Origin of the sequence: Ensifer sp. (genome assembly GCF_035999135.1) — a bacterium.
Classification (GTDB): domain Bacteria; phylum Pseudomonadota; class Alphaproteobacteria; order Rhizobiales; family Rhizobiaceae; genus Ensifer.
Window position 1 is genome coordinate 115343 of record NZ_DASYGZ010000241.1, and the last position, 48479, is coordinate 163821.

43 protein-coding genes are annotated in these 48479 nt (G+C 62.7%); 33 read left to right on the plus strand and 10 right to left on the minus strand.

Translation table 11 applies throughout. From position 1 onward, the window contains the following. Positions 1-100: 100 nt before the first annotated feature. From VGO12_RS31750 to VGO12_RS31765, 4 genes are all read right to left on the minus strand, one after another. Positions 101-1171, minus strand: coding sequence for a porin (locus VGO12_RS31750; RefSeq protein WP_327516712.1), 1071 nt, complete (start codon positions 1169-1171; stop codon positions 101-103). A 506-nt stretch (positions 1172-1677) separates the two neighbouring features. Then, on the minus strand, positions 1678-2088 hold the full coding sequence (locus tag VGO12_RS31755) for a DUF983 domain-containing protein (RefSeq protein ID WP_327516713.1): 411 nt from the start codon (positions 2086-2088) through the stop codon (positions 1678-1680). A 177-nt stretch (positions 2089-2265) separates the two neighbouring features. Next, positions 2266-3663 (minus strand): PLP-dependent aminotransferase family protein, encoded by a 1398-nt coding sequence (locus tag VGO12_RS31760; protein WP_327516714.1) that lies wholly within the window; start codon positions 3661-3663, stop codon positions 2266-2268. 95 nt (positions 3664-3758) lie between these two features. Then, positions 3759-4376: a LysE family translocator gene (locus VGO12_RS31765; protein ID WP_327516715.1), complete on the minus strand. Its 618-nt coding sequence runs from the start codon at positions 4374-4376 to the stop codon at positions 3759-3761. Between VGO12_RS31765 and VGO12_RS31770 the strand changes: the two genes are divergently transcribed. Together VGO12_RS31770 and VGO12_RS31775 are read left to right on the plus strand one after the other, a co-directional pair. Continuing rightward, a complete protein-coding gene (locus VGO12_RS31770; RefSeq protein ID WP_327516716.1) occupies positions 4330-5370 on the plus strand; it encodes a LysR substrate-binding domain-containing protein in 1041 nt (346 codons plus the stop codon). The two genes, VGO12_RS31765 and VGO12_RS31770, sit on opposite strands and share 47 nt — an antisense overlap. Before the next feature lie 150 nt (positions 5371-5520). Then, complete coding sequence (locus VGO12_RS31775) at positions 5521-6306, plus strand: pentapeptide repeat-containing protein (RefSeq protein WP_327516717.1); 786 nt, start codon at positions 5521-5523, stop codon at positions 6304-6306. A 56-nt stretch (positions 6307-6362) separates the two neighbouring features. On the opposite strand, the gene VGO12_RS31780 is transcribed toward VGO12_RS31775, so the two are convergent. After that, positions 6363-6938, minus strand: coding sequence for a nucleoside 2-deoxyribosyltransferase (locus VGO12_RS31780; protein WP_327516718.1), 576 nt, complete (start codon positions 6936-6938; stop codon positions 6363-6365). A gap of 213 nt (positions 6939-7151) precedes the next feature. Here VGO12_RS31780 and VGO12_RS31785 point away from each other — a divergent pair, with 213 nt between their 5' ends. After that, positions 7152-7601 carry a thioesterase family protein gene (locus tag VGO12_RS31785; protein WP_327516719.1) on the plus strand — a complete coding sequence of 150 codons (450 nt, stop codon included), beginning with the start codon at positions 7152-7154 and terminating at the stop codon, positions 7599-7601. Here the strand turns inward: VGO12_RS31785 and VGO12_RS31790 are convergent. Further along, positions 7589-8548: a LysR family transcriptional regulator gene (locus VGO12_RS31790; protein ID WP_327516720.1), complete on the minus strand. Its 960-nt coding sequence runs from the start codon at positions 8546-8548 to the stop codon at positions 7589-7591. The genes VGO12_RS31785 and VGO12_RS31790 overlap by 13 nt on opposite strands. Positions 8549-8688: 140 nt before the next feature. Between VGO12_RS31790 and VGO12_RS31795 the strand changes: the two genes are divergently transcribed. The 17 genes from VGO12_RS31795 (at position 8689) to VGO12_RS31875 (ending at position 26785) form a co-directional block, all read left to right on the plus strand. Continuing rightward, positions 8689-9471: an ABC transporter substrate-binding protein gene (locus tag VGO12_RS31795; protein ID WP_327516721.1), complete on the plus strand. Its 783-nt coding sequence runs from the start codon at positions 8689-8691 to the stop codon at positions 9469-9471. Between the two features lie 77 nt (positions 9472-9548). After that, positions 9549-10196 carry an amino acid ABC transporter permease gene (locus VGO12_RS31800; protein WP_327516722.1) on the plus strand — a complete coding sequence of 216 codons (648 nt, stop codon included), beginning with the start codon at positions 9549-9551 and terminating at the stop codon, positions 10194-10196. A gap of 11 nt (positions 10197-10207) precedes the next feature. Next, positions 10208-10867 (plus strand): amino acid ABC transporter permease, encoded by a 660-nt coding sequence (locus VGO12_RS31805; RefSeq protein ID WP_327516723.1) that lies wholly within the window; start codon positions 10208-10210, stop codon positions 10865-10867. Then, the gene (locus VGO12_RS31810) at positions 10864-11628 is read left to right on the plus strand and encodes an amino acid ABC transporter ATP-binding protein (RefSeq protein WP_327516724.1); all 765 of its coding nucleotides are present in this window, start codon (positions 10864-10866) and stop codon (positions 11626-11628) included. Before VGO12_RS31805 ends, VGO12_RS31810 begins: the two co-directional genes overlap by 4 nt. Positions 11629-11638: 10 nt before the next feature. Beyond that, positions 11639-13273, plus strand: a complete 1635-nt coding sequence (locus VGO12_RS31815) for a N,N-dimethylformamidase beta subunit family domain-containing protein (RefSeq protein WP_327516725.1) — start codon at positions 11639-11641, stop codon at positions 13271-13273. Between the two features lie 12 nt (positions 13274-13285). Next, entirely contained in the window at positions 13286-14653 is a 1368-nt protein-coding gene (locus VGO12_RS31820; RefSeq protein WP_327516726.1) for an aspartate aminotransferase family protein, read from the plus strand. Between the two features lie 10 nt (positions 14654-14663). Next, the gene (locus VGO12_RS31825) at positions 14664-15608 is read left to right on the plus strand and encodes a 3-keto-5-aminohexanoate cleavage protein (protein ID WP_327516727.1); all 945 of its coding nucleotides are present in this window, start codon (positions 14664-14666) and stop codon (positions 15606-15608) included. A gap of 52 nt (positions 15609-15660) precedes the next feature. Continuing rightward, positions 15661-16170, plus strand: a complete 510-nt coding sequence (locus tag VGO12_RS31830; RefSeq protein WP_327516728.1) for a GNAT family N-acetyltransferase — start codon at positions 15661-15663, stop codon at positions 16168-16170. A 13-nt stretch (positions 16171-16183) separates the two neighbouring features. Further along, the gene (locus tag VGO12_RS31835) at positions 16184-17215 is read left to right on the plus strand and encodes a histone deacetylase family protein (protein ID WP_327516729.1); all 1032 of its coding nucleotides are present in this window, start codon (positions 16184-16186) and stop codon (positions 17213-17215) included. 502 nt (positions 17216-17717) lie between these two features. Next, positions 17718-19280, plus strand: a complete 1563-nt coding sequence (locus VGO12_RS31840; RefSeq protein ID WP_327516730.1) for an ABC transporter substrate-binding protein — start codon at positions 17718-17720, stop codon at positions 19278-19280. A gap of 58 nt (positions 19281-19338) precedes the next feature. Then, positions 19339-20310 carry an ABC transporter permease gene (locus VGO12_RS31845; RefSeq protein WP_327516731.1) on the plus strand — a complete coding sequence of 324 codons (972 nt, stop codon included), beginning with the start codon at positions 19339-19341 and terminating at the stop codon, positions 20308-20310. Positions 20311-20320: 10 nt separating this feature from the next. Next, a complete protein-coding gene (locus tag VGO12_RS31850) occupies positions 20321-21271 on the plus strand; it encodes an ABC transporter permease (RefSeq protein ID WP_327516732.1) in 951 nt (316 codons plus the stop codon). Positions 21272-21274: 3 nt separating this feature from the next. Further along, on the plus strand, positions 21275-22468 hold the full coding sequence (locus VGO12_RS31855; RefSeq protein WP_327516759.1) for an amidohydrolase family protein: 1194 nt from the start codon (positions 21275-21277) through the stop codon (positions 22466-22468). Continuing rightward, positions 22465-23949: an amidohydrolase family protein gene (locus VGO12_RS31860; RefSeq protein ID WP_327516733.1), complete on the plus strand. Its 1485-nt coding sequence runs from the start codon at positions 22465-22467 to the stop codon at positions 23947-23949. Before VGO12_RS31855 ends, VGO12_RS31860 begins: the two co-directional genes overlap by 4 nt. Continuing rightward, complete coding sequence (locus VGO12_RS31865; RefSeq protein WP_327516734.1) at positions 23946-24932, plus strand: ABC transporter ATP-binding protein; 987 nt, start codon at positions 23946-23948, stop codon at positions 24930-24932. The genes VGO12_RS31860 and VGO12_RS31865 overlap by 4 nt, the downstream gene beginning before the upstream one ends. Then, complete coding sequence (locus VGO12_RS31870) at positions 24929-25909, plus strand: ABC transporter ATP-binding protein (protein ID WP_327516735.1); 981 nt, start codon at positions 24929-24931, stop codon at positions 25907-25909. The genes VGO12_RS31865 and VGO12_RS31870 overlap by 4 nt, the downstream gene beginning before the upstream one ends. Positions 25910-26134: 225 nt before the next feature. Further along, positions 26135-26785 (plus strand): YceH family protein, encoded by a 651-nt coding sequence (locus VGO12_RS31875; RefSeq protein ID WP_327516736.1) that lies wholly within the window; start codon positions 26135-26137, stop codon positions 26783-26785. 64 nt (positions 26786-26849) lie between these two features. Here the strand turns inward: VGO12_RS31875 and VGO12_RS31880 are convergent, their stop codons facing one another. Next, positions 26850-27581: an aspartate/glutamate racemase family protein gene (locus tag VGO12_RS31880; protein WP_327516737.1), complete on the minus strand. Its 732-nt coding sequence runs from the start codon at positions 27579-27581 to the stop codon at positions 26850-26852. A gap of 340 nt (positions 27582-27921) precedes the next feature. Between VGO12_RS31880 and VGO12_RS31885 the strand changes: the two genes are divergently transcribed. Together VGO12_RS31885 and VGO12_RS31890 are read left to right on the plus strand one after the other, a co-directional pair. Further along, positions 27922-28608, plus strand: coding sequence for a GntR family transcriptional regulator (locus VGO12_RS31885; RefSeq protein ID WP_327516739.1), 687 nt, complete (start codon positions 27922-27924; stop codon positions 28606-28608). Between the two features lie 71 nt (positions 28609-28679). Continuing rightward, positions 28680-29507 carry a bifunctional allantoicase/(S)-ureidoglycine aminohydrolase gene (locus VGO12_RS31890; RefSeq protein WP_327516740.1) on the plus strand — a complete coding sequence of 276 codons (828 nt, stop codon included), beginning with the start codon at positions 28680-28682 and terminating at the stop codon, positions 29505-29507. 126 nt (positions 29508-29633) lie between these two features. On the opposite strand, the gene VGO12_RS31895 is transcribed toward VGO12_RS31890, so the two are convergent. Next, positions 29634-31442, minus strand: coding sequence for an ABC transporter ATP-binding protein/permease (locus VGO12_RS31895; RefSeq protein WP_414650808.1), 1809 nt, complete (start codon positions 31440-31442; stop codon positions 29634-29636). A 254-nt stretch (positions 31443-31696) separates the two neighbouring features. Between VGO12_RS31895 and VGO12_RS31900 the strand changes: the two genes are divergently transcribed. Next, complete coding sequence (locus VGO12_RS31900) at positions 31697-32545, plus strand: class I SAM-dependent methyltransferase (protein WP_327516742.1); 849 nt, start codon at positions 31697-31699, stop codon at positions 32543-32545. Between the two features lie 44 nt (positions 32546-32589). On the opposite strand, the gene VGO12_RS31905 is transcribed toward VGO12_RS31900, so the two are convergent. After that, complete coding sequence (locus VGO12_RS31905; protein ID WP_327516743.1) at positions 32590-33876, minus strand: S41 family peptidase; 1287 nt, start codon at positions 33874-33876, stop codon at positions 32590-32592. Between the two features lie 198 nt (positions 33877-34074). Here VGO12_RS31905 and cmoA point away from each other — a divergent pair, with 198 nt between their 5' ends. The 4 genes from cmoA to VGO12_RS31925 all read left to right on the plus strand — a co-directional run bounded on the left by cmoA (position 34075) and on the right by VGO12_RS31925 (position 37711). Beyond that, positions 34075-34842: a carboxy-S-adenosyl-L-methionine synthase CmoA gene (gene cmoA, locus VGO12_RS31910; RefSeq protein ID WP_327516744.1), complete on the plus strand. Its 768-nt coding sequence runs from the start codon at positions 34075-34077 to the stop codon at positions 34840-34842. Between the two features lie 11 nt (positions 34843-34853). Further along, positions 34854-35588 (plus strand): isoprenylcysteine carboxylmethyltransferase family protein, encoded by a 735-nt coding sequence (locus VGO12_RS31915; protein ID WP_327516745.1) that lies wholly within the window; start codon positions 34854-34856, stop codon positions 35586-35588. Between the two features lie 148 nt (positions 35589-35736). Further along, positions 35737-36390, plus strand: a complete 654-nt coding sequence (locus tag VGO12_RS31920; RefSeq protein ID WP_327516746.1) for a response regulator transcription factor — start codon at positions 35737-35739, stop codon at positions 36388-36390. A 4-nt stretch (positions 36391-36394) separates the two neighbouring features. Beyond that, positions 36395-37711, plus strand: coding sequence for a sensor histidine kinase (locus VGO12_RS31925; protein WP_414650809.1), 1317 nt, complete (start codon positions 36395-36397; stop codon positions 37709-37711). A gap of 53 nt (positions 37712-37764) precedes the next feature. Here the strand turns inward: VGO12_RS31925 and VGO12_RS31930 are convergent, their stop codons facing one another. Then, positions 37765-39090 carry an MFS transporter gene (locus VGO12_RS31930; protein WP_327516748.1) on the minus strand — a complete coding sequence of 442 codons (1326 nt, stop codon included), beginning with the start codon at positions 39088-39090 and terminating at the stop codon, positions 37765-37767. 300 nt (positions 39091-39390) lie between these two features. Here VGO12_RS31930 and cyoA point away from each other — a divergent pair, with 300 nt between their 5' ends. From cyoA to VGO12_RS31960, 6 genes are all read left to right on the plus strand, one after another. Further along, the gene (gene cyoA, locus VGO12_RS31935) at positions 39391-40503 is read left to right on the plus strand and encodes a ubiquinol oxidase subunit II (protein ID WP_327516749.1); all 1113 of its coding nucleotides are present in this window, start codon (positions 39391-39393) and stop codon (positions 40501-40503) included. Between the two features lie 80 nt (positions 40504-40583). Continuing rightward, complete coding sequence (cyoB, locus tag VGO12_RS31940) at positions 40584-42587, plus strand: cytochrome o ubiquinol oxidase subunit I (protein ID WP_327516750.1); 2004 nt, start codon at positions 40584-40586, stop codon at positions 42585-42587. 4 nt (positions 42588-42591) lie between these two features. After that, positions 42592-43212 carry a cytochrome o ubiquinol oxidase subunit III gene (cyoC, locus tag VGO12_RS31945; protein WP_327516751.1) on the plus strand — a complete coding sequence of 207 codons (621 nt, stop codon included), beginning with the start codon at positions 42592-42594 and terminating at the stop codon, positions 43210-43212. Then, entirely contained in the window at positions 43209-43613 is a 405-nt protein-coding gene (cyoD, locus tag VGO12_RS31950) for a cytochrome o ubiquinol oxidase subunit IV (protein WP_327516752.1), read from the plus strand. Before cyoC ends, cyoD begins: the two co-directional genes overlap by 4 nt. A gap of 25 nt (positions 43614-43638) precedes the next feature. Then, positions 43639-44397: an SURF1 family protein gene (locus tag VGO12_RS31955; RefSeq protein ID WP_414650810.1), complete on the plus strand. Its 759-nt coding sequence runs from the start codon at positions 43639-43641 to the stop codon at positions 44395-44397. Positions 44398-44714: 317 nt separating this feature from the next. Then, positions 44715-48479 (plus strand): beta strand repeat-containing protein (locus tag VGO12_RS31960; RefSeq protein ID WP_327516753.1); only part of this gene is annotated, 3765 nt, incomplete at its 3' end.

Sequence of the window (48479 nt, forward strand, 5' to 3'; positions counted from 1 at the left end):
AGTTCGAGCGCAAATAGAGACGCGCTTTACTTGGCTGGAATAAGAAAAGCCCGCAACGTCTTGCGACGTTGCGGGCTTCCTTCATCCGAATTTCTTCAGATTAGAAGTTGCGCTGCAGGCGGACGAAGCCGAGAACCTGATCGTCCGAACCGCCGCCAACGACGTCGGTGTCTTCGTACTGAACCGACACGCGGGTCGCGAGACCTTCGGTGATCGCGTAGTCGAGCGTTACGCCCGCGCGCCACTTGGACAGGTCGTTGTTGAAGTCGTTGCCGGTGCGCAGGCTATCCCAGTACTGAACGCCGGGGGTGATCTTCAGCTTGTCGGTTGCCTTGAAGGCGTACGAAGCTGCAACGGTCCATTCCGATGCCTTCCAGTAGGTGTTCGGATCGGAAGCCCAGATACCAGCGACCTGGAATACGCCCGGACCGAGGTCAGCCGAGAGCAGGGCGCGGATTGCGCCTTCTTCAACTTCGGTGTCGTAGCCGCCGAGCAGGTCGAAGGATACGCCGCCGAGGGTCGCCGAAACGATACCCTGAACGCCGACGCCGTTCGACTTCGTCGACCAGCCTTCGAGTTCGTCAACCGCGATACCGGCCTGGAACGAACCGCCGTCATAGAGGTAGGCGATCGAGTTGAATTCAGTGACGTTGCCGATCGAGTCGGTTTCGCCGTTCAGGCCCTTATCCCACCAGCTGTAGAAGAAGCCGGCCTTGAGGCCGCCGAGCTGGATGTAGGCTTCGTCGACGTCGATGAAGCTGTCGCCATCGTCGGTGTCGTTGTCGGCGTTGAATTCAGCAGCGAAGAAGCCGGTGAGCGTGCCGTACTCGGTGTCGCTCTTGGCGTCGAACGAGATGTAAGCGCGCGAGAAGGCATCCCAGTCAGACGTCGACTGATCAAGCACCTTGTTGCCGTCGAAGTCGTACTTTGCCTGGTTGTAACGGCTGGTCGAAGCGTCACGGCCGAACGAGGTCTGGAAACGGATGAAGCCGCCGATCTTGAGGCAGGTTTCGGTGCCCGGGATGTAGAAGTAGCCAGTGCCGAAAGCGTCGCAAACGCGAACGTATTCCATGGGCTCCGGCTCGGCTGCGACGATGGCGTCAGCTGCCTGGGCGCCGGAAACTGCTGCGAGTGCAGCAGCGGAGCCGAGAAGAAGGCTTTTGATATTCATGCGGTCGATCTCTCTTTTGTTTTCAAGGTCAACAAGGCCCGACCCTGGACGTCCCCCCAGAGATTTATCGGCTACCTCGCTCGCGCTGCTACGAAATGAACCAGCCACGATGAATCGCGGCGGACAGCGGCGACACAGCTAGCACAAAAAACACGACAGTTATGCAACAATGTCATTTGAGAACATTCCCAGCGGCAATTGCTATAAATTGTTGCCGAACTGCAACAATCATATATTACTAAAATAAGATCGACTTAATAATCAAAGTAACGTTCGCAATTAATATTATAAAGTATGCCATTGTATGACGAAAAACGCTCATAAAAACTTCACAGTTTTCACATTGACGTTGCCTTGATGTTGTTTTACGTACAGCCGGCCTTTGAGAAGAGAGGCTTCCGGTGAAAGCGCCGTCAACTATCAACAGTTGGCGGCGCAATTATTTTCCAGGGGTTTTTGGGGGCCTGTCGCGCGTCGAGACCGGGCGCCTATGCAGCTTTGAAGCGTTACTGCGTTGCCGTAACCGGCGGATCGGGAGCGCGCCTGACGACCTTTCCTTCTTCGGCTTTGTAGAAGTACTGGCTAGAGACCAGCCACCCCTTTAGCGGACGAAGCGGCGGTATGCAGGTCAGCAGCATGAAGGGGCCAGTGACCAGCAGGTGGACCCAAAGGGGTGCGCTGTACTGCACCTCCAGCCAGACGCCGAGGAAGACGCTCGGCACGCAGGCAAAACAGATCACGAAGAAGGCCGGCCCATCCGCCGGATCGGCGAAAGAGTAATCCAGTCCGCAGACCTCGCATTCCTTGCGCATCTTCAGGAAGCCATTGAAAAGATGACCCTGACCGCAGCGCGGGCAGCGACCACGCAGCCCGGTCTGCATCGGCGGGATCGGAGGCCAATCGTTTTCCGAAGTCATCGTATGTTCCTTTCAGGCGTTCGGGCCGGCGCGAGACGTTGAGCGCCGATGTTGCCTGTCTAGCGGTCAGCCGTTCCGTGGCGCCGCCCAGGCTCACGGAAATAAAGCGCCGGAAAACATACATTGTCAATTAATTGTATGCATACAATGCTGCGACAATTCCGCCCGGTGCTTGCTTCAAATGACGAGGCTGGCGGAGGCTGGAGCGTTCGTGATCAGATCGGCGATGATCGAAAGACTGTTTTTTAGTTCCGTGCGGGAGGTGGCGGCGCCGAGCCCGAGCCGCACCGCCTCTGGAGGCATGTCCAGCGCAAAGGCGTCGCTGACGACGACGCTCACCCCGGCCGCCTGGAGTCGTGCGTTCAATTCTCCGCGCGTCCAGGGCTGCGGCAGTCGCAGCCAGGCGTGAAATGCGCTGGGGTCCGTCCTGAGCGTAGCGGTTGGAAGAAGTTCGGCGGCGATCTGCTGCCGCGCAGCCGTCTCTGCGCGGATCGCTGCAAGCGCTGCATCTGCCGTCCCATCCTCGATCCAGCGCGTGGCGATCATGGCTGCGAGCGGCGAGGCCATGCCGACGGTTGCGCGAATGGCGCCCTCGAGGCGGATCGAACTGCGACTGTCCGGCACCACGAGATAGGCGATCCGCAAGGCCGGCGAAAGGCATTTGGCCAGCCCGCCCACGTAGTACACGAGTTCGGGCGCCAGCGACGCCAGGGGTGGCGGAGGCGAAACGGGAAGGGCACCATAAGCGTCGTCTTCGATGATCGGAACACCGTAGTGACGGGCGATCGCCACGATGGCGCGTCGGCGCTCGAGCGACAGCGTCGCCGTCGTCGGGTTGTGAAGGGTGGGATTGCAGTAGAGCGCCTTTGGCGCCCTTTTGGCGCATTCCGCCTGGAATGCTTCGGGAATGAGGCCGCTGTCGTCGATGGCGACGCCGCGAAGTTCGATGCCCAGATGCGCTGCAAGCGCGCGCAGTCCGGGATAGGTGATCGCCTCGCAGCAAACCGTGTCGCCGGCCTTCGCCAGGGTGCTGATGGTCGCAAGCAGCGCCCCTTGCGCGCCGGCGCTTACCAGTATGCGTTCCGACGGAATATCGCCCAGCCGCTGCTTGAGCCACGCTGCGCCAGCGGCGCGATTGTGCGCGGCCCCGCCGGGTGCCTGATACCGCATCAGCAGTCCAAGGCCCTGATCGGCCTGCAGTCCAGCGATGTCGTCCCAAAGCCGTGCGGCGAGCCCCAGGTCGTCGAACAGCGGTGGCAGGTTCATGCTCATGTCGACGACGCTGCTGGCGGTCGGACGCGCGATCGTCGCCCTTCGGGGCTTCACATAGGTGCCCTGACCGACCCGCCCTTCGACGAGGCCGCGATGCCTGGCTTCGTTGTAGGCACGACTGACCGTGGTGAAGTCGATCCCGAGCGCCTCGGCCAGCGCGCGCTGCGGCGGCAGGCGCGCGCCATCGGGGAGGCGGCCCTCGCCGATGTCCCGCGCAATGGCGTCGGCGATCGCAAGATAAAGCGGCCCATCCGACTTGCGGATTACGGGCCGCCATGAAATCTCCACTCGTTCGCCTGTCATTGCCATATCCCGGTTTCAATTGTATGTATATTGCATGGTTTTCGGCGATTGGGCAAGGGGCGCTGAGCCGCGCTGCTCCGCGACGAAGCGTCGCCTCAGCGTGTAACGCTCGCCGTTGCCAGCATGGCGCCGAGGCCGACAAGCAGCGCGCCGAACACGCGGTCGATCCAATGTCTGACGCCGAGAAGGCGTGCCTGGATCGCGTTCGACGAGAAGAACGTCGCCACCGTGGCGAACCAGAGCACATGTCCAGCGACGATAAAGGCACCATATGCGACATGCACCGGCAGCGGCGTTGCCGGTCCGACGACCTGTATGAACAGGCTGACGACGAAGACCGTCGTTTTCGGATTGAGCGCGTTGGTGAGAAAGCCTGTGCGCAGCGCGCCGAGATCGGAAAGCGCGGGCTCGACCGGTGGTGCGTCTTTCCCTGACGGCTTCGCGCGCAGCATCCGCACACCGAGCCAGATGAGATAGGCAGCGCCGGCAAGCTTCAGAACGCTGAAGAGCAGAAGCGATTGCCGGATAACCAGGCCGATCCCGAACAAGGTGTAGGCGATATGAACGCAGACGCCTGCACCGATCCCGAGCGCCGTCAGCAGGCCCGCGCGCCGCGACTGCAGGAGGCTGTTGCGCGTGACCATCGCAAAATCGGGACCCGGGCTGATGATGGCGAACATGGATATGGTGAGTACGGCTAACAGTTCGGTCATTGCAATTCCTGTTCCTTCGACTGATAAACTCGATCGTAGAGTGTATTTCAGGGCGCTAAAAACGATGATTTCTGACGATTTTAGTGAGCCACACTCACACATCCCATCGGCTCGAATTCCGCCGTTGGCCGCCCTTCGCTGTTTCGAAACGGCGGCACGGCTGGAGAGCTTCAGCCGCGCCGCAGATGTGCTGAACCTGACGCACGGCGCCGTCAGCCGGGCGGTGCGGCTCATCGAGGACGATCTGGGTGTACAACTGTTCGACCGTCGCAACCGGCGCGTTTTCCTGACTGAAACGGGGCGGCGACTCGCCCAGGCGGTTCGGCAGGGGTTCGGTCTCGTCGAGGCCGCCGTGCGCGATATCCGCGCGGAAGCACGGTCGCCCTCGTTGGTGATTTCCTGCGAGCCGACACTTCTCATGCGCTGGCTCATTCCACGGCTGCCGGAGTTTCAGGCGTCTCATCCGGATCTGGCCGTGCATCTGGTTGCGGGCGGTGGGCCGGTGACATTGGGGCAAGGGATTGATCTCGCCATCAGGCGCGACGATTTCCATCCGCCGGAGGGAATCGAGGCCGTGCCGTTGTTTCACGAGCGGATCGGGCCCGTCTGCCGAGCCGACAAGGTCGCATCGTTCTTCGATCAGGCTGTTGCCGCTAGGGCGGCATCACTGCGTGCGGATGCTGTTCTCTTGCACACACGCACGCGTCCGGATGCCTGGACCGCATGGGCGAAGAACACCGGTCTCCCCGTGCCACCGGGGCGGTCGCAGAGTTTCGAGCATTTCTACATCAGCCTGCAGGCGGCAGTCGCAGGCATCGGGGTTGCGATCGGCCCATGGCAACTCGTCCGGGACGATCTCGACAATGGCCTGCTGGCGGCACCTCTTGGCTTCGTCGACGACGGTACGCGCTACAATCTGCTGTCGCCATCGCCCATTGGCCAGCAAGGGCCGAAGGCGTCGCTGCGCGATTGGCTGCTCACGGCGGCGCGGTAAATCGTTCTGTCTTTCATTTCTGTTATTTGCATAAAGGGCAGCAACGTCATACGTTTACCCCCAGTGCTTCGTCCGAAGAAAAGTACGCGGACCGAGCGCGCAGGCCAAGAAATTGCAATTGATTCGACCTCCGGGTCCTGGAGCGGCGCCATGAACATCCATCAGATCGACCTCCACCAAGGCCACGGCGCAAGTCGCCTATCGCTGCTGCCGAATGCCGCAGCGTCAAAGCCCGGGGGAGCGAGGCGCCTGCTTGCGCCCATCGCCTCATTCTGCCTGCTTTTCCTCGTCGCGCCCGCTGTCAGCCACGCGGCAGGCAACTGCAAGGATTCCGCCGTCGCTGGCGCCGACTGGACGGATTGCAACAAGAAAGCGCTCATGCTCGGCGGCAGCGATCTTCAGGGAGCCAACCTCGTCAACACCGACTTTACCCTCACGGATCTGCGCGGTGCGAACCTGACGAACGCCAATCTTGAGAAAGCCACGCTGGTACGCTCATCCGTCGCCGGGGCGACGGCGAACGGCGCGAATTTTGCGAAGATCGAAGCCTACCGTTGCAACTTTGCCGGAATTGCCGCTGAGAAGGCGTCCTTCGTCAATTCCGAACTGCAGCGCGCCAATTTCAGCGGGGCGAAGCTGACGGGGACGAGTTTCGAGAAGGCCGAACTCGGACGGGCCGATTTTGACAAGGCGGAACTCACGGGTACGAAGTTCTCGCACGCGAACCTCTCGCGCGCCGATCTCACCAACACCACCTTCACCGGCTCGATCGACTTCCAGGGGGCCTTCATGTTTTTGACGCGGATCGAAGGCGTCAATCTGTCCGAGGCCACCGGCCTTGAACAGGAACAGGTCGACATGATGTGCGGAGACAGTTCGACCAAGTTGCCGGCGGGGCTGAAGGCACCGACCGGCTGGCCTTGCCCAACGGATTGAGATGATCGCGACGACGGGGCCGATGCGGCTTTCGCGCGGCCACGCGGCCGCGTTCTTTAGCCCAGGTGCTGCCTGGCTGCGATCGCGAGGCACTCCTTGAAGGCTTCCAGGTCGGTCAACCGCGCCGCTTCCGGCACTTCCCGTTGAACGAGTGTGCCATCCCGTCGCAAAACGCCGCCGTCGAGCATGAGATTGTCGGCCATGTCGAAGTCCTCGATGCTGATCCCATCGGGTCCTGCCATACGGCCATCGGCACGAAGTGCGGCCTCTCCCATGTAATGGTCGTTCAAGATGCGCTCGTAATAGCTGCGCGAGGTGTTGGTGTAGGCGTAGGCATGTTTTCCACGCCCGCACATGAAGCCGAGTTCAAACACTGTGCCGACGTCGGCGCTGATGCCGCGAAAGGGTGTCAGATTGGCGATGATCATGTCGCACGCCATCATCATCCCTTCGTCGACGGCGTAGATCGCCAGGCCGCGCTCGTGCTTGGTTGCGGCGGGCGGGATCTCGAGGTCGCCGGGCACGAGCGGCGTGAAGCCGGCTGCACGCGCAAGTGCCGCCTTCTCTCGTTGAATCTCGACCGCATTGGGCAGAAAGACTTCCGGACCAGCGAGATAGACTTTCACGTGCATTCCTCCTGTAATTGACCGCGCCAATCTAGGGGGGCCAAACGCCCGCGACTAGCCATCGATCAGAGAACGGGGCCTATCTTGCCGGTTTTCTTCGGCTTTTTTCCGTCATCGCGACCGCGATATCTGCAACGAGGGGCGCCCCCTGACCGGCGTGGACAGATCGCGCGGGTATCGGTTATGTCTTCCAGCCGGTAACGATCATCGAGGCGATCCATGTCCGTCCAAGCTTTGACCACCTATGTCGGCGTCGCGCACCCGTGGATGTGCGACACGATGGGGCACATGAATGTGCGCCATTATGCAGCGATGTTCGACGATGCGAGTTTCCAGCTTCTCGGGCACATCGTTGGTCCGGAAGGCCAGTCCGAGAGCGCTCGTGGTTGGGCCGATGTGCGTTCGGAGGTCGAGTACAAGCACGAGACCAGCGCCGGCGCACTGATCACCATCCGCTCACGTGTGATCAAGCTCGGGCGCTCGTCGGTGACTTTCGAACAGGTCATGTCCGGAACACTCGACGGGGTTGTGCACGCGGTCAACCGGACGACGACGGTGCGCTTCGACCTTCAGGCCCGGGCCGCCATCGCACTGGAACCGGAGGCGCGGACGCGGGCCGAGGCGCTGCTCTCGGACGGTGCGCCAAGGTCGGGCGATCAGTCGGCGTAGACGCGCTCTTCGGCAGGCGTTTCGGCGATCAGCGCCTGCAAGCCGGCGATCAGGGCCTTCTCGGCGCGGTTCAGCGCCTTTTCCGAATTCGTCAGCATGAAGATGTCGATGGCCGGCGGATCGTCGTAAGGCGGCAGGCGAAAGAGGAGCCCGTCCGCCACGTCGCGACGGGCGACATGCAATGGCAGCGAGCCGACGCCGAGACCGGCGAGCGTCATGCGCCGCACCTCCTCGAGGCTCGACGACACGCCGACGACGTTGGCATTCAGCTTGGCTTCGCTGCGAAGCAGCGCCACCGGCCGAAGCGCGTCGGCGATATGGTCTGTATGGAAGGATACCGAGGTCTCGCCCTTGAGGTCGGCAAGTTTCAACCCTTTGCGCCCAAACAGCCGGTGGTGCGGACCGCAAAAGAAGCCGAAGAACTCACGAAAAACCATCAGATAATCGAGCGCCGGATCCCTCACGCTGACAAGGCAAAGCCCGAAGGACGCGCGCTTTTCACGGACCTGTCGGGTGACCTCGCCGCTCGGCCCGACGTTGATCGTCAGCGTTGCGCGCGGGTAGTCGCGGTGAAACTCCATCAGAGCCCGATCGAAGATCGGCGATACGACATGGCTCGCGACTGCAATGGTCACATGACCGGTGACGTCATCGCTGACGCCACGCACGAGCTGTGGCAGTTGCGAGATCGTGCCGAAGACCTCGACGCTCTGCTCGTAAAGCAGTTGTCCCACTTCGGTGAGGTCAAACCGCGTCGCATCGCGCTCGACCAGACGGCGACCGACGCGGTCTTCAAGGCGCCGGAGCGCATTGCTGACGGTCGGTTGCTTGAGGTTCAGCCGCTCGGCCGCGCGCGTGATGCTTTTCACTTCCGCGATCACCACGAAGGTGCGCAGAAGGTTCCAGTCAAGCTCCCAAACGAGCCGTTCCAAGCGTGATTGAGACATTCGCGAAATCTATGCCTTCTATTCCCATTATCTATTTGCGCAATGCTGAAGCGGAAGCAATCATGAAATTCGGAAGGCGTCCTTTGCCAGACCCAAGCGCACGAGAAGGCGCCCCTATCCAGAGGAACAAGGAACATTTCATGAAGATTCTATTCTCGGGCCTCATGGCCGCGACGCTGACCATTGCTGCGACCTTTGCCCCCGTATCCGCCCGGGCCGACGACCTTGAAAATGTCAAAGAGGCCGGCGAGCTGAAGATTGCCATGTCCGGCCAATACCCGCCGTTCAACTTCGTCAATGAAGAGAACCAGGTCGTCGGCTTCGACGCTTCGATCGGCCAGGCCATCGCCGAGCGCGTCGGCGTCAAGGGCACGCTGGTGACAACCGCATGGGACGGCATCATCGCCGGCCTGCTTGCCAACAAATACGACACGATCGTCGGCTCGATGACGATCACGCCCGAGCGCGAGAAGGTCGTCGATTTCGTCGGTCCCTATTACCATGCCGGCCGTGCCGTCTTCGTCAGCGAGGAGTCGGCCGTCCAGAAGCTCGATGAACTCAAGGGCAAGACGCTCGGCGTTACGCTCGGCGAAACCCACGAAAAATGGGCGCGCGAACAGGGCGGCTGGGACGTGCGCACCTACAAGGGCCTGCCCGAACTGCTGATGGAACTGAAGAGCGGCCGGGTCGATGCAATCGTCGTCGACAACATCCCGGTCATGGTTGCTGTCAAGGAAACCGGCGAAAAAGTCCGTCGTCTCGAAACCCCCGATATCGAAGGTGGCAGTGTCGCGATCGGCATCGCCATCCGCAAGAACAACCCGGAACTGAAGGCAGCCATGCAGAAGGCGCTCGAGGACATGCTGGCGGACGGCTCCTACGAGAAAATCGCCATGCAGTGGGTCGGCAGTGACATCCGCTGATCACGACGCTTCCCGTCTCTCCGGCCGCCGCGTGCGCTGCGGCCGGAGGTCATGAATTCGCCTTCCGGAGTTCCCCCATGGACGTTTCGCTGGTGCAGCGCGTCTTCCCGTTTTTCGTGGAAGCGGCGTGGATCACGATCGAGATTTCAGTACTTGCGCTTGCGCTCGGCCTTGTCGTCGCGTTCCTGATAGCAGCGGCAAAAATGTCGCGCTCATTCGTTCTGCGGGCCTTCGGCACCGCCTATGTCAGCCTGTTTCGCGGTACTCCCTGCCTGATCCAGCTGTTCGTGATCTATTTCGGCGGCCCGCAGATCGGCATCAATCTTGAGCCCTTTGCCGCCGGCGTCATCGGTCTCGGGCTGAACATCGGCGCCTACATGGCCGAGTCCATCCGCGGGGCGGTCCTGTCCGTCGACCGTGGCCAGACGGAGGCCGCCCGCTCGATCGGTTTTGGCCGGTTCCAGACGATGCGCAAAGTGGTGCTGCCGCAGGCGGCGCGTCTGATGATCCGGCCGCTCGGCGTCAATGCCGTTGCGCTCGTCAAGGGCTCGGCGCTGGTCTCGACGATCTCGGTGGTCGAACTCACCTACACGGCCCAGCGCTATATCGGCTCGACCTACAAGCCGTTCGAGATCTTCGGCGTCGCCGCCGTGCTCTACATGCTCATCGTCTATGTCGTCGCGCGGATCGTCGATCTCATCGACCGACGCTACGCGATCGCCTGAGGGAGGCTTAAATGCAAGGTCTCGATTTCAGCGTCGTTCCGCCCTACGCCGACATTCTCTGGATGGGCGTCTGGTGGACCGTCGTCCTGACTGTCTCCGCCGCCGCGATCAGCTTCATCTTCGGCATCATCTTTGCCCTTGTCGTGCTCTACGCGCCGAAACCGGTCGCTCTTCCGGTGCGCGGGTTCATGTGGTTGTTCATGGGCACGCCGCTGCTTTTGCAGCTGTTCCTGATCTATTACGGACTTGGCCAGCTCGGCATCAAGATCCCGGCCCTGATTGCAGGGATCATCGGCCTCGGGCTGCACTTCGCCGTCTACAACGCCGACATCCTGCGTGCCGGCATCGTCGCCGTCGATCCCGGACAGACGGAGGGCGCTCGCAGCCTCGGTTTCGGCCGGATGCAGACACTGCGCTACTTCGTCGTGCCGCAGGCGATCCGCAACACGGTGCCTGCCATGGGCAACAACCTGATCGTGCTCCTGAAAGAATCATCGCTGGTTTCGATCATCGGCATCGCCGAACTGGTGCACGCAGCACAGCTCGCCATCAGTGAAACCTTCCGGCCGTTCGAATTCTACATCACGGTCGCCGCCCTCTATTACATCCTCAATCTCGTCCTTGAAGCGGGTCTGCGCCAGGTCGAAAAGAACGTGGAGGTCTCCCGATGACCGCTCAAAAACCCATGGTCGAAGTCAAGGGTGCCCGCAAGAACTACGGTGCGCTGGAAGTCCTGAAGGGCATCGACCTGTCTGTTGCCCGCGGCCAGATCGTCGCGATCATCGGCCCGAGCGGCTCGGGCAAAAGCACGCTTCTGCGGTCGATCAACCATCTGGAGACGCTGAACGGCGGCGAGATCTGGCTCGATGGTGTGAAGGTCAATCAGGACCTTAAGGGGCAGGCCTTCGAGCGACACATCAACGCCGCGCGCCAGCAGATGGGCATGGTGTTCCAGCACTTCAATCTGTTCCCGCATCTGACGGTGCTTGAGAACATCACCATGGGCCCGGTCATCCTGAAGGGCATGGCGAAGGCGGCAGCCCGCGAGCTTGCGGTCGGGCTTTTGTCGAAGGTGGGCCTTGCCGAGAAGGTTGATGCCTATCCGTCCCGTCTTTCCGGCGGACAGAAGCAGCGTGTCGCGATCGCCCGGGCTCTCGCGATGCAGCCGAAGGTCATGCTCTTCGACGAGGCGACCTCGGCGCTTGATCCGGAGTTGGTCGACGAAGTGAACACGGTGATGAAGCAGTTGGCCGCCGAGCATATGACGATGCTGATCGTCACCCACGAAATGCGCTTTGCCGGCGAGGTTGCCGATCGCGTGCTGTTCATGGACGGTGGCGTCGTCGTCGAACAGGGCGCGCCAAGCGAGATCTTCCGCCAGCCGACGCAGGAACGCACGCGCGCGTTCCTCAAGAAATATCTTGCAGCGTGATGGGGCCGCCATGGAGAAAGCCAATCAGTATCCCAATTTCGGACTGACGCCGGAACAGCGCCGCGAAGCGGTGCTTGGCCACTACTACGAATATCCTGGCATGGACGGTGAGCGCGGCGAGATCTGGTGCTACACCGACGCCTACGCCTATCCGCCCGGCGCCATTGTGCGGCTGCAGGTCAGTTCGACCGCGGCGTGGTTCTCTCTTGAAATCGTTCGCGATGGAGCCGCCGAAACGAGCGTGCTGAAGCGCGACGGCCTTGCCGCGCGCTGGCAGGAAACGCCGGACCAGTGTTCGGTCAGCAGCTGCGGTTGGGAAACGAGTTTCGAGTTCAGGATCGCCGAAGACTGGCCTTCCGGCGCCTACCGCGTCACCTTGAGGGCAGAGGGCAGGGACGGTTCTCCGATCCATTGCCACCACCTGTTCATCGTCAGGCCGATCGCCGGTCTCAAGCCGGGCCGGGTGCTGCAGGTCGCTGCCACCGGGTCCTGGACGTCCTACAACACCTGGGGCGGCTCGAACCACTACCAGGGCATTACCGGTCCGAACCGCGATCAGTATGCGACGACCGTCAGCATCGAGCGCCCGTTCTGCCGTGGCTTCGTCGTGTTGCCTCCGGATGCACCGCGCGTGCCGCTTGAAATCCACGCGCCGATGGCGGTGGCGCCGCGTTATCCGCACATGGAATGGGCCTATGCCAACGGCTACTCCAAGAAATACGCCTCGTCCGGCTGGGCGAGCTATGACAGCCACTTCTTCCGTTGGGCGGAACGCCAGGGCTACGCCGTCGATCTTGCCAGCCAGCATGAGCTGCACTTCAATCCGGAAATCCTCGACGGTTACGATTGCGTCGTCTTCGTCGGTCATGACGAATACTGGACCTGGGAAATGCGCGATGCGGTCGATACTTATGTCGAGCGCGGCGGCCGGGCGGCGCGATTTGCCGGCAACTTCATGTGGCAGACGCGCCTCGAAGACGGCGGCAAACGCCAGGTTTGCTACAAATATCGCTCACGGGCCGAGGATCCGGCCTATCGCTCGGCCGATCCGACGCGCACGACCGGTTCCTGGGAGGCGGCCGAGATCGGCCGGCCGGGATCAGCCACCTTCGGGCTGAACGCCACGCGTGGCCTCTATGTCGGCTGGGGCGGTTGCGCGCCGCGCGGCGCCCGCGGCTTCCCGGTCTATCGGCCCGAACATTGGGCCTTCGCCGGAACGGGCATCTACTACGGCGACATCCTCGGTAGCGAAGGCCACGCCTTCGGCTACGAGGTCGACGGTCTCGACTACATCATCCGCGGCGGACTGCCGGAGCCCACCGAAGACAGCGGCGCGCCGGAGGGTCTCGAAATCCTCGCGCTCGGCATGTCGTCGCTGAAGGAAGAAAGTCCGGATATTCCCGCCGACGATCAGTTCCTGTCGGATGCGGATGCCAAGTTCGTTGCCGAAACGCTGATCGGCGACAGCGGCGCTGCGTCCGTCGAGCGCGTCAAGCGCGGCTGTGGCATGATCGTCAATTTCCCGCGCGGAAAAGGCGAGGTGTTCCACGCCGGAAGCTGCGAATGGGTGGCGGCACTCAAGCGCGGCGACGCGATGGTCGAGCGCGTCACCGCCAATGTTCTGAATCACTACCTCAATCGCTGACAGAGATTTGCCATGCTCAAGACGACAGCTTCCAATGAACGGCCCGCCTCGCATCTTTTCTACCAGTCGCGCCTGCGTCGGCCGCTGGTCGACCGGGCGGAGGGTATCTATCTCTACGACCAGGACGGACGTCGGGTGATCGACGGTTCCAGCGGCGCCATGGTGGTCAATATCGGTCACGGCAACCGCAATGTTCTCGATGCGATGAAGCGGCAGATGGACCGGGTCACCTTCGCCTATCGGCTGCACTTCGAAAACGAACCGTCAGAGGACCTTGCGCGCCGAGCCGCCGAAAAGCTTCCCGATGGAATGGACAAGATCTTCTTCGTCTCCGGTGGGTCGGAGGCGGTGGAATCCTGCCTGAAGCTCGCGCGGCAATGGGCGGTCGCCACCGGCCAGAAGGATCGCTGGAAGGTCATTTCGCGCTTTCCCTCCTATCACGGCGGCACGCTTGGCGCGCTCGCGGTCACAGGCTACGCGGCCCTTTCGGAACCCTTCTCGCCGATGATGCGCGAGATGCCGAAGGTGCCGGCACCAACAGCCTATCTCGACCGCGACAACCTGACGATGGAACAGCGCGGCATCAAATATGCCGACATGCTGGAAGAGCGCATCCAGGCGGAGGGCCCGGAAAGTGTGCTCGCCTTCATCATGGAGCCGATCGGTGGCGCATCGACCGGAGCGCTTGTGGCGCCCGACAGCTACTATCCGCGCATCCGAGAAATCTGCGACAAATACGGCATCCTCCTGATCCATGACGAAGTCATGAGCGGTGCTGGCCGCACCGGGAAATTCCTTGGTGGCGATCACTGGAACTGCCGGCCGGACCTCATCGCGCTGTCGAAGGGCTTCGCCTCCGGCTACTGCCCGCTCGGCGCCATGGCTGCGCCGTCGCGGATCGTCCAGCCGGTGCTCGAGGCGGGCGGCTTCCAGCATGGCTTCACCTATGCCGGCAACCCGCTGGCCTGCGCCGCCGGTCTCGCCGTCCTCGACGAGATCGATCGTCTCGGACTGATTGAGAATGCGGCTGCCATGGGAGAGGTCCTGAAGGCGGAACTCGTGTCACTTTCCAGCCGCTTCCCCTTCATTGGCGACGTGCGCGGCAAGGGGCTGCTGCTGGCGGCCGAGTTCGTCTCGGACCCAGAAACGATGAAGCCCTTGCCGAAGGAGCTGAACGCGCATCAGCGCATGGTGGATCTCGCCTATGAGCGCGGCCTGATCATCTACTCGAGGCGCACGCGCGGTGGTGTCGAGGGCGATCATTTCCTGGTCTGCCCGCCGATGATCATCACGCGTGAGCAGATCGGCGAGATCGTCACCATCCTCGGCGACGTGCTCGATGTGCTTGCCGAAGAACTCAACCTACCCGTCAATCGCTGAGGGCTTGACCATGACGAAAGCCAAGACATCGCGCAAAGTGATCATCACCTGCGCGGTGACGGGATCGGTGCATACGCCGACCATGTCGCCCTACCTGCCCGTGACACCAGACCAGATCGCTTCCGAGGCGATTGCAGCGGCGGAGGCCGGGGCTTCCATCCTGCATCTGCATGCGCGCAACCCCGAGGATGGCCGACCGTCCGCGGACCCGGCGCTGTTCATGCAGTTCCTGCCGCGCATCAAGCAGGCCTGCGATGCGGTGATCAATATCTCCACCGGCGGCTCGTCGCTGATGGCGCTGGAGGACCGGCTTGCGGCTTCGCTGCGGGCCGAACCGGAAATGTGCTCGCTCAACATGGGCTCGATGAACTTCGCGCTCTTTCCAGCTCTCGACAGGCCGATGGAGTGGAAGCACGAATGGGAGCCGCAGCTTCTCGAAGCCACGCGCAACTCGATCTTCAAGAACACCTTCGCCGACATGGAGTTCATCCTGACGCGGCTCGGCCAGGGCTGCGGCACGCGCTTCGAATTCGAATGCTATGACGTCGGCCATCTCTACTCGCTGGCGCATTTCCGCGACCGCGGACTGGTATCGGGTCACCTCTTCATCCAGTTCGTCTTCGGTATTCTCGGAGGCATCGGCGCGGATCCTGAAAACCTGACGCATATGAAGCGCATTGCCGACAAGCTATTCGGCGACGACTACTCATTCTCTGTGCTCGCCGCCGGTCGCCACCAGATGCCGATGATCACCATGGCGGCTGCCATGGGCGGTAACGTGCGTGTCGGACTTGAAGACAGCCTCTATAACGGCCGCGGAACCCTTGCGGTCAGCAATGCCGATCAAGTGCAGCGCATCCGCAAAGTACTGGACGCGCTGTCGCTCGAGGTTGCAACGCCGTCCGAGGCGCGCGCCCTTTTGGGATTGAAGGGCGGAGACAACGTCGCGTTCTAGTGGCATTGAGGGTGCCAATGCGCGAGGCATATCGAATGAAGGAAAATATGCGATGACGAAGATCGGCGATGCCTCGGAGGTAACGATCCGCACCGGGCGACCGGAGGATGCCGAGGCTATGCATCGCGCCATCCTCGCGATGGGTCGCGGGCTCGGCATGGAAACCAAGATCACCAGCACTGAGGAGGACTTTCGCCGAAGTGGTTTTGGCCCCGAGGCCGCCTTCGGCACCTTTGTCGCGGAAGTCGATGGAGAACTGGTCGGCCTCTGCCTTTATTTCCCGATCTTTTCGACCTGGCGCGGGCGGCCCGGTGTCTTTGTGCAGGATCTCTATGTCGATCAACGCCTGCGCGGACAGGGTGTCGGCGAACGGCTGCTGCGCGCGGCAGCAAGCTGGTCGAAGGCGCGGGGCGGGGACTATTTGCGCCTTTCGGTCGACGTCGAAAACCTTGGTGCCCAGCGGTTCTATGAACGGCTCGGCATCAGCTGGCAGAAGGGCGATCACGAACACGCGGCATACGGCGACGCCTTCCGGGCGCTCGCCGAGGGACTAACCGATTGAGGACGGAGACAGCATGAAGACCTTCTATGCAGCCGAACAGAAGCGCCATGACCCGAAGGCATTCCTGTCGAGTGGCGCGCCGCAGCCCAATCCGGAACAGCCCGAGCGGGTCGAACGCCTGCTTACTGGTGCCCGCGCCGCCGGCTGCGAAATCCTGCGACCGCGCGATCACGGGCTTGGCCCGATCGCGGCCGTGCATACGCCCGAATATCTCGAATTCCTTGAGAACATCTACACCCGCTGGCAGCGCATTGCCGATGCGTCGGAGGAAGTTATCCCGAACATCCACCCGCTGGCGCGCGGTGGCCGTTATCCAGCGTCTGCCGTCGGACAGGCGGGTTACCACATGGCCGACACGGCATGCCCGATCTCGGGCGAGACCTGGGAGAGCGTACGCTGGAGCGCCTGGAGCGCTGTCGAGGCGGCCGACGCGGTGATGGGGCGTGAGCGGGCCGCCTATGCCCTCTGCCGACCGCCCGGCCATCACGCCTTTGCCGACGTTGCCGGCGGCTTCTGCTTCATCAACAATTCGGCCGTCGCGGCGCAGCGTTTCCTCACCAATGCCGCACGCGTCGTGATCCTTGATATCGATCTGCACCATGGCAACGGCACGCAAGGCATCTTCTATCAACGCTCGGATGTGCTGACGGTCTCGATCCACGCTGACCCGGTGCGCTTCTATCCCTTCTTCTGGGGACACGCGGACGAGCGCGGCGAAGGACCGGGGCTCGGCTACAACCTGAACCTGCCGCTTGAACGCAAATCCGGTGACGCGGAGTTTCTGGCGGCGCTCGACGTTGCCTTTCGCCGCATCCGCGCCTATGCACCGGACGCCCTGGTGGTGGCACTCGGGCTCGACGCCTTTGAAGGCGATCCCTTCGGCGGCCTGTCCGTATCGACTGCGGGCTTCTCGCGGATCGGCGAAGCGATCGCAGGGCTCGGATTGCCAACGGCGATCGTCCAGGAGGGCGGATATCTCTGCGATGCGCTGTCGGACAACCTGACGGCGTTTCTGACCGGGTTTGGTGCAGTGGCCGCGCGCTGACGGATCGCGCTCGGGTCATTTGGCAACCTGCGCGTCGGGCAAGCGCGAGGCGATGCCGGGTTATGCAGGTGGATACCCTCATCACCACCAAAGCGCGCAGCATGACCTCCCGTTTTGCCAGGTCGCCGCTGCGTAAGTTCGATCTAGCGTTCGGCGAAAGCTGACGCAACAATCCCCATCCCTTGGTTGACGACCATAGCCCGCCGCATCGCAGCAAGTCGGCGGGCTGCTGCGTCTGTGTGCTCGCGATAGGCGCTCTGCGTGCAAAGTCTCCTCGATAAAAATCGTCTTATGGTTGCGATCCACGCGGCCCGTTTTCGGCGTCCCGGTCGCGCTTCAGCGCCCCTGATTTTCTGCGTCCTTGATTTTGGACAATTATGCATACAACATTGTCGACAAAATAGTTGACATTGGCGTCGGCAACTTCAAATCTAGGGCCACTGCCCAAGAGCGGTCGCCGACGCCGGGCAGGGCGACTGATGAGAAAACTAAAGGGAACGACATGAAATTGAGAAAGCATCTCCTTGCGGGGCTGGCATTTGCCGCTCTTGCATCCACCGCATCTGCCGAAACGCTGCGTTGGGGCAGCCCGCGGGATATCTTTTCGCTCGACCCCTATTCCTATGGCAGCACCTCGAATCTGGCCTTCCTCAATCACGTCTATGAGGGCCTGACGCGCTATACGCCGGAGTTCAAGGTCGAGCCGGCACTCGCGACCAGCTGGGAGATGGTTTCCGACAAGGTCTGGCGCTTCCATCTGCGCAAGGGCGTGAAGTTCCAGAACGGCGCCGATTTCAACGCTGACGACGTCGTTGCCTCCATGGCCCGCGTCAGCCACCCGACGTCGCCGCTGCGTGGCAACATCCCGGCCTATGTCTCGACGACGAAAGTCGACGACTACACGGTCGATATCGCAGTGAACTCGCCGAACCCGCTGTTCCTCAACGACATGACCAACATCTTCATGTTCGACAAGGACTGGCTGGTCGACAACAAGTCCGAACTGCCGACCGACGTCGGCGCAAAGGTCGAAGGTTACGCCACCTACAACACCAACGGCACGGGTCCGTTCAAGGTCGAGTCGCGCGTTCCCGATAGCAAGACGGTTCTCGTCAAGAACGACGGCTGGTGGGATACGCCCAAGCACAACCTCGACCGGATCGAGTTCATGCCGATCACCTCGGCAGCGACCCGCGTCGCAGCGCTGCTTTCCGGCGAAATCGACCTGACCGACGGTGCGCCGGTGCAGGATCTGGAGCGGCTCAAGAGCTCGCCTGACATCAAGGTCATCGAGCGCACCGACCTGCGCACCGTCCATATGGTCTTCAACCGCCACGAGACCTTCGCCGACGGCCGCGAGAACTTCTTCAACAACATCAAGGTCCGCCAGGCGATCGACCATGCGATCGACCGCCAGCTGATCTTCAAGCGGGTGATGCGCGGCAAGTCGCATGTCGCCGGCACCATGGTTGCACCGGAAATCCCGGGCTACAGTGCCGAACTCGACGTGCCGACCGCTTATGATCCGGAACTCTCCAAGACGTTGCTTGAAGAGGCAGGCGCCGTCGGCAAGGAGTTCACGCTCGTCTGCATGAACGACGAAAGCGTCAACGAGGAAGACGTCTGCAGCGCGCTCGTCTCGATGCTGTCGCGCGTCGGCCTGAAGCCGACCCTCGACATCGGCCCGCGTGCCGTTCAGGCGCCCAAGCGTGCCGGGGGCAAGTCCGACGCCTACATGATCGGCTGGGCCAATGAGCCGACGCTCGACGCCTATTCGATCCTGGTTCAGGTGCTTTCGACCCGCGAAGGGGCAGCCGGCGTTGCCAACTATGGCGGCTGGTCCTATCCGGAATTCGACGCCATGGTGAAGAAGGCGGCACTCGAGATGGATCACGACAAGCGCCTGGCGATCGAAACCGAAGCGCTGAAGTTCGCCAAGGACGAGGTCATCATGATCCCGCTGCACCAGCAGCCGATGGCCTGGGCGATGTCGAAGACCGTCACCGACGTCACCATTCGCGCCGACAACAAGCCGCGCCACTGGCTGACGCGTATCGGCGATTGACTTTCCTAGTCCCGGCAGAGCTCGCTCTGCCGGGCCATCTCATTCTGCGAGAAACCGAATGATTGTCTTTCTCATCAAGCGGCTGGCCAATGCCGTGCTGGTCATGCTTGCCGTCGCCTTGCTTGCCTTCCTGATCTTTCGCTTTGCCGGCGATCCGGTCGAGCTGATGGCCAACGAGCAGATGTCGCAGGCCGACCGGATCGAACTGCGCGAAAAACTCGGGCTCAACGACCCGTTCCTGACCCAGTTCGGTCGCTTCGTCGTCAACGCCGCACAGGGCGACTTCGGCATCAGCTATCGCAACGGCCAGGACGTGATGAAGCTCATTGCCGAGCGCTTCCCGGCCACCATGGAACTGGCGCTGGTTGCAACCGTGCTGTCGTTGCTGATTGGTATCCCGCTTGGCGTGATCACCGCGATCCACCGGGGGCGATGGTACTCGGAAGGGCTTCAGTTCGTCAGCATCATCGGCGTCTCACTGCCGAGCTTCGTCGTCGGCATCCTCCTGATCCTCGTTTTCGCCGTCACCTTCGGCCTCGTGCCCGCCTTCGGCCGCGGCGACGTGGTGCAATTCGGCTGGTGGAGCACCGGCCTGTTGACCGCTTCCGGTCGCGCCTCGCTGCTTCTGCCGTCTCTCGCGCTCGCGCTCTATCAGATCACCCTGGTGATGCGGCTCGTGCGCGCCGAGATGATGGAGGTGCTGCGCTCCGACTTCGTCAAGTTTGCCCGCGCCCGCGGCGTGCCGCGCTGGCGCATCTATTTCCGACACGCGCTCAGAAACTGTCTGATGCCGGTCGTCACCATGACGGCGATGAATTTCGGGTCGCTGATCGCCTTCGCGCTGATCACCGAAACCGTCTTCCAGTGGCCGGGCATGGGCATGCTGTTCATTCAGGCGGTGACCTTCCTCGATATGCCGGTCATGGCGGGGTATCTCTGCATCGTCTCCTTCATCTTCGTCACGCTCAACACGCTCGTCGACATCGCCTATGCGGTCATCGATCCGCGGTTGCGCGATGCCACCCGCTGAGGTCGCTGCCATGACAGATCACGTCCAGCAAACCACACCGCCAAGCCGGCCCTCTCGGCTGAGCCGCTTTCGCCAGAGCGACCTCTGGTGGTCCTTCACCCACAAGCCGTCTGCAATCATCGGCGCCGTCATCCTCACCTGCCTGATCGTGACGGCTTTCGCTGCGCCGCTTATCGCGCCGCAGAACCCGTTCGATCCGGCCCAGCTCGAACTCTGGAATTCCGAGCTGCCGCCGATCTGGGAGGCTGACGGCCAGTGGCCCTATGTGCTCGGAACCGACACGCAAGGGCGCGACATGCTCTCGGCCATCCTCTACGGTTCGCGCATCTCGATCCTGATCGGTGTGGCCTCTGTCGTCCTGTCGCTCGCCGTAGGCTTAAGCCTCGGCCTCGTCGCCGGTTATTTCGGCAAGTTCATCGACAACTTCCTGATGCGCATCGGTGATGTGCTGCTCTCGATCCCGACCATCCTGATCGCCATCCTGGTCAGTGCGGTTGCGCGACAGATGCTGCCACCGGAACTGCGCGACGTCGGCTCCGCCGCGGTTCTGGTACTGGCGATCACGCTCAGCGCCTGGGTTCAATATGCCCGCACCGTGCGCGCGCAGACGATCGTCGAGCGCGGAAAGGAATATGTCCAGGCAGCGCGACTTTTGAAGACGCCGGCGCGGCGCATCATGCTGAAGCACATCCTGCCGAACACGCTGACCCCGATCATGGTCGCCGCCACGCTGAACTTCGGCATGGCGATCCTGACGGAGGCGACGCTCTCCTTCCTCGGCATCGGCATGCCGCCGAGCCAGCCGAGCCTTGGAACCCTGATCCGCCTCGGCAACCAGTTCCTGTTCTCGGGTATCTGGTGGGTCGTGCTCTTCCCAGTCGTCCAGCTTTGCCTTCTCGTGGTTTCGGTCAACCTGCTCGGTGACTGGCTGCGCGATGCGCTCAATCCGAAATTGAGGTGAATGATGTCCAATCTCCTGATCCGTAACGTCAGGCCTGATGCCGGCGAGGCGACCGATATTCTGGTGCGCGACGGCAAGATCGCGGCATTCGGCAAAGGCCTTGTTGCCGATGGCGTGGCCGTCGAAGATGGTAATGGCCATATCGTGACCTCCGGTCTCGTCGAAGCCCATACCCATCTCGACAAGTCGGTCTGGGGCATGCCCTGGCATGTCAACGCGAAGTCTGCGACGCTGCGCGAGCGTATCGACTTCGAACGCGAACAGCGGCTTGAAATCGGCATCGAACCGCACCGCCAGTCCATGCGCCAGGCGATCATGCTTGCCGCCAATGGCGCAAGCCACATCCGCAGCCATGTCGACATCGATACCACCCATGGCCTGCGGCTGATGGAAGGCCTTATCGAGACGCGGCAGGCGCTTGAAGGTGTCATCGACATCGAGATCGTCGCCTTCCCGCAGTCCGGCCTCGTCACCCGGCCGGGCACGGTCGAGTTGCTCGACCAGGCTCTGAGCAAAGGCGCAGAAGTCCTTGGCGGTATTGATCCTTGTGGCATCGACCGCGACCCGAAGGGACACCTCGACGCGATCTTCGGCCTCGCCGACAAGCATGCTAAGCCGATCGACATTCACCTGCACGAACAGGGCGAACTCGGCGCCTTCAGCATGGAGATGATGTTCGAGCGCATCCGCGCGCTCGGTATGCAGGGCAAGGTGGCCATCAGCCACGCCTTCGCGCTCGGCGCTCCGGACTACCTGCGCGTCGGCGGCCTGATCGAGCAGATCGCCGAACTCGACATCCGTATCATCACGACCGGTTCGCCGTCCTCGACCGTGCCGTCGATCCTTCGACTGAAGGACGCCGGCGTGAAGGTTGCCGCCGGCTGCGACGGCATCCGCGACACCTGGGGTCCGTGGGGGCAACCCGACATGATGGACCGCGCTCGCATTCTCGGCATGAAGAATGGCCTGCGCCGCGACGTTGATCTCGAACATGCGCTCTATGTCTGCTCGAGAGGCGGCGCCGAGGTGATGGACATCGCTGGCTATGGTCTGGATGTCGGTTGCAACGCCGATTTCACCCTTCTTTCCGGCGAGACACTGGCCCATGCCGTCGTCGACGTCGCCCCGCGGCCGCTGGTGGTCAAGCGTGGTCGTGTCATTGCCCGCAACGGCGTTTCGGAGGTCGCCATTCCATGAACAGCATCAAGGATTTGAAACTCGGCCGCCGGCCCGATGGCCGCACGCTGCTGACGGCGCAATGGGTACTCGGCCATCGTGATGGCACCCATCGGTTGATCCCGAACGGCGAAGTCGTCATCGAAGGCGGCACGCTGCTCTATGTCGGCCCGCGCTTTGAAGGCGAAGTGGCGAGAAGGATCGATCTCGGCGCGGCCATGATCAGTCCCGGCCTGATCGACCTCGACGCACTCTCCGACCTCGACACGACGGTCCTTTCGATCGATCACCAGCCGGGCTGGGCCAAGGGCCGCGTGTGGCCTCGCTCCTACATCGAACGCGGCCCCTACGAAATGTACACACAGGAGGAACTGGCGTTCCAGAAGCGCTTTGCCTTCGCCCAGCTTCTCCTGAATGGCATCACGACGGCCGCGCCGATCGCCTCGCTCTTCTACCGCGAGTGGGGCGAGACCGTTGCCGAATTCGCCGCTGCATCGGATGCAGCCGGCGACCTCGGTCTGCGCGTCTATCTGAGCCCTGCCTATCGCGCCGGCGGCATGATGGTGACGGCACCAGGTGAGCTCGAAGCGATCTTCGACGAGGCAAGGGGCCTGAAGGGTCTCGACGATGCCATCGGCTTCATTCGCGAGCACGAAGGCAGTCATGGTGGCTTGGTCAAGGGCCTGCTGGCGCCCGACCGGGTGGAGACGTGCACGGAGAAGCTGCTCGTCCGCACTGCCGATGCGGCGCGCGATCTCGATTGCCCGATCCGCCTGCATGCCGCACAGGGTACGATGGAGGTCGATACCGTCCGCCGCCTGCACGGCAAGACCGCGCCGGAATGGCTTGCGAGCTTCGGTTTCCTCAGCGATCGCCTCATTGCGCCACATGCGACGCAGGCAACCGACAACGATCTTCGCCTCTATGCCGAGCACGGTGTCAGCATCGTGCATTGTCCGCTGGTGTCGGCCCGCGGCGGCAGCACGCTCAATTCCTTCCGCTCGGTCAAGGCGCGCGGCATCAACATCGCCATGGGCACCGACACGACGCCCCCGGACATGCTGATGAACCTGCTGGTCGGCCTGATCACAGCCCGCGTGGCTGAAAATGACGCGAGCGCTGTCAGCTGCGCCGACCTTTTCGATGCCGCGACCCTCGGCGGCGCCAGGGCGCTCGGCCGGTCGGATATCGGCAGGCTTGAGGCGGGTGCGCGCGCAGACATCGCCGTCTTCGACCTTATGGACCACCACATGGCGCCGGCGATCGACCCGATCACGACGCTCGTCGTCGGCGGATCGGGACGCGTCACCAAGGCGGTCTTCGTCGATGGTCGCCTCTCCATGCGCGATGGCGAGGTTGCGGACTTCGACATGAACGCCGCCCGCGTGAAGGCTCAGGCACAGTTCGATGGGCTGGTGGCGAAGTATCCGGAGCGCAGCTTCGGCCACCCGCCGGTGAGCGAAATCTTCCCGCCAAGCTATCCCTTGGAGGTCAAGCGATGAAAGACCACTCCTCGTCGGCCGTGCTCGACGTGCGCGGCCTGTGTGTCGAGTTTCCCGGCCGGCACGGAACGGTTCAGGCGCTTTCCGACGTTTCGCTCAGCATCCGGCCGGGCGAAATCCTCGGGGTCGTCGGCGAATCCGGCGCCGGCAAGTCGATGACCGGCCTTGCCGTCCAGGGCCTGCTGGAGCCGCCCGGCCGGATCTCCGGTGGCGAGGTCTGGCTCGGCGACCGTCGCATCGATCAGCTCGACGACAAGGCGATGCAGCAGGTGCGCGGCCGGCAGATCGGCGCGATCTTCCAGGATCCGCTGACCTCGCTCAATCCGCTCTTCACCATCGGCGCCCAGCTTGTCGAAACCATCCGCCTTCACCTGAAGCTCTCCAAGGCCGATGCCAAGGCGCGCGCCATTCAGCTTCTGAAGGAGGTCGGCATTCCGGCGCCCGAGGCGCGGTATGACCACTACCCGCATCAGTTTTCGGGTGGCATGCGCCAGCGCGTCGTCATTGCCCTGGCGCTCGCCGCCGAACCGAAGCTGATCATTGCCGACGAACCGACGACGGCGCTCGACGTCTCGATCCAGGCGCAGATCACCTCGTTGCTGCGCCGGCTGTGCGACGATCATGGCACGGCGGTCATGCTCGTCACCCACGACATGGGCGTCATCGCCGAGACGGCCGACCGCGTTGCCGTGATGTATGCCGGACGGTTGGTCGAGATCGGCCCGGTCGCCGAAGTGCTGAAGACGGCGCGTCATCCCTATACACGCGGCCTGATGGGCTCGATCCCGGCACTTGGCCGGCGGGTCGAGCGGCTGAACCAGATCGACGGTTCGATGCCAAGGCTCAACGCTATCCCGGCCGGTTGCGCCTTCAACCCGCGCTGCCCGGATGCCGGACCGCGTTGCCGCAAGGATCGGCCCGATCCGACCGTGGTCGGTTCAGGCGTCAGCGCATGCTGGCTCAATGCTGGAGGAGTTCTATGAGTGACGCCCTGACGGTCAACGACCTGACCTGCAATTTCGATGTGTCGGCTCCCTGGCTCAACCGCGTGATCGAACGCAAGCAGAAGCAGTTCGTGCGGGCGGTTGACGATATCAGCTTTTCCGTACCGATGGGCGGCTGCCTGAGCCTCGTCGGCGAATCCGGTTGCGGCAAATCGACGGTGGCAAGGCTGGTGACCGGCCTTTATCGCGCCAGTCACGGCGAGGTGCGCTTTGCGCCTGGTAAGAGCGGCGAACAGCTTGCGGCCCAGATGATCTTCCAGGATCCCTATGCCAGCCTCAACCCGCGCTGGCGGGTGCGCAACATCATCGCCGAGCCCCTGCGCGAACTGAAGCTGCGCAACTCGGAAACAGAAATCATGGAGCGGGTCGGCGAGCTTTTGACGATCGTCGGCCTTGCGCCGTCCGATGGCGCAAAATTCCCGCATGAGTTTTCGGGCGGTCAGCGCCAGCGGATCTCGATCGCCCGCGCGCTTGCAGGAGAACCGGAGTTCCTTGTTTGCGACGAACCCACCTCGGCGCTGGACGTGTCGGTACAGGCGCAGATCCTCAACCTCATGCGCAAGCTGCAGGACGAGATGGGACTGACCTATCTGTTCATCAGCCACGACATGAGCGTGGTGCGCCACATGTCCGACCGCATCGCGGTGATGTATCTCGGCCGCATCGTCGAGGAGGCGGACACGGAGACGCTGTTTGCCAATCCGCGGCACCCCTATACGCAGCTGCTGCTGGAGACGATCCCGGATATCACCCACCCCAAGCGTGGCCGCAACATGGTCGCAAGCGAGGTCCCAAGCCCGCTGAACCCGCCATCGGGCTGTACCTTCCACCCACGCTGCCCTCTGGCGGACGGACGCTGCAAGAGCGAACGACCGGAGATGCGCAGCTTCGCCGACGGCTCCCGTGCCGCCTGCCATCGCATCGAGGAAACCGCGAAGGCCGCCAACGCAGCCTGAACATCCCACCTTTCCCTGCGACTTGGGCTCCGTGCTGTGCCAGTCACGGAGCCTCTTTTTGTTCTGCGTGAAGATAAATGTCGGCTTGCTAACCGGAAAACAACGAAATAGGCCGATGACCATTTCCGGGCTTCGACACTCACGCTAGGTTAGGGGCCGAGAGGCGGGCCTTGTCCGTCTGGGAGATCCCTGGGGATCGCTTGCGTTGATTTGAAGAGTTAGTCCATGAACACGACCGCCGACACCGATTTCCCCGTTCTCAATGCCGTTGAGGCCCGCATCCTTGGATGCCTGATCGAGAAGAAGGAAACGACACCCGACGTCTATCCGCTGACGCTCAATGCGGCGCATGCGGCGGCGAACCAGAAGACAGCGCGTGATCCCGTCATGGCGATCGAGCAGGTGGACGTCCATCGCGCGCTCGCATCGCTGGTGCAAAAGGGCCTTGTCCGCCAGGCGTTCGCGTCGCGGGTCGAACGCTACGAACACATGGTGGCGAGCCGCTTTTCGTTGACTTCGCCACAGATTGTCGTGATTGGCCTGCTTCTGCTGCGCGGTCCCCAGACGGCCTACGAACTCTGGGCGCGCAGCGAGCGCATGACGCGTTTTTCCTCCATGGAGGAGTTGAAGGACAATCTCGACCTGATGATCGGCCGCCGTCCACCGCTGATCGTGCAACTGAACCGCGGCGCCGGCCAGCGCGAGGATCGCTTCGCGCATCTGCTTTGCGGCGAGGTGGAGCAGCCAAGCGCGGAACGCGTAGCGTTCGTCCCGACATCGGGCGGGGCGGGGCTTTCGGCCCTCGAGGAAAGGTTGCAACTGCTCGAGCAGCGCGTGGCCACGCTGGAAGAACAGCTGGACGCCTTGACCAGGTAATACGCAGCAGCCGGTGTCGTCCGGGCAGGTTGACGCCCGGACTGTCTGTTCCCGCTTGGCCTTATCAGGCGGAGGCGACTGCGCGGTCGGCCGCCGCGTCCTTGGGACGTGGATAATCGTACGCGCCGACCTTCGAGGTGGCGTACCCGCCACCGACAAGTGCCTCGGCAAGTTTCACCGCTGCCGTGACGCCGTCAATGACCGGCATGCCGGTGCGCGCCTTCAGCCGATCACAGAGTTCGGACATGCCCGCGCAGCCAAGGATGATCGCTTCGGCCCCGTCCTCCTGGCGGGCCCTTTCGATCTCCTTCACCAGCATCTCCTCGGTGTGGGCAAGATCCTCCTCGAGCGCCAGCACCGGCATGTCGACCGAACGGACCTTTCTGCAGCGATGTCCGGCGCCATAAGCCTCGGCAAGATCTTCGATGATCGGCACCGAGCGGGGCAGGGTGGTGATGATGGTAAAGCGCGTCGCGATGGTCATCGCCACCTGCACGGCGGCCTGGCAGATGCCGATGACCGGCCCTCGGGCGATTTCGCGTGCCGCCCCGAGGCCGGGGTCGTCGAAACAGGCGATGACGTAGGCGTCGACGCCGCGGGCCTCGCCCTTCCTGATTTCCGCAAGCATCGCAGGCACGGCCATGGCTTCATCCGCATGACCTTCGATGCTTGCGGGGCTCGATGTCGGGTTGGTCGACAAGAGCTCCGTGCCGGAGGCTGCGACGCGTTCGGCGCTCCGGTGGGCCTGTTCGGTCATCGAGCGGGTGGAGTTTGGATTGATGAGCAGGAGGCGCATTAGCTCGATTTCCGCAGAACGTTTGTGAGGGGGGCGTGGGGCGCAAAGCAGCTGTTGGCGCTCTGGCGCGCCGTCGGTCGACGGCGGACGAATTTCGCAGTCGGGCGGTCACGGTCCCGGGCTGGTAAGTCGGTGAAATCGAAGTCCATCGAAGCTCTCAAGAGGCGCCGCGTCCTGCGCTTTTGCGGGGAAGGCGGTCGTGTTTAAGCGGTTGCCATTGCACATCAAGTTGCGGTACACAATATTGTCTACAATTTTGTAGTCAATATCTAACTGCAGCGGATGGAATTGACTTTGAGCGCCGCACGGCGAGAGTAAGCGAACGGCTAAGGGAGATTTCATGTACAACGCGGACGAGGCTGCCGGCGCGCCGACGGCGATCATTTGCGAAAAGATCTGGCTGGCGATCGCCGAGCGGCGCCTGCGGCCGGGAACGCGACTGAAGGAAGAGCAACTCGCAGAGATCTTCTCCGTCAGCAGGGCCCGCATCCGTCAGGCGTTGACGGCGCTTGAGCGCGATGGCCTCGTTACCATCATGCCGAACCGGGGTGCGTTCGTTTCCGAACCCTCGGTCGATGAAGCGCGCGACGTCTTCGTCGCGCGCCGGGCAATCGAGCAGCGTGTCGTCGAGCGCCTCTGCGAACGTGCAAGCCCCAAGGATATTGTTCGGCTGCGCGGCCATATTGAAGAAGAGCGGATTGCCGGTCGATCAGGAAATCTCTCTGATATCGTTCGGCTTTCCGGCGGATTTCACCTGCTGCTCGCGGAGCTTTCCGGCTCGGCCTTCCTGTTCGGGATCCTGCGCGACCTCGTTTCGCGCACCTCGCTGATCACGGCGATGTACCGCTCCAACCACCTGCACAATTGCGGTCCGGACGAGCACCTGGCGGTGGTCGAGTTCATTGCGGCGCGGGACGTCACGAGCGCTGTTCGCGAGATGGCGGAACACCTGCACCACGTCGAAGCGGAACTGGACCTGGACGAGGAGAAGGACCAGCCGCGCGACCTGCGCACGGCGCTGCTTTGACGTCAATGCCCGAACCCAATTGCACCGCATTTCAAGAGGAGGCGGTGCGTCTACCTGGACTGAAGGAAGTCATGACCAACCGTAACTATTATGCGCCGCACGGCGGCAACCCGCCACAGACCCAACTCCTGTCGGACCGCGCCGTCTTCACCGAGGCCTATGCGGTGATTCCGAAGGGGACGATGATGGACATCGTCACCAGTTACCTGCCGTTCTGGGACAAGACCCGGCTGTGGATATTGTCCCGGCCGCTCTCCGGTTTTGCTGAAACATTTTCACAATATATCATGGAAATCGCTCCGGGCGGCGGCAGTGACCGGCCCGAACTCGACGCGGGCGCCGAAGGCGCGATCTTCGTGGTCGAAGGCGAATTGACCGTGACGCTCGATGGCAAGGCCCACAAGATGCAGCCGGGCGGCTTTGCCTTCATTCCGCCGGCCAGCAACTGGTCCGTTCGCAACGGAAGCGAAGCGCCTGTTCGGTTCCACTGGGTGCGCAAGGCCTATGAGCAGGTCGATGGCCTGCCCGTGCCGGAAGCCTTCTTCACCAACGAAGCCGAGATCACGCCGTCGCCGATGCCGGGCACTGACGGCAAATGGGCGACCACCCGCTTCGTCGATCCGTCGGATCTGCGCCACGACATGCACATGACCATCGTCACCTTCGAGCCTGGTGCGATCATCCCCTTTGCCGAGACCCACGTCATGGAGCACGGGCTCTACGTGCTCGAGGGCAAGGCGGTCTATCGCCTCAACCAGGATTGGGTCGAGGTCGAAGCCGGCGACTACATGTGGCTGCGCGCCTTCTGCCCACAGGCCTGCTATGCCGGTGGCCCGGGCAAGTTCCGCTACCTGCTCTACAAGGACGTGAACCGCCACATGAAGCTGCGGTCCCGCTAGTCCAATTGCCTTTGCCTCAACAAAAACCGCGCATCCAGACGGATGCGCGGTTTGTTTGTTTTCAATGAGATGCAGCCAGTTGCGCAAGTGGGTTTCCCAACGCGAGCCACCGGCGCGGCGGACCTCTCAGTCCACCAGTTGCGGGTCGGCCGGCTGCAGGCTTCTTGGCTGCAGGCGCCGGAGCGTATTGCCGGTCGGGTTCTTGTCGAGATGCAGCACGCGGGTGAAGAACTCGTTGGCGCGCTCTGTCCGTCCGATGTTGACGATCGCCACCCCTTGAAGTTCCTCGTCGAAGAAGGACAGGACGCGCTGGTAGGCGTCGTCCTCCAGCGCGTCGAGCGCCTCGTCGATGATGAGCCAGCGCGGTTTGTGCAGGCTGAGGCGAGCAATGGCCAGCAGCCGTTGCTCGGCTTCGCTGAGGTTCATCTGCTTGCGCGCATCCTGATCGAGCCTGCCGCTCAGCCGACCGAGGCCGACCTTGGACAGGACTGCCGCAAGTTCGCCCTTGCTGTAGCTGTCCGGCGCGCTCGGATAAGCGAGCACCTCACCGAGGCTTCCCGGCGGGAAATAGGGCGACTTCGGGATGAAGGCGAGGCCGTCGTCGACCGGCAGCGCAATGCGTCCGTATCCCCAGGGCCAAAGTCCGGCAATCGCCCGGAAGAACGGAGCCTTCTCCACTTCCGGTGCGCCCGTGACCAGCACGCGCTCGCCGGGTTGGATCGTGACGCTCGGTTCGCGAAGCTTGATGCAGCCGGTTGGCGAGACGATCTCGACGTTGTCGAAGCTCATCTGCGGGGCATCCGACGTCTTGAACTCGATGCGCTTGTCGCCTTCGTGCCGCTCGTCCGTCATCAGCAGCGCTGACCGGAATGCGGCGACGCGCAGCAGCGTCGCGCGCCAGTCGGCGATCGCGCCGATGTTGTCGACGAACCAGCGCAGCGACGCATGCACCTGGTTGAAGGCGCCGACCGCCATCATCAGCCCGCCGAAACTCAGGTCGCCGGCGAAATAGACGGGTGCTGCGATGACGATCGGGGCAACGACGGTGATCCAACCGTAGCCGCCGGTCACCCAGGTGAGCCGCGTCACAGCGCGCAACAGGCCGTAGCTGATTTCGAGCACCGAAGCGAGGTCCCGCTGCAGCCGCTTCTTTTCGCCAGCTTCGCCGGACGAAAGCGAGACAGCTTCGATGTGCTCGTTGACGCGCATCAGGGAGAAGCGCAGCGCCGCCTCGCGAGCGTAATGTTCGCCGTTGAGCGCTACAAGCGGACGACCGACCAGCCAACTCAGCCAGGACGCCGTGCCGGCATAAAGAATGGCGGCCCAGACCATGTAGCCGGGGATCGCGAAGGCATATCCTGAGACATGGAAGACGAATCCATCCGAGAGCGACCACAGAACGCCGATGAAGCTCACCAATAGAATGCCGGATTGCAGCAGGCCGATCGACAGGCCGGCGGACAGGTCCGTCAGGTGGCGGGCATCCTCATGGATACGCTGATCCGGGTTGATGCCGATCGCCCCGGCGTTGGCGAGCCGAAAGGCGCGCGTCGGCCGCATCCATTCGTTGATGAGGTCCTCGGTCAGGCCCTCGCGCAGGCGCAATTTAATGACCTGGCCGAGCCAGGTTTGCAGCACGTTGAGGATGAGGAGGACGCCGGCGATCTGGGCGAAGACGACGAGCTGATGCAGAAAGGCGGGGAGGTCGCGTCGCTCGAGCGTGTCGTAGAATGGCTTGTACCATCGGTTGAGGATGATCTGGCCAAAGGCTGTCACAACGATGACAACGATGATGCCTACACTCAACCAGATGATCTTGTTGCGCAGCGGTGAGGCCATGAAGGCCCTATGCATCATCCGCAATTGATCACCGAGGGGTTGTTCGTCGCTGGGTTCTGTCCGGCCGTTATTCTTGCCGTTCGTCCGGTTCGACATCGGTGCGAATCTCTCCTTCCCGGTCTCCTCCATCAGAATATACCTTGCCTTGCTCGGTCTCCCTAGTCCGTATTCCCTCACTCTACATTTCAGACACGGCAAGTACGTTCCCAAGGGAACTGCGCGACCATCGCGCGCAGCGTCGGGCCATATGGCCGCGGTGCGGCTGCTTGCGAATTTCATTTGTAACTTCGCCCCCCGGGTTCATAGTTTTCAGGGGAACGAGAGATCACAGGCGCAAGGAAGGACCGGGCATGTCCGGGCATCTCGATCAGATAAGGGACCAGCAGAAAGAGACTTGGGACCGTTTTTCCGCCGGGTGGAAGACGTGGGACGAGCTTGTTCTTCGCTGGTTGTCGCCATTCGCGACCGCGATGATCCGGCATGCGGCGATTGAGGACGGAGATCGGGTGCTCGACGTTGCAGCGGGCACGGGCGAACCGGGACTGACGGTCGCCACCGCCATTCCAAATGGCCACGTGACCGTCACCGACCTTTCCGACCGCATGCTCGAAGCCGCGGCCGATAACGCGAGAAGACGCGGTATCACCAATTTCGAGACCAAGGCGTGCGACGCCGGTGCCTTGCCTTTCGACGACGCGACGTTCGACGCCGTTCTCTGCCGGTTCGGTTTCATGTTTTTCCCGGATGTCGCAACGGCGGCGCGACAGTTGACGCGGGTGGCGAAACCGGGAGCACATGTTTGCGCCGCCGTCTGGGGTGCGCCTGAAAGGAATGCCTGGGCGACGACGATCATGACGACAATCGCCCGGCACGTGGACATGCCGAAGCCCCCGGAGGGCGCGCCGGGTCTGTTTCGCTGTGCGGCGCCCGGGATGATGGCGGCGGCATTCACCGATGCCGGCCTGCGCGATATACACGAAGAAGACGTCACCACCGTCATGGTGCACGACACGCCGGAGGCCTATTGGACCTTCATGATCGAGATCGCAGCACCCGTGGTTGCCGGACTGGCAAAGGCGGACGACGGTGCCCGTGCGCGGATCAAAACTGACGTCCTGCAACTCGCCAGCCAGTCGATGCGTGCAGGCAAGGTGGAGCTGCGTTCGACCGCAACCGTCATCGCCGGCACGCGGGCTTAGGCGGCAAGGCCGTCAGGCAAAGCCATGGCAAGCGCGGCTGGGCGCTACCGCGTTACGCTCCGATCCCACTCCGGTATGCCGATCGGTCCGGCGCCAAGGATCAGCATCATCTCGCCCATCGCAGCTTCGCGTTGCGGATCTCTGCCAGCCGCATAGGCAAGCGGAAATGAAACGGGCACGTCAGGCGCAAGACCGACGCCCTCGAGCCGCAGATCGTCGCCGATGACAGCGTCGGAAACTGCCAGTTCCAGCAGGCTGTCATCGGGCAATATGTAGGCGCGCCCGGCAAGCAGGGCGCCGGCGGTGCGTTCACCCACCAACGGGACTGCATTCTGCCTGAGCGTATAGGCAAAGAGTTCGAGACCGCTGCGTGTGCCCTTGTCGATCAGTGCCACGACCGGTTTCTTCCATCGGAAGTTCGCAAGCGTCGGATCCCCCCGGCGCGGGACCAGCCGGAAGGTCGGCGTGCCGCCGACGAGAAACTCCGCCGCGTCCGCCGGTCCCCCGCCCCATCGGCCGCGCAGATCGACCACGAGGCCTTCAGCGTCCGTCAGGCGCCCATGCAAAAGTGCCTCAGCGACGATATCGAGACCCTCGCGCGTCGAGAGTGTCCATAGTCGGACATAGCCGATCCTCCGGCCGTTGTGCTCGCTGATGGTCATGCTCTCTTCGATCGCCCGCTGGAACATGGGCAACGGCCTCAGTCGCTCGACCTCGACGCGCGCCGACAGCGGCTCGGCGTCGCGATGCCGCCGCAACCGGATCTCCACACCGCGGCCGACCTTGGTGTCGAACGAACCGATTTCGCTATAAGGCTTCCCATCCACCGCGATGATTTCGTCCCCCACCAGCAGGCCCGCTTTCTTGGCGGGGGATCCGTCATAGACGTCACTGACGAAACGCTTTCCCTCAAGAACGCTCGTGACCATGCCGATCCCCGGATAGCGGGCCTCGCCATCAGGCGGAAACAGCCGTCTTGTGTCGTTGCGGATGGCGAGGCGGAAGATGTCGGAAAGCTCGAAGTAATCGATGCTGCCGGTCGTGAAGCGTCCGGTGTGGGAAACCTGAAGACTTGCGAGCACGGAGGCGATCGCCTGATTGACCCGGTTGGCGGTGCTCGTTGCGGATATCGGTGCTGCCGCTGCATTGATCTCGGCCCGCACCGCGGCGTTGAAACGGTCAAGCGCCTTGTCGTCATAGAAATTCGTGTTCACCAACTCGACCACTCGGTCAAACACCGGCTGGCCCGAGCGCGGCAGGTCTTGCGCCCGAGCGACGGGCAAAAGGACAAGAAGGCCGATCAAAAGCGCACCGGTCATTCGAGCGTGCATGGCTGCCTCCGGCTCCAGGTCGCATCATTATCGACAAATGCACGCTCACACGCCCCGCAAGATTGCGTGATCACGAGGTTCGGCAGCCGCCCGCCTTTCAGGTTCATGTCAGGAATCGATGGCCTTGTGCGGCGGATCGAGCGGCAAAGCGGGTTCCGCCACGCCGCGGGACGTGTCTTGGAACAAAGGAAAGTGCGAATGGTTGGCAAGGCCCCGCATTTACATGTGCACGAAAACAACCTCAGACGGGATGACCTGTTCGCAGCACCAGACCAGAACATCGGCGACTTCGCCTTCAATGCGACAGTAGCAGCCGTGTTCGACGACATGGTCAGCCGCTCGGTTCCCTACTACGGCGAAATCCAGCGCATGGCATGCGAGCTCGCGAAAGACTTCGCCGAGCCCGATACCAACCTCTACGACATCGGCTGCTCGACGGCGACGACGCTGCTCGGCCTTGATGGCATCGTCGCGCCGGCGGTCCGTTTCGTCGGGATCGACAATGCCCCCGACATGATCGAGAAGGCCCGGGAGAAGATCGCGGACGCCGGCACCAGCCGGTCGATCGAGCTTAGAGGTGGCGACCTGCACCAGGGCGTGGACATCCACAATGCCAGCGTCGTGATGATGCTTTTGACGCTGCAGTTCGTGCGTCCTCTCTATCGCGAACGGGTCATGCGCGGGATCTACAACGGATTGAACGAACGCGGCGCGCTTTTGCTCGTAGAAAAGCTCACCAGCGAGGATTCGACCTTCAACCGCCTCTTCATCGAACACTATTACGACTACAAGCGCCGCAACGGCTACTCCGAGATCGAGATCGCCAAGAAGCGCGAGGCGCTTGAAAACGTGCTCATTCCCTACCGGCTGGAGGAGAATTTCCAGCTTCTGAAGGAAGTCGGCTTCCGCAGCGTAGAGGTGTTTTTCCGCTGGTACAATTTCAGCGGCATCATCGCCATCAAGTAGGGGCCCCGGCCATGATCGCTATCGGCAATTTTCTCTTCCGGTTTCGCAACCAGCTGTTTCCGGCCATCATCGTCGTCCTCTTCCTGCTGATGCCGCCGCCGACAATGGTGCTTGGCAGCGCCGCCCTGACGCTGGCCAAGGATACGGCCGCCATCCTGATCATTGCGGCAGGCCTTGCGTTGCGCGCGACCGTGGTCGGCTACAAGTACATCAAGCGCGGGGGGCTGAAGAAAAAGGTCTATGCCAAGGACCTGGTGACCGAGGGCATGTTCGGCGTCTGCCGGAACCCGCTCTATGTCGGCAACATGCTGCTTTATTCCGGCGTCTTCCTGCTGCACGGCAATCCGCTTCTGGTGGTCGTCGGGATCGGGCTATTCGCCTTCATGTACCAATGCATCGTTTATGCCGAGGAAGCCTTTCTCTTGAGGACCTTCGGCGAGGCCTATCAGGCCTATGGCCGCGATGTGCCGCGCTGGGCGCTTCGCTTCAGGAATTTTGCAGCCGCAACCGAAGGCATGACGTTCAACGTCCGGCGTGTCGTCGGCAAGGACTATTCGACCGTCTCGGCCGCAATGCTCGCCGTCCTTGCGACTGAAATGTACAAGTTTGCGAGCTACGATCCGCAAGGCGATAACAGTGGCCTATTGATCGCCCTCGGCACCTGCATGGCGCTCGTCGGCATCGCCACCGCCGTGATCAGTTACATGAAAAGACGTGGCGCCTTCCGGGAGCGGATGGCGTCATAGGTCCCCTTTTTGCAAGGATGCATGACCCGCCGGATCGGCCCGCCAGCTGCCGCCGACGCGGGCCGCCCTTCTTCCGCGTGCCAGCCAGGGGCTTGACGCCCATCCCCAATCAACAATAGGCAAGGACGAACAGGTGTCCGGTGATATCTTGAGAGTCCTACTAGTCGAAGACGATCAGGTTCTGGGGGAGGCGCTGCGCGACCACGTCGCGGCGGCCGGTCATGCGGTTGACTGGTTCACGCGCATCCTGGACGCCGGGGCGGCGACGGACACCGTTTCCTACGGCCTCATCCTGCTCGACCTCAGGCTGCCCGACGGCGAGGGGCTGGCGCTGCTGCGCGCCTTGCGCGGGCGCGGCGATGGCACGCCGGTCATCATCCTGACGGCGCACGACCAGATTTCCGACCGGATAGAAGGCTTGAACAGCGGAGCGGACGACTACCTCGTCAAGCCGTTCGACCTCAACGAACTGACCGCCCGCATGCTGGCCGTCTCCAGGCGCTACATCGGCAACGCCACGCCTATGGTCAAACTTCCGGGCATCGAGATCGATCAGGTTCATCGTCGCATCTCGATCAATGGCGACAGCCTGGGCTTGAGTGCCAGGGAATGGGCCGTGCTCGACAAGCTCGTCGCTCATCCGGGGGCGCTTGTTTCCAAGGAGCAGCTTCACGATACGCTGTATGCCTTCGGCGCCGAGATCGAAAGCAACACGGTCGAGGTCTACATCAGCCGGCTGCGCAAGAAGATAGGCTCGGACAGGATCGAGACCGTGCGCGGTCTTGGCTACAGCATCAGGTAACCGGATGCCGACGACCGCGAGCATGACCCGCAGACTGGCCATAGCACTCACCAGCGTCGTTGCGATCTTCTGGTTCGTGGCGCTCGGGCTCGGCGTCTACGTCATGCAGGACGAATTCACCGAGATTTTCGATAGCGGCGTCCAGGAGACGGCCGAGCGCCTGCTGATCATCGTCGCCAACAACGAAGCGCGCGATGCATCCGGGCGACCTGTGGAGGCGGCCGTCCTGGCGCCGGCTTTGAATTCGCAATACCTGACCTATCAGGTCCGCGACAGCAACGGCATGGTGCTCTACGCCGACGGCGCGCAGGAACCCTTTGCGGTCCCGCTATCGGCCGGTTTCTCACAGACGGCGACCCATCGGATCTATACGGCCGCAACGACCGACGGTACGCTTTTCGTCCAGGTTGCCGATGCACTCGACCACCGCAGCGAGGCACTGATGGAAGGGGGCACGGCGCTGCTTTTGCCGTTGCTGCTGCTGATACCGGGCAGCATCGCCGCGATCATCTTCGTCGTTCGCGGCACCCTGTCCCCCGTTGCGCAGCTGCGCGACGAGATCCACACCAAGGACGGCGGCAACCTGGCGCCGATCGACGAAAGTGCATTGCCGAAGGAGTTGCGCGCGATCGCCCGCTCGGTCAATTCGCTTCTGGCGCGGCTCAAGTCGGCGCTTGAGGCGGAGCGGGAGTTCACATCAAACAGCGCCCATGAACTGAGAACGCCAATCGCCGGCGCCCTTGCACAGACGCAACGCTTGCTGAGCGAGGTGCCGCCCGCCTTTCACCAGCGAACGGCGCAGATCGAGCGCGCGCTGCTGCATCTTGGACGGCTGGCCGAGAAGCTCTTGCAGATGTCGCGCGCCGAGGCCGGGATCGGAATTTCCGACGAGCGCGCCGACCTGTTGCCGGTCCTCATGGTCGTCGTTCAGGATCTCGAGCGATCACCGCTTGGGGCGAGCCGCCTCAATGTCAAGGTCGAAGACGGAACCGCGCTTGAGCGGTCGGTGCGCGCGGATGCTTTTGCAATCGTGCTGCGCAATCTCATCGAAAACGCGTTGATCCACAGCCCGCCGCAAAGCCCGGTCGACGTTCACATCGATATCAATGGTATTCGCGTCACGAACGACAGCGCGCTCATCGAGCCGGACGTGCTTGTGAACCTGACGAAGCGTTTCACCCGCGGCCCGACCGAAGCCTCCGGCTCCGGTCTCGGGCTCGCCATCGTCAAACGGCTCGTCGAGCAGATGCACGGTCAGTTGCTGATCGCCTCGCCGGCGCGCGGCATGACCCAAGGATTTGAGGTCGAGATCCGGCTCTGAGTCGGCGGGCGCCCTCGTCGAAGAAGGGCGCCGGCCACTGTCGCTTTCCCCGTTTACTGCTGGTCGAGCGCCCGGGTCAGGCTGAGCGCTGCGATCGTGCAGATGGCACCGGAGATTAGGTAGCCACCGATGAAGATGATGCCGAAGCTGCTGGCAAGACCAAGGGCCACCAGAGGCGCGAACGCCGCGCCGACCAGCCAGGCGAGATCCGACGTCAGGGCCGCGCCGGTGTAGCGGTAATACTTGGTGAAGCGCGACGAAACGGCGCCCGACGACTGGCCGAAGGAGAGGCCGAGAATGGCGAAGCCGATCAGGATGTAGGCATCCTGCCCCTGCTTACCCGCGTCGAGCAGGAAGGGTGCCGAGAAGCTGAAAATGGCGATCAGGATTGCGCCGATCATCAGCTGGCTGCGACGGCCGACCCGGTCGGCGATCACGCCCGAAAGCACGATGCCAAGCGCGCCGAGTGCAGCACCGGCCACCTGGACCCACAGGAACTCCCCCGCTGACTGGCCGCCGTTGAGCGTCACCCAGCTCAACGGGAAGATGGTGACGAGGTGGAACATCGCAAAGCTTGCGAGCGGCACGAAGGCGCCGAGCACCACGTCGATGCTGTGCTTGCTCAGCATCTCGAAGATCGGTCGCGCCTGCAGTTCCTGCGCTTCCATCGCCGCGCCGAACTCCTTGCTGGCCACGATGCGCAGACGCGCAAAGAGCGCCACGACGTTGATCGCGAAGGCGACAAAGAAGGGATAACGCCAACCCCAGGCGAGGAAATCCGCCTCGGAGAGATTGGTGACGAAGTAGCCGAACAGGATGCTCGCGAGCGCAAAGCCGATCGGCGCGCCGAGCTGCGGGATCATTGCGTACCAGCCACGTTGGTTCTGTGGCGCATTGAGATTGAGCAGTGAAGCAAGCCCATCCCAGGCGCCGCCAAGCGCAAAACCTTGTCCCAGTCGAAACAGCGCGAGCAGCGCCACGGCCCAATAGCCGATGGTATCGTAGCCCGGCAGGAAAGCGATCGATGCGGTCGATCCGCCGAGAATGACGAGCGCGACCGTCAGCTTCGTGCCGCGCCCGTAGTTGCGGTCGATCCACATGAACACAAAGGAACCGACCGGACGGGCGAGAAAGGCAAGCGGGAACAGCGCGAAGGACATCAACGTCGCCGCCACGGGATTCGGCGCGAACGGGAAGATCAGCTTCGGGAAAACGAGGATCGACCCAAGGCCGTAGACGAAGAAATCGAAGAACTCCGAGGTCCGGCCAATGACAACGCCGATGGCGATGCTGCCGGGCGATATGGGCTTTTCGTCCTCGTGGATGCGGCGTGCGTCCCGCTCGAGACCGGACGAAGTAGGGTTAGCGACCGAAACCATGAATTTCTCCGACGAACCAGCGTCATGTCTTTAGAGTGTTGACCAAATGGCGTCTGATATCAAGAATGCAGCGCACGTACATGCGCATTGACCTTCGTTAGGGTTGCTCTCTCCTCAGCCCGCGTGGCTGCCGGTGAGCCGACAGCGCCCTTTTTGCGCTAGTACAAATGCGCATGGGCCGATAGTCCCATCGTTGTCATTGCACTGCGGCAAAATGCTGCGCTGCGACGATGGACCTCACTTCCATGTGCAGGCATGCCCGAGTAATTGCGACTAGACAAAACGCAAGTTGAGGCCGCAATGCCGAAGCCATTCATTCTAGCCGGACGATCGGCGCTCGTCGCCCTGTTGCTCGCGACCCTTTCGGGATGCAACATGGTGGTGATGTCGCCGTCCGGTGATATCGCCGCGCAGCAACGGGATCTGATCGTCATTTCGACGCTCCTGATGTTGCTGATCATCGTGCCCGTCCTTTTCCTGACGCTGTTCTTCGCCTGGCGCTACCGCCAGTCGAACACGGCCGCCACTTACGATCCGGAATGGCATCATTCCACTGGCCTTGAAGTCATCATCTGGTCGGCGCCGCTCGCCATCATCATCGCGCTTGGCGCGATCACCTGGGTCAGCACCCACAAGCTCGATCCCTATCGACCGCTCGATCGGATCGACGCGGCGCGCCCGGTCACCGAAGAGATGAAGCCGATTACGGTCGAGGTCGTAGCCCTCGATTGGAAATGGCTGTTCTTCTATCCGGAATACGGGATCGCGACCGTCAACGAGATGGCAGCACCGGTGGACGTGCCGATCAACTTCAAGATCACCGCGTCCTCCGTGATGAACTCGTTCTACGTTCCGGCGCTGGCCGGCATGATCTACGCCATGCCCGGCATGCAGACCAGGCTGCACGCCGTCATCAACAAGGCAGGCGAGTATGAAGGCCTTTCGTCCAACTACAGCGGCGACGGCTTTTCCCATATGCGCTTCAAGTTCCATGGTCTCGACCAGGCCGGCTTCGACCAGTGGGTCGCCCGGGTGAAGCAGAACGGTACGATGCTCAATCGCGACACCTACCTGAAGCTCGAAAAGCCGAGCATCAAGGAGTCGGTCCGCTATTTTGCCTCGGTTGAGGACGGCCTTTTTGAGGCGGTGCTCAACATGTGCGTTCGCGAAGGGCAGATGTGCATGAAGGACATGATGCACATCGACATGATGGGCGGCGCGGGCGTCGAAAGCCACGAGAACCGCGCCAAGCTCGAGCATGACAACCGCCATATCGGCGGCGTGACCGAGGCTGCAGCACCTTCTGCGACCTTCCCCGAAACCGGCAACCCCGCCAAGAGCGAGGAACCGGCCGAGGGCGTCAAGGAAGAGCAGCCCGCGCCGATGAACCACGACATGCACAAGACGCATTAGGCAATTCGCGCGCTCGCCGGACTATGTCCAGCGGGCGCCAGGGCCCCTGGGGCCGCAATTCGAGACATATTGGAAGACCCATGTTTGGTGACACCAGCCTCACGCAACTCATCTTCGGGCGGCTTACCCTAGAGGCGATCCCCTATCACGAGCCCATTCTGATCGTGACCTTCGCGGTCGTGGCCGTGGTCGGCCTTGCGATCGTCGGCCTGATCACGAAGTACAAGCTCTGGGGCTATCTCTGGCACGAGTGGTTCACGAGCGTCGATCACAAGAAGATCGGCATCATGTACATCATCCTGGCGATCATCATGCTGTTGCGCGGCTTTGCCGATGCGCTGATGATGCGCCTGCAGCAGGCGATCGCCTTCAACGGCAACGAGGGTTACCTCAACCCGCATCACTACGATCAGATCTTCACCGCCCATGGCGTGATCATGATCTTCTTCGTGGCGATGCCCTTCGTTACCGGCTTCATGAACTATGTCGTTCCGCTGCAGATCGGTGCTCGCGACGTTTCGTTCCCGTTCCTCAACAATTTTTCCTTCTGGATGACGGCCGGCGGCGCGATCATCATCATGATGTCGCTGTTCGTCGGCGAGTTCGCGCGCACTGGCTGGCTTGCCTACCCGCCTCTCTCGGGTGCCGACTACAGTCCCGGCGTCGGTGTCGACTACTACATCTGGGGTCTGCAGGTGGCGGGCGTCGGCACGACACTATCGGGGATCAACCTGATTGCGACCATCGTGAAGATGCGCGCTCCGGGCATGACCTTCATGAAAATGCCGGTCTTTACCTGGACCTCGCTCTGCACCAACATCCTGATCGTCGCGACCTTCCCGATCCTGACGGCGACACTCGCGCTGCTGTCTCTCGACCGCTACCTCGGCTTCAACTTCTTCACGAATGACCTTGGCGGCAACCCGATGATGTACATCAACCTCATCTGGATCTGGGGTCACCCGGAAGTCTACATCCTGATCCTGCCGGCCTTCGGCATCTTTTCCGAAGTGGTGGCGACCTTCTGCGGCAAGCGCCTGTTCGGCTACACCTCGATGGTCTACGCCACGTGCGTGATCATGATCCTGTCCTACCTCGTGTGGCTGCATCACTTCTTCACGATGGGCTCGGGCGCGTCGGTCAACGCCTTCTTCGGCATCACCACGATGATCATCTCGATCCCCACGGGCGCGAAGATGTTCAACTGGCTCTTCACCATGTACCGCGGGCGGATCCGCTACGAGCTGCCGATGCTGTGGACCATCGGCTTCATGGTCACCTTCGTGATCGGCGGCATGACCGGCGTCATGCTGGCCATTCCCCCGGCTGACTTCGTGCTCCACAATTCGCTGTTCCTCATCGCCCACTTCCACAACGTCATCATCGGCGGCGTGCTGTTCGGATTGATGGCCGGCGTCGTCTACTGGTGGCCGAAAGCCTTCGGCTACAAGCTCGATTACTTCTGGGGCGCGATGAGCTTCTGGTTCTGGCAGATCGGCTTCTTCTTCGCCTTCATGCCGCTCTACGTGCTCGGCCTGATGGGCGTCACCCGCCGCGTTAGCCAGTTCGAAGACCCGTCGCTGCAGATCTGGTTCATCATCGCCGCCTTTGGCGCGGTGCTGGTGGCCATCGGCATCGCGTCCTTCATCATCCAGCTGATCGTCAGCTATCTCCGCCGCGACCAGTTGCGCGAGACCTCCGGCGATGCCTGGGACGGCCGCACGCTGGAATGGTCGACCTCTTCGCCGCCACCGGACTACAACTTCGCCTTCACGCCGGTGGTGCACGACCACGACAGCTGGTACGACATGAAGAACCGCGGCTACGAGCGTCCGCTCGAAGGCTTCAAGCCGATCCACATGCCGAAGAACACCGGGACAGGGGTCATCCTCGCCGGCCTCAGCGTCGTGCTTGGCTTTGCGCTGATCTGGTACATCTGGTGGCTGGCCGCCGTGTCCTTCATCGGGATCATTGCTGTCTCGATCGGCCACACCTTCAACTACAAGCGTGACTTCTACATCCCCGCCGAGACCGTTGCGTCGACCGAGGATGCGCGCTCCAAGCTGCTTGCGGAACGGATCTGACACGATGAGCCAAACCCAAGTCCAAGAAGGCGAAAAGCCGCAGTTCTACGTGACGGAAGAGCACCACCCGGAGCACAGCACCATGCTGGGCTTCTGGCTCTACCTGATGAGCGACTGCCTGATTTTCGCCGTGCTGTTCGCCACGCACGGCGTGGTCGGCCGCAACTATGCGGCAGGCCCGGCGCCCGCCGACCTGTTCGATCTCAATCTGATCGCCATCAACACGGCGATGCTGCTCTTCTCGTCCATCACCTACGGCTTCGCCATGCTCCAGATGGAGCGCAACGCCAAGATGGAAACGCTGTTCTGGCTCGGCGTCACCGGCGTGTTCGGGGCGATCTTCCTGGCGCTGGAACTCTATGAGTTCTACCACCTGATCCACGAGGGCGCAGGTCCGACCCGTTCGGCCTTCCTGTCGTCGTTCTTCACGCTGGTCGGCACCCACGGCCTGCACGTCACCTTCGGCATCATCTGGCTGATCACGCTGATGGTGCAGGTCAGCAAGCATGGGCTGATCCCGGAAAACCGGCGCCGGCTGATGTGCCTGTCGATGTTCTGGCACTTCCTCGACGTCATTTGGATCGGCGTCTTCTCCTTTGTCTACCTGTTGGGAGTCCTCGGATGAGTTCGCAGCATCCTGGTCACGAAAGCGCGTTCGAACCCCACCACGCGCACAGCCACCCCGGCGATGCCGCCGGCCACGGCTCGCTCAAGAGCTACATGACGGGCTTCGTCCTGTCGGTGATCCTGACGGCCATTCCGTTCTGGCTTGTCATGGGCGGCGTGCTCGACAGCAAGGTGCTGACGGCGGTGCTCGTCATGGGCATCGGTGTCGTTCAGATCGTCGTGCACGTGATCTACTTCCTGCACATGAATGCCCGTTCGGAAGGCGGCTGGACGCTGATGGCGCTGATCTTCACGATCGTCATCGTCGGCATCGCGCTCGCCGGATCGCTCTGGGTCATGCATCATCTCAACACCAACATGATGCCAATGACACACGAGATGATGAAGAACATGCCCTGACGGCTGCGTGCGGGCAAAAGCGACCATGGTCACCGAAAGCCAGGCTAGGGAGGACGCGACGCCGTCCTCCTCGCGCGCCCGACTGACGCTCGCCGTCGGAATGCTGGCGCTTGCCGCCATCTTCGTCGCGCTCGGAACGTGGCAGATCCAGCGGCTGTTCTGGAAGCTTGACCTCATCGCGCGCGTCGACGCACGCATCCACGCAGACCCCGTGCCAGCGCCGGCACGGCCGGATTGGGCGAGCGTCAGCCGGGAGAATGACGAGTATCGCCGCGTCACCGCGACCGGCACGTTCCAGCATGACAAATCGGTGCTGGTACAGGCGGTCACCGAGCGCGGGGCCGGCTTCTGGGTGCTGACGCCGATGACACTTCAAGACGGCACGAACCTCCTGATCAACCGCGGCTTCGTGCCGTCCGACAGGCGTGACCGCCAGGCCCGCGCGGCTGGCGAAATCATCGGACCGACGTCGGTCACCGGTCTGCTGCGTCTCAGCGAACCCGGCGGCGGATTCCTGCGGTCCAACGATCCGGGAGGCGATCGCTGGTTCTCCCGCGATGTCGCCGCCATTCTTGCCGCCAAGGGCGTCGGCGACGGCGCACCCTTTTTCGTCGATGCCGACGCGACACCGAATGCCGGCGGTCTGCCTGTCGGCGGGCTGACCGTCGTTCAATTCCGAAACAGCCACCTGGTCTACGCGTTGACCTGGTATGCGCTTGCCGCGATGAGCGTCGCAGGCGCATATCTCGTCTTTCGAAGCCGGAAGAGGCCGAGCGCGGAATAAACGATTCTCATCGCGACACCTGGCCGCCATTTTCGCCTGCACCTCCTTGGGTTGCCAACCTTCAAGCCGCCACTCGGGCCAGGCGAAGTTCGGCCGTCGGCGGCGCCAAAAAGTGTGATCGATAAGCCACATGGCAACGGCCGCCCGCATTTTCTCCGGCAATGGTGAGTTGTGCGATTGACTCAGTACCTTCCGCTTTATTAGCTGCCCCGACTGGGAGATGGGGCTAATTTTCCCGGCATATATTGGGGGTATTTATGGGGCTGCGGTGCGGAAGCGTCGCGGGCGAGAAGATTTTTTCGTCTGCATTCCAGCGTTTGTATTTCAAGACTTTTTTCGCGGCGGTTGCCATTCTTCTGGCCTCGGCCATGGGTGCGTCGGCGCAGGTTGTCACGATTTCGGCGAACCCGGCGACCTTCAATGCGGCTGGCGACACGATCAGTTTCAGCTATGTGCTGAACCCCGGATCCTACAATATTCTCAGCATCGCGCCTGCGACCACCGCGAACAAGGGCGTCGTCGTTTCATGCCCGGCAATCCCGGGCGGCGGCACGACGTCTTCCGTGACCTGCACAGGCTCCTATCAGGTCGATTCCCTCGATGCGATGTCCGGCCAGTTTTCCGATTGGGTCACGTTCACCGGCACGCGCACGGGCGGCAACTACACCGCCAACAGCAACAACATCGTCGTCAAAGCCGCCACCGGTGGGCCGGTTGTCGTCGATGTCGTATCCTCCCCAAGGCCGTCGCTACCTGGTGAACAGGTGTCGGTGACGGCGACCGTATCGTCCATGGGCTGCAACGCCGGACAATCGCCGCCCGGAAACGTGACGATCACGATCGGATCGCAGTCGACGACCCTTGGGCTGACGCCGACCGGGCCTGTCAGCACGGCATCGTCTGCGACCTTCCAGACATCGACGCTGCCGCTCGGTCAGCACGCGGTCTCCGCCAGCTACGGTGGTGGCAGCGGCTGCAGCACCGGGACCGCAACCGGCGCCAGCCATTGGGTCGACACCAAGCCGACGGTCACGATCAACCAGGCGGGCTCTCAATCCGACCCCAGCGCCAGAACATCCATTGCTTTCGATGTGGTGTTCAGCAAATCCGTCACCGGCTTCTCGGCTGGCGACGTCCAGATTTCCGGCACGGCCGGCGCGACGACGGCGAGCGTTTCGGGATCGGGCGCCAACTACACCGTTTCGGTCAGCGGAATGACGCAGGCAGGCACGGTCGTGGCGTCCATACCCGCCGGCAAGGCCACGAGCGTGGCCGGCTTTACCAACGACGCATCTACCAGCACCGACAATTCGGTTGCCTACGCACCGATCGCGATCTCGACGACAACGCTGCCGAACCCTGTCTACAACCAGGCCTATGGAACGCAAACACTGAGTGCCACCGGGGGATCCGGCACCTTGAGTTACGCAACGACCTCCGGTGCACTGCCCGCCGGCATGTCGATCTCGAGCAGCGGCGTCGTTTCCGGCACGCCGACGGCAAGCGGTCCGTTCAATTTCACGGTGACAGCAACCGATCAGAAAGGCTCGACGGCCTCGCGCGCCTACTCCGTCACCATCGCCGCACCGACGATCGTCGTCGCGCCAACGGCGCTTCCCGACCCGACGGCTGGCACCCCCTATTCACAAACACTTATGGCGTCCGGCGGCGCAAGCCCCTACACATTCGCCGTCACGCAGAATGCCTTGCCCGCCGGATTGACGCTGGCGACCAACGGGGTCCTATCGGGCACTCCGACGATCGGTGGCGCCGTCACCTTCACCGTGACGGCGACGGACGCCTATGGCGCGACCGGCAGCCAGGTCTTCACTGTCGACGTTGCGCCGACCGTGCCTGACGCGCCGACCATCGGTGCGGCCGTGGAGGGTGACGGTTATGCGGACGTGCAGTTCACGGTTCCCTCATCGAACGGCGGCGCGACGATCACGGGCTATACCGTAACGTCGAACCCCGGCGGCATGACGGCAACGGATACGACGAGCCCGATCAGGGTAACTGGCCTGACCAACGGCACGAGCTATACGTTCACCGTGACCGCCACCAACAGCGCCGGGACAAGCACCGCATCGGCCGCCTCCAATGCGGTTACGCCGCGATCCGCACAGACGATCACCTTCACCAATCCGGGTACGCAGGCGTTCGGCACGTCGCCGACATTGACGGCGACGGCAAGCTCCAGCCTGGCTGTTGCCTTCACCTCGTCGACCGCAGGCGTGTGCACGGTGACGCCCGAGGGCGACCTGACCTTCAACACGGCCGGCAGTTGCGCCATTTCCGCGGATCAGGCGGGCGACGGCACATACCTGGCTGCACCGACAGTCTCGCAGACGTTTTCGGTCGATGCCGTCGTGCCCGGCGCACCGACGATCGGAACGACAACCGCCGATGTCTCTTCGGCCTCTGTCGCCTTCACGGCGCCGGCAAGCACCGGCGGCGCGTCGATCACCGGCTACACCGTGACGTCGAACCCGGGTGGTTTCACCGGGACGGGGGCGTCGAGCCCAGTCGCGGTGAGCGGCCTTACCAACGGCGTCAGCTATACGTTTACAGTCACGGCGACCAACGTCGCCGGCACAGGGTCGGCGTCTTCGCCGTCGAATGCGGTGACGCCACGGGCCAACCAGACGATCACCTTTGCCAATCCGGGCGCGCGGACGTTCGGGACCACGCCGACGTTGACGGCATCGTCGGACGCGAGTTTGCCCGTTGCCTTCACATCCTCGACCGCGGCCGTGTGCACGATCACGCCGGGTGGCAGCCTGACCTTCCACAGCACAGGCACCTGCGCGATTGCCGCCGACCAGGGCGGCGACGGCACCTATCTGCCGGCGGCGACGGTCACCCAGAGCTTTACCGTCAACGCGGTTGTCCCGGACGCCCCGACTATGGGCACGGCGATCGCTGGCGACGGCGAAGTGTCCGTCAATTTTACCGCGCCGGTAAGCGCCGGCGGCGCATCGATCACCGGCTACACGGTCACGTCCAATCCGGGCGGGTTTGTCGGAACGGGTGCATCCAGCCCGGTCACGGTCGGTGGCCTGACCAACGGCACGACCTACAGCTTCACGGTAACGGCGACCAACAGTGTCGGTACGGGACCGGCCTCCAGTGCGTCGAACACGGTGACGCCCAAGGCGCCGCAGACAATCACCTTCGCCAATCCCGGACCGCAGGACTATGCAACGCCGGTGACGCTTTCGGCGAGCGCCAGTTCCGGACTGCCGGTCACGTTCCAGTCTCTGACGACGCCCGTGTGCGTCGTCACGTCAACCGGCGATGTCACATTCCGCAACGGCGGCACCTGCACCATCGAGGTCTCGCAGGCCGGTGACAGCGCTTACCTGGCCGCGTCCAATGTCAGCCAGTCCTTCCTCGTTTCCGCGCCGATCTTCGCCTTCACGCCGGCGGCCGGCGCCTTGCCGACCGCAACCGTGGCCACGGCCTACAGCCAGAGCTTCGCGGCCAATGGCGGCACGGCGCCCTACGCTTACGCCCTGGCCAGCGGCGCGTTTCCGGCCGGACTTTCGCTCGACGCTGCCGGTACGCTGTCCGGCACGCCGACGGCGGACGGCAGCTTCACCTTTACGGTTCAGGCGACCGATACCCATGGCGCGACCGCAACCAGCGGCAGCTATAGCCTGGAGGTTCGCATCCAGGCGCCGATCGCCAGTGCCACGACGGCAACCGTTGCCGCCAACTCGTCGGCCAACGGCATTACGCCGAGCCTTACGGGCGGCACGGCCGCTTCGGTCGCTATCGCAGCGCCCCCATCGCACGGCACGGCCACGGTCGCGGGAAACACCTTCAGCTATACGCCGGCGGCCGGCTTCTCCGGCGCCGACAGCTTCGCCTACACGGCGACGAACACGACCGGCACATCGGCCCCTGCAATTGTCACCGTGACGGTGTCTCCGCCGATCTTCGCCTTCACGCCGGCTGCGGGTGCGCTTGCCGGTGCGACGGTTGCCGACGCCTATGACCTGACGATTGCCGCCGCCAACGGGGCGGCTCCCTACTCCTATGCGGTCACCGGCGGCGCGCTTCCGGCCGGCTTGACGCTG

Coding starts and splice junctions, on each gene's coding strand:
- VGO12_RS31915 (WP_327516745.1), top strand. CDS start 34,854: ATGATCGCTATCGGCAATTTTCTCTTCCGGTTTCGCAACCAGCTGTTT.
- VGO12_RS31955 (WP_414650810.1), top strand. CDS start 43,639: ATGGTCACCGAAAGCCAGGCTAGGGAGGACGCGACGCCGTCCTCCTCG.
- VGO12_RS31760 (WP_327516714.1), bottom strand. CDS start 3,663: ATGACAGGCGAACGAGTGGAGATTTCATGGCGGCCCGTAATCCGCAAG.
- VGO12_RS31880 (WP_327516737.1), bottom strand. CDS start 27,581: ATGCGCCTCCTGCTCATCAATCCAAACTCCACCCGCTCGATGACCGAA.
- VGO12_RS31775 (WP_327516717.1), top strand. CDS start 5,521: ATGAACATCCATCAGATCGACCTCCACCAAGGCCACGGCGCAAGTCGC.
- VGO12_RS31805 (WP_327516723.1), top strand. CDS start 10,208: ATGCAAGGTCTCGATTTCAGCGTCGTTCCGCCCTACGCCGACATTCTC.
- VGO12_RS31750 (WP_327516712.1), bottom strand. CDS start 1,171: ATGAATATCAAAAGCCTTCTTCTCGGCTCCGCTGCTGCACTCGCAGCA.
- VGO12_RS31860 (WP_327516733.1), top strand. CDS start 22,465: ATGAACAGCATCAAGGATTTGAAACTCGGCCGCCGGCCCGATGGCCGC.
- VGO12_RS31815 (WP_327516725.1), top strand. CDS start 11,639: ATGGAGAAAGCCAATCAGTATCCCAATTTCGGACTGACGCCGGAACAG.
- cmoA (WP_327516744.1), top strand. CDS start 34,075: ATGGTTGGCAAGGCCCCGCATTTACATGTGCACGAAAACAACCTCAGA.
- VGO12_RS31865 (WP_327516734.1), top strand. CDS start 23,946: ATGAAAGACCACTCCTCGTCGGCCGTGCTCGACGTGCGCGGCCTGTGT.
- cyoD (WP_327516752.1), top strand. CDS start 43,209: ATGAGTTCGCAGCATCCTGGTCACGAAAGCGCGTTCGAACCCCACCAC.
- VGO12_RS31900 (WP_327516742.1), top strand. CDS start 31,697: ATGTCCGGGCATCTCGATCAGATAAGGGACCAGCAGAAAGAGACTTGG.
- VGO12_RS31825 (WP_327516727.1), top strand. CDS start 14,664: ATGACGAAAGCCAAGACATCGCGCAAAGTGATCATCACCTGCGCGGTG.
- VGO12_RS31930 (WP_327516748.1), bottom strand. CDS start 39,090: ATGGTTTCGGTCGCTAACCCTACTTCGTCCGGTCTCGAGCGGGACGCA.
- VGO12_RS31845 (WP_327516731.1), top strand. CDS start 19,339: ATGATTGTCTTTCTCATCAAGCGGCTGGCCAATGCCGTGCTGGTCATG.
- VGO12_RS31830 (WP_327516728.1), top strand. CDS start 15,661: ATGACGAAGATCGGCGATGCCTCGGAGGTAACGATCCGCACCGGGCGA.
- VGO12_RS31770 (WP_327516716.1), top strand. CDS start 4,330: ATGATGGCGAACATGGATATGGTGAGTACGGCTAACAGTTCGGTCATT.
- VGO12_RS31925 (WP_414650809.1), top strand. CDS start 36,395: ATGCCGACGACCGCGAGCATGACCCGCAGACTGGCCATAGCACTCACC.
- VGO12_RS31895 (WP_414650808.1), bottom strand. CDS start 31,442: ATGTCGAACCGGACGAACGGCAAGAATAACGGCCGGACAGAACCCAGC.
- cyoB (WP_327516750.1), top strand. CDS start 40,584: ATGTTTGGTGACACCAGCCTCACGCAACTCATCTTCGGGCGGCTTACC.
- VGO12_RS31755 (WP_327516713.1), bottom strand. CDS start 2,088: ATGACTTCGGAAAACGATTGGCCTCCGATCCCGCCGATGCAGACCGGG.
- VGO12_RS31875 (WP_327516736.1), top strand. CDS start 26,135: ATGAACACGACCGCCGACACCGATTTCCCCGTTCTCAATGCCGTTGAG.
- VGO12_RS31800 (WP_327516722.1), top strand. CDS start 9,549: ATGGACGTTTCGCTGGTGCAGCGCGTCTTCCCGTTTTTCGTGGAAGCG.
- VGO12_RS31890 (WP_327516740.1), top strand. CDS start 28,680: ATGACCAACCGTAACTATTATGCGCCGCACGGCGGCAACCCGCCACAG.
- VGO12_RS31855 (WP_327516759.1), top strand. CDS start 21,275: ATGTCCAATCTCCTGATCCGTAACGTCAGGCCTGATGCCGGCGAGGCG.
- VGO12_RS31870 (WP_327516735.1), top strand. CDS start 24,929: ATGAGTGACGCCCTGACGGTCAACGACCTGACCTGCAATTTCGATGTG.
- VGO12_RS31785 (WP_327516719.1), top strand. CDS start 7,152: ATGTCCGTCCAAGCTTTGACCACCTATGTCGGCGTCGCGCACCCGTGG.
- cyoA (WP_327516749.1), top strand. CDS start 39,391: ATGCCGAAGCCATTCATTCTAGCCGGACGATCGGCGCTCGTCGCCCTG.
- VGO12_RS31885 (WP_327516739.1), top strand. CDS start 27,922: ATGTACAACGCGGACGAGGCTGCCGGCGCGCCGACGGCGATCATTTGC.
- VGO12_RS31840 (WP_327516730.1), top strand. CDS start 17,718: ATGAAATTGAGAAAGCATCTCCTTGCGGGGCTGGCATTTGCCGCTCTT.
- VGO12_RS31790 (WP_327516720.1), bottom strand. CDS start 8,548: ATGTCTCAATCACGCTTGGAACGGCTCGTTTGGGAGCTTGACTGGAAC.
- VGO12_RS31820 (WP_327516726.1), top strand. CDS start 13,286: ATGCTCAAGACGACAGCTTCCAATGAACGGCCCGCCTCGCATCTTTTC.
- VGO12_RS31795 (WP_327516721.1), top strand. CDS start 8,689: ATGAAGATTCTATTCTCGGGCCTCATGGCCGCGACGCTGACCATTGCT.
- VGO12_RS31780 (WP_327516718.1), bottom strand. CDS start 6,938: ATGCACGTGAAAGTCTATCTCGCTGGTCCGGAAGTCTTTCTGCCCAAT.
- VGO12_RS31810 (WP_327516724.1), top strand. CDS start 10,864: ATGACCGCTCAAAAACCCATGGTCGAAGTCAAGGGTGCCCGCAAGAAC.
- VGO12_RS31905 (WP_327516743.1), bottom strand. CDS start 33,876: ATGCACGCTCGAATGACCGGTGCGCTTTTGATCGGCCTTCTTGTCCTT.
- VGO12_RS31850 (WP_327516732.1), top strand. CDS start 20,321: ATGACAGATCACGTCCAGCAAACCACACCGCCAAGCCGGCCCTCTCGG.
- cyoC (WP_327516751.1), top strand. CDS start 42,592: ATGAGCCAAACCCAAGTCCAAGAAGGCGAAAAGCCGCAGTTCTACGTG.
- VGO12_RS31835 (WP_327516729.1), top strand. CDS start 16,184: ATGAAGACCTTCTATGCAGCCGAACAGAAGCGCCATGACCCGAAGGCA.
- VGO12_RS31765 (WP_327516715.1), bottom strand. CDS start 4,376: ATGACCGAACTGTTAGCCGTACTCACCATATCCATGTTCGCCATCATC.